General features: G+C 71.6%; 54 protein-coding genes (2 of these 54 cut by a window edge). 29 read left to right on the top strand and 25 right to left on the bottom strand.

What is annotated here, in order from left to right:
- Positions 1-1,601: the 3' portion of an AMP-binding protein gene (locus tag DI005_RS12330; RefSeq protein WP_113642197.1), read on the top strand. The gene continues 34 nt to the left of window position 1, outside the view; 1,601 of the gene's 1,635 nt are visible here — the last part of the coding sequence; its start codon lies off the left edge, out of view; the stop codon is at positions 1,599-1,601.
- 18 nt (positions 1,602-1,619) lie between these two features.
- Positions 1,620-2,459, top strand: coding sequence for a LuxR C-terminal-related transcriptional regulator (locus tag DI005_RS12325; RefSeq protein ID WP_233520105.1), 840 nt, complete (start codon positions 1,620-1,622; stop codon positions 2,457-2,459).
- Positions 2,460-2,523: 64 nt separating this feature from the next.
- On the opposite strand, the gene pip is transcribed toward DI005_RS12325, so the two are convergent.
- A complete protein-coding gene (gene pip / locus DI005_RS12320) occupies positions 2,524-3,489 on the bottom strand; it encodes a prolyl aminopeptidase (RefSeq protein ID WP_113642195.1) in 966 nt (321 codons plus the stop codon).
- A gap of 358 nt (positions 3,490-3,847) precedes the next feature.
- Between pip and DI005_RS12315 the strand changes: the two genes are divergently transcribed.
- Positions 3,848-4,636, top strand: a complete 789-nt coding sequence (locus DI005_RS12315) for a transglycosylase SLT domain-containing protein (RefSeq protein WP_228713733.1) — start codon at positions 3,848-3,850, stop codon at positions 4,634-4,636.
- 7 nt (positions 4,637-4,643) lie between these two features.
- Here DI005_RS12315 and DI005_RS12310 read toward each other — a convergent pair whose 3' ends face one another.
- A complete protein-coding gene (locus DI005_RS12310; protein WP_113642194.1) occupies positions 4,644-5,744 on the bottom strand; it encodes an FAD-binding oxidoreductase in 1,101 nt (366 codons plus the stop codon).
- An 11-nt stretch (positions 5,745-5,755) separates the two neighbouring features.
- Complete coding sequence (locus DI005_RS12305; protein WP_112269276.1) at positions 5,756-6,658, bottom strand: MurR/RpiR family transcriptional regulator; 903 nt, start codon at positions 6,656-6,658, stop codon at positions 5,756-5,758.
- Between the two features lie 75 nt (positions 6,659-6,733).
- Between DI005_RS12305 and solA the strand changes: the two genes are divergently transcribed.
- From solA to DI005_RS12275, 6 genes are read left to right on the top strand one after another with little or no spacing between them, the layout of a single operon-like run.
- Positions 6,734-7,897 carry an N-methyl-L-tryptophan oxidase gene (solA, locus tag DI005_RS12300; protein ID WP_113642193.1) on the top strand — a complete coding sequence of 388 codons (1,164 nt, stop codon included), beginning with the start codon at positions 6,734-6,736 and terminating at the stop codon, positions 7,895-7,897.
- Positions 7,894-9,951: a hydantoinase/oxoprolinase family protein gene (locus DI005_RS12295; RefSeq protein ID WP_113642192.1), complete on the top strand. Its 2,058-nt coding sequence runs from the start codon at positions 7,894-7,896 to the stop codon at positions 9,949-9,951. The genes solA and DI005_RS12295 overlap by 4 nt, the downstream gene beginning before the upstream one ends.
- The gene (locus tag DI005_RS12290; protein ID WP_113642191.1) at positions 9,948-11,684 is read left to right on the top strand and encodes a hydantoinase B/oxoprolinase family protein; all 1,737 of its coding nucleotides are present in this window, start codon (positions 9,948-9,950) and stop codon (positions 11,682-11,684) included. Before DI005_RS12295 ends, DI005_RS12290 begins: the two co-directional genes overlap by 4 nt.
- Positions 11,685-11,689: 5 nt before the next feature.
- Positions 11,690-12,673, top strand: coding sequence for a tripartite tricarboxylate transporter substrate binding protein (locus DI005_RS12285; RefSeq protein WP_113642190.1), 984 nt, complete (start codon positions 11,690-11,692; stop codon positions 12,671-12,673).
- A gap of 35 nt (positions 12,674-12,708) precedes the next feature.
- Positions 12,709-13,212, top strand: a complete 504-nt coding sequence (locus tag DI005_RS12280; protein ID WP_113642189.1) for a tripartite tricarboxylate transporter TctB family protein — start codon at positions 12,709-12,711, stop codon at positions 13,210-13,212.
- 13 nt (positions 13,213-13,225) lie between these two features.
- A complete protein-coding gene (locus tag DI005_RS12275) occupies positions 13,226-14,716 on the top strand; it encodes a tripartite tricarboxylate transporter permease (RefSeq protein WP_112269289.1) in 1,491 nt (496 codons plus the stop codon).
- 3 nt (positions 14,717-14,719) lie between these two features.
- Here the strand turns inward: DI005_RS12275 and DI005_RS12270 are convergent, their stop codons facing one another.
- Entirely contained in the window at positions 14,720-15,943 is a 1,224-nt protein-coding gene (locus tag DI005_RS12270; protein ID WP_113642188.1) for a S9 family peptidase, read from the bottom strand.
- A 143-nt stretch (positions 15,944-16,086) separates the two neighbouring features.
- Between DI005_RS12270 and DI005_RS12265 the strand changes: the two genes are divergently transcribed.
- The 4 genes from DI005_RS12265 (at position 16,087) to DI005_RS12250 (ending at position 19,417) form a co-directional block, all read left to right on the top strand.
- The gene (locus tag DI005_RS12265; protein ID WP_228713734.1) at positions 16,087-16,434 is read left to right on the top strand and encodes a winged helix-turn-helix domain-containing protein; all 348 of its coding nucleotides are present in this window, start codon (positions 16,087-16,089) and stop codon (positions 16,432-16,434) included.
- A gap of 134 nt (positions 16,435-16,568) precedes the next feature.
- Positions 16,569-17,687 carry an LLM class flavin-dependent oxidoreductase gene (locus DI005_RS12260; protein ID WP_113642186.1) on the top strand — a complete coding sequence of 373 codons (1,119 nt, stop codon included), beginning with the start codon at positions 16,569-16,571 and terminating at the stop codon, positions 17,685-17,687.
- A gap of 2 nt (positions 17,688-17,689) precedes the next feature.
- A complete protein-coding gene (locus DI005_RS12255) occupies positions 17,690-18,964 on the top strand; it encodes an SLC13 family permease (RefSeq protein ID WP_113642185.1) in 1,275 nt (424 codons plus the stop codon).
- Positions 18,965-19,018: 54 nt separating this feature from the next.
- Positions 19,019-19,417, top strand: a complete 399-nt coding sequence (locus DI005_RS12250) for a lipopolysaccharide assembly protein LapA domain-containing protein (RefSeq protein ID WP_228713736.1) — start codon at positions 19,019-19,021, stop codon at positions 19,415-19,417.
- 122 nt (positions 19,418-19,539) lie between these two features.
- Here the strand turns inward: DI005_RS12250 and DI005_RS12245 are convergent, their stop codons facing one another.
- Genes DI005_RS12245 through DI005_RS12220 form a run of 6 tightly spaced genes read right to left on the bottom strand, consistent with a single transcriptional unit; the run spans position 19,540 to position 26,585 of the window.
- Positions 19,540-20,601 carry an LLM class flavin-dependent oxidoreductase gene (locus DI005_RS12245; RefSeq protein ID WP_113642184.1) on the bottom strand — a complete coding sequence of 354 codons (1,062 nt, stop codon included), beginning with the start codon at positions 20,599-20,601 and terminating at the stop codon, positions 19,540-19,542.
- A 21-nt stretch (positions 20,602-20,622) separates the two neighbouring features.
- Complete coding sequence (locus DI005_RS12240) at positions 20,623-22,059, bottom strand: gamma-aminobutyraldehyde dehydrogenase (RefSeq protein WP_113642183.1); 1,437 nt, start codon at positions 22,057-22,059, stop codon at positions 20,623-20,625.
- Positions 22,056-23,549: an APC family permease gene (locus DI005_RS12235; protein ID WP_112269301.1), complete on the bottom strand. Its 1,494-nt coding sequence runs from the start codon at positions 23,547-23,549 to the stop codon at positions 22,056-22,058. Before DI005_RS12235 ends, DI005_RS12240 begins: the two co-directional genes overlap by 4 nt.
- Positions 23,546-23,818, bottom strand: coding sequence for a hypothetical protein (locus tag DI005_RS12230; RefSeq protein WP_112269302.1), 273 nt, complete (start codon positions 23,816-23,818; stop codon positions 23,546-23,548). Before DI005_RS12230 ends, DI005_RS12235 begins: the two co-directional genes overlap by 4 nt.
- Complete coding sequence (locus DI005_RS12225; RefSeq protein WP_113642182.1) at positions 23,815-25,329, bottom strand: FAD-binding oxidoreductase; 1,515 nt, start codon at positions 25,327-25,329, stop codon at positions 23,815-23,817. Before DI005_RS12225 ends, DI005_RS12230 begins: the two co-directional genes overlap by 4 nt.
- Positions 25,326-26,585, bottom strand: a complete 1,260-nt coding sequence (locus DI005_RS12220) for a (Fe-S)-binding protein (RefSeq protein WP_113642181.1) — start codon at positions 26,583-26,585, stop codon at positions 25,326-25,328. The genes DI005_RS12225 and DI005_RS12220 overlap by 4 nt, the downstream gene beginning before the upstream one ends.
- 174 nt (positions 26,586-26,759) lie before the next feature.
- On the opposite strand from DI005_RS12220, the gene DI005_RS12215 reads away from it, so the two are divergent.
- From DI005_RS12215 to DI005_RS12205, 3 genes are all read left to right on the top strand, one after another.
- Positions 26,760-27,509 (top strand): FadR/GntR family transcriptional regulator, encoded by a 750-nt coding sequence (locus DI005_RS12215; protein WP_233520104.1) that lies wholly within the window; start codon positions 26,760-26,762, stop codon positions 27,507-27,509.
- A gap of 52 nt (positions 27,510-27,561) precedes the next feature.
- Positions 27,562-28,293: a cache domain-containing protein gene (locus DI005_RS12210; RefSeq protein ID WP_112269305.1), complete on the top strand. Its 732-nt coding sequence runs from the start codon at positions 27,562-27,564 to the stop codon at positions 28,291-28,293.
- A gap of 87 nt (positions 28,294-28,380) precedes the next feature.
- Positions 28,381-28,761: a VOC family protein gene (locus DI005_RS12205; RefSeq protein WP_233520103.1), complete on the top strand. Its 381-nt coding sequence runs from the start codon at positions 28,381-28,383 to the stop codon at positions 28,759-28,761.
- Here DI005_RS12205 and DI005_RS12200 read toward each other — a convergent pair.
- The 6 genes from DI005_RS12200 to DI005_RS12175 all read right to left on the bottom strand — a co-directional run bounded on the left by DI005_RS12200 (position 28,748) and on the right by DI005_RS12175 (position 35,076).
- A complete protein-coding gene (locus tag DI005_RS12200) occupies positions 28,748-29,242 on the bottom strand; it encodes an NADPH-dependent FMN reductase (protein WP_113642179.1) in 495 nt (164 codons plus the stop codon). The two genes, DI005_RS12205 and DI005_RS12200, sit on opposite strands and share 14 nt — an antisense overlap.
- Before the next feature lie 98 nt (positions 29,243-29,340).
- Positions 29,341-30,384 carry a DUF2235 domain-containing protein gene (locus DI005_RS12195; protein WP_113642178.1) on the bottom strand — a complete coding sequence of 348 codons (1,044 nt, stop codon included), beginning with the start codon at positions 30,382-30,384 and terminating at the stop codon, positions 29,341-29,343.
- 288 nt (positions 30,385-30,672) lie between these two features.
- Positions 30,673-31,776, bottom strand: coding sequence for a hypothetical protein (locus DI005_RS12190; RefSeq protein WP_113642177.1), 1,104 nt, complete (start codon positions 31,774-31,776; stop codon positions 30,673-30,675).
- The gene (locus tag DI005_RS12185; protein ID WP_113642176.1) at positions 31,773-32,897 is read right to left on the bottom strand and encodes a hypothetical protein; all 1,125 of its coding nucleotides are present in this window, start codon (positions 32,895-32,897) and stop codon (positions 31,773-31,775) included. The genes DI005_RS12190 and DI005_RS12185 overlap by 4 nt, the downstream gene beginning before the upstream one ends.
- A gap of 140 nt (positions 32,898-33,037) precedes the next feature.
- Positions 33,038-33,535: a pyridoxamine 5'-phosphate oxidase family protein gene (locus tag DI005_RS12180; protein WP_112269316.1), complete on the bottom strand. Its 498-nt coding sequence runs from the start codon at positions 33,533-33,535 to the stop codon at positions 33,038-33,040.
- Positions 33,536-33,543: 8 nt separating this feature from the next.
- Complete coding sequence (locus DI005_RS12175) at positions 33,544-35,076, bottom strand: MFS transporter (RefSeq protein WP_113642175.1); 1,533 nt, start codon at positions 35,074-35,076, stop codon at positions 33,544-33,546.
- A gap of 91 nt (positions 35,077-35,167) precedes the next feature.
- Between DI005_RS12175 and DI005_RS12170 the strand changes: the two genes are divergently transcribed.
- Positions 35,168-35,698, top strand: coding sequence for a TetR/AcrR family transcriptional regulator (locus tag DI005_RS12170; RefSeq protein ID WP_112269320.1), 531 nt, complete (start codon positions 35,168-35,170; stop codon positions 35,696-35,698).
- Positions 35,699-35,858: 160 nt separating this feature from the next.
- On the opposite strand, the gene DI005_RS12165 is transcribed toward DI005_RS12170, so the two are convergent.
- From DI005_RS12165 to DI005_RS12155, 3 genes are all read right to left on the bottom strand, one after another.
- On the bottom strand, positions 35,859-39,029 hold the full coding sequence (locus DI005_RS12165; RefSeq protein ID WP_113642174.1) for an arabinosyltransferase domain-containing protein: 3,171 nt from the start codon (positions 39,027-39,029) through the stop codon (positions 35,859-35,861).
- A gap of 285 nt (positions 39,030-39,314) precedes the next feature.
- The gene (locus tag DI005_RS12160; RefSeq protein WP_199542745.1) at positions 39,315-40,982 is read right to left on the bottom strand and encodes a class I adenylate-forming enzyme family protein; all 1,668 of its coding nucleotides are present in this window, start codon (positions 40,980-40,982) and stop codon (positions 39,315-39,317) included.
- Positions 40,983-41,005: 23 nt separating this feature from the next.
- Positions 41,006-41,701, bottom strand: a complete 696-nt coding sequence (locus DI005_RS12155; RefSeq protein ID WP_113642173.1) for a GntR family transcriptional regulator — start codon at positions 41,699-41,701, stop codon at positions 41,006-41,008.
- A gap of 228 nt (positions 41,702-41,929) precedes the next feature.
- On the opposite strand from DI005_RS12155, the gene DI005_RS12150 reads away from it, so the two are divergent.
- Genes DI005_RS12150 through DI005_RS12125 form a run of 7 tightly spaced genes read left to right on the top strand, consistent with a single transcriptional unit; the run spans position 41,930 to position 47,528 of the window.
- Positions 41,930-42,742 (top strand): ABC transporter permease, encoded by an 813-nt coding sequence (locus DI005_RS12150; protein ID WP_113642172.1) that lies wholly within the window; start codon positions 41,930-41,932, stop codon positions 42,740-42,742.
- A gap of 34 nt (positions 42,743-42,776) precedes the next feature.
- On the top strand, positions 42,777-43,025 hold the full coding sequence (locus DI005_RS38535; protein ID WP_199542743.1) for an ABC transporter substrate-binding protein: 249 nt from the start codon (positions 42,777-42,779) through the stop codon (positions 43,023-43,025).
- Positions 43,003-43,779, top strand: a complete 777-nt coding sequence (locus DI005_RS12145; protein ID WP_199542742.1) for an ABC transporter substrate-binding protein — start codon at positions 43,003-43,005, stop codon at positions 43,777-43,779. Before DI005_RS38535 ends, DI005_RS12145 begins: the two co-directional genes overlap by 23 nt.
- The gene (locus DI005_RS12140; protein ID WP_113642171.1) at positions 43,776-44,555 is read left to right on the top strand and encodes an ABC transporter ATP-binding protein; all 780 of its coding nucleotides are present in this window, start codon (positions 43,776-43,778) and stop codon (positions 44,553-44,555) included. The genes DI005_RS12145 and DI005_RS12140 overlap by 4 nt, the downstream gene beginning before the upstream one ends.
- Positions 44,552-45,895 carry a M20 family metallopeptidase gene (locus DI005_RS12135; RefSeq protein ID WP_113642170.1) on the top strand — a complete coding sequence of 448 codons (1,344 nt, stop codon included), beginning with the start codon at positions 44,552-44,554 and terminating at the stop codon, positions 45,893-45,895. Before DI005_RS12140 ends, DI005_RS12135 begins: the two co-directional genes overlap by 4 nt.
- Entirely contained in the window at positions 45,892-46,518 is a 627-nt protein-coding gene (locus DI005_RS12130; RefSeq protein WP_112269336.1) for a VOC family protein, read from the top strand. The genes DI005_RS12135 and DI005_RS12130 overlap by 4 nt, the downstream gene beginning before the upstream one ends.
- Before the next feature lie 26 nt (positions 46,519-46,544).
- On the top strand, positions 46,545-47,528 hold the full coding sequence (locus DI005_RS12125; protein WP_113642169.1) for an LLM class flavin-dependent oxidoreductase: 984 nt from the start codon (positions 46,545-46,547) through the stop codon (positions 47,526-47,528).
- A 102-nt stretch (positions 47,529-47,630) separates the two neighbouring features.
- Here DI005_RS12125 and rnhA read toward each other — a convergent pair whose 3' ends face one another.
- The 3 genes from rnhA to DI005_RS12110 all read right to left on the bottom strand — a co-directional run bounded on the left by rnhA (position 47,631) and on the right by DI005_RS12110 (position 49,818).
- Positions 47,631-48,104 (bottom strand): ribonuclease HI, encoded by a 474-nt coding sequence (gene rnhA / locus DI005_RS12120; RefSeq protein WP_112269617.1) that lies wholly within the window; start codon positions 48,102-48,104, stop codon positions 47,631-47,633.
- Positions 48,105-48,140: 36 nt separating this feature from the next.
- Positions 48,141-48,872, bottom strand: a complete 732-nt coding sequence (locus DI005_RS12115) for a polysaccharide deacetylase family protein (protein WP_228713739.1) — start codon at positions 48,870-48,872, stop codon at positions 48,141-48,143.
- A gap of 364 nt (positions 48,873-49,236) precedes the next feature.
- On the bottom strand, positions 49,237-49,818 hold the full coding sequence (locus DI005_RS12110; RefSeq protein WP_113642167.1) for a dihydrofolate reductase family protein: 582 nt from the start codon (positions 49,816-49,818) through the stop codon (positions 49,237-49,239).
- A 179-nt stretch (positions 49,819-49,997) separates the two neighbouring features.
- Between DI005_RS12110 and DI005_RS12105 the strand changes: the two genes are divergently transcribed.
- Positions 49,998-51,383: a M14 family zinc carboxypeptidase gene (locus DI005_RS12105; protein ID WP_113642166.1), complete on the top strand. Its 1,386-nt coding sequence runs from the start codon at positions 49,998-50,000 to the stop codon at positions 51,381-51,383.
- A 242-nt stretch (positions 51,384-51,625) separates the two neighbouring features.
- Positions 51,626-51,988, top strand: a complete 363-nt coding sequence (locus DI005_RS12100; RefSeq protein ID WP_112269346.1) for a metalloregulator ArsR/SmtB family transcription factor — start codon at positions 51,626-51,628, stop codon at positions 51,986-51,988.
- A gap of 23 nt (positions 51,989-52,011) precedes the next feature.
- Here the strand turns inward: DI005_RS12100 and DI005_RS12095 are convergent, their stop codons facing one another.
- Positions 52,012-52,527, bottom strand: coding sequence for a nitroreductase family protein (locus tag DI005_RS12095; protein ID WP_112269619.1), 516 nt, complete (start codon positions 52,525-52,527; stop codon positions 52,012-52,014).
- A gap of 215 nt (positions 52,528-52,742) precedes the next feature.
- Here DI005_RS12095 and DI005_RS12090 point away from each other — a divergent pair, with 215 nt between their 5' ends.
- Positions 52,743-54,368, top strand: coding sequence for an ABC-F family ATP-binding cassette domain-containing protein (locus DI005_RS12090; RefSeq protein ID WP_113642165.1), 1,626 nt, complete (start codon positions 52,743-52,745; stop codon positions 54,366-54,368).
- A 44-nt stretch (positions 54,369-54,412) separates the two neighbouring features.
- Here DI005_RS12090 and DI005_RS12085 read toward each other — a convergent pair whose 3' ends face one another.
- Positions 54,413-54,871 carry a VOC family protein gene (locus DI005_RS12085; protein WP_112269349.1) on the bottom strand — a complete coding sequence of 153 codons (459 nt, stop codon included), beginning with the start codon at positions 54,869-54,871 and terminating at the stop codon, positions 54,413-54,415.
- Positions 54,872-54,906: 35 nt separating this feature from the next.
- Positions 54,907-55,314: a helix-turn-helix domain-containing protein gene (locus DI005_RS12080; protein ID WP_228713741.1), complete on the bottom strand. Its 408-nt coding sequence runs from the start codon at positions 55,312-55,314 to the stop codon at positions 54,907-54,909.
- 56 nt (positions 55,315-55,370) lie between these two features.
- Between DI005_RS12080 and DI005_RS12075 the strand changes: the two genes are divergently transcribed.
- Both DI005_RS12075 and DI005_RS12070 read left to right on the top strand, forming a co-directional pair.
- Complete coding sequence (locus DI005_RS12075; protein WP_113642164.1) at positions 55,371-56,162, top strand: LLM class flavin-dependent oxidoreductase; 792 nt, start codon at positions 55,371-55,373, stop codon at positions 56,160-56,162.
- 9 nt (positions 56,163-56,171) lie between these two features.
- A protein-coding gene (locus tag DI005_RS12070) for a GNAT family N-acetyltransferase (protein WP_112269353.1) crosses the window boundary here: on the top strand, positions 56,172-56,624 show its 5' portion. It continues 69 nt past the right edge of the window; the window shows 453 of its 522 coding nt (coding positions 1-453); its start codon is at positions 56,172-56,174; the stop codon falls past the right edge of the window.

The following is a 56,624-nucleotide window of genomic DNA, read 5'->3' as shown; positions in this document are numbered from 1 at the left end:
TGCTCGCCCCGTACGACCGGCCCGACGCGAGCGCGGCGGAGCTGCTCTGCGACCGGCACCCGGCCGAGCACGTCGCGCTCACCGTCGTCGCGGGCGACCTGACCGCCGAGGACCTCACCTTCGGCGAGCTGCGCCGCCGCTCGGAGACGTTCGCCGCCGCGCTGGCCGCTCAGGGGATCGGCCAGGGTGACGCCGTGGCGGTGCTGATGGGCAAGTCGGCCGACCTCGCCACCGTGCTGCTCGGCATCTGGCGGCTCGGCGCGGTGCACATTCCGCTGTTCACGGCCTTCGCCACCCCCGCGATCGCCCTGCGCCTGCAGGCGGGCGACGCGAAGGCCGTGGTGGTCGACGCCGGTCAGGCCCACAAGCTGGCCCCGGGGCCGGACCTGCCCGAGGGCGACTGGAAGGTCATCGAGGTCGGCGGCTCGGGGGCCAACCCCGGCTGGCTGGCGTTCGAGGAGCTGATGCGCGAGGAGCACCCTTCCATCACCCCGGCCCGCGTCGGTGGCGATGGCACCCTGGTCCAGCTGTTCACCAGCGGCACCACCGGCACGCCCAAGGGTGTCCGCCTGCCGGTGCGCGCGCTCGCCGCATTGGAGGGCTACCTGGTGGACGGGCTCGACGTGCGCCCCGACGACGTCTACTGGGACGCCGCCGACCCCGGCTGGGCCTACGGCCTCTACTACGCCGTGCTGGCCCCGCTCGCGATGGGCAGGCGCAGCATCTGGCTGAACGCCGGCTTCTCGGCGCCGCTGACGTGGCGGGTGCTCGACCGCTTCGGCGTCACCAACTTCGCCGCCGCGCCCACGATCTACCGCAGCCTGCGCAACGACCCCGAGGATGCGCCCCCGGGACTGCGGCTGCGCCGCGCGTCGTCGGCGGGGGAGCCGCTCACCCCCGAGGTCGTCGAGTGGTCGGAGCGCGTGCTCGGGCTCACCGTGCGCGACCACTACGGGCAGACCGAACTCGGCATGGTCATCGGCAACGCCTGGCGTGACGAGCTGCAGGAGGAGGTGCTGCCAGGCTCGATGGGCCGCCCGCTGCCCGGCTACTCCTGCGAGGTCCTCGACATGGACAGCGACGCGCCCGCCCCGGCGGGGACGGTCGGCCGGGTCGCCCTCGACACCAAGGCCAGCCCGCTGTTCTGGTTCACCGGCTACCCCGGCGCGCCGGACAAGACCGCGGAGCGGTTCACCGCCGACGGCCGCTGGTACCTCACCGGCGACAGCGGCTACCGCGACGACGAGGGCCGGTTCTTCTTCTCCTCCCGCGACGACGACGTGATCATCATGGCCGGCTACCGGATCGGGCCGTTCGACGTGGAGAGCGTGCTGGTGACCCACCCCGGGGTCGCCGAGGCCGCGGTGGTCGCCGCCCCCGACGCGCTGCGCGGCGAGGTGATCGTGGCCTACGTCGTGCTCGCCAAGGGCACCGAGGGCACGCCGGAGCTGGAGGCCGAGTTGCAGAAGCTGGTCAAGGAGCGCTACGCCGCGCACGCCTATCCGAGGGGCGTCCGGTTCGTCACCGAGCTGCCGAAGACGCCGAGCGGCAAGATCCAGCGCTTCAAGCTGCGCGACCGCGAGCGGGAGAGCGCCGGGTAGGCGGGTACGGTCGGGCTCGTGACGACATCGATGTCGATGCCATCGGCCGTCCAGGCCGTGGTGAGTCGAGGGGTGCGGGAGCTGCACCGGGCCACGGCGCTGCCGGTGGCCTTCGGCGGGATCGTCGCCCGTGATCAGCGCAGCTTCGTGATCAGCCAGCTCAGTGGCGCGCTCACCGAGTCGTTGCTGCGGCTGCGAGTGGACCTCGGCTCCGGCCTCGGCGGCAAGGCACTCGCGCTGGTCCGTCCCGCGGCGGTGAGCGACTACTTCAACGCCGACGAGATCACCCACACCTACGACCGGGCGGTGGCGCCCGAGCGGCTGCACACCGCGCTGGCCATCCCGATCCGCGTCGGCCCGGCACCCGCGGCGATGCTCTACGCGGCAAGCCGGGAGCCGGTGGTGTTCGGCGACCGGGTGCTGCGCTCCGCGGTCTCGGTGGCCAGACAGGTGGAGCGGGACATCGCGGTGGAGCAGGAGGTGCACCGGCGGCTCGGCGCCGTGGCACGCGAGCGCGTCGAGCTCGACCAGGTACGGGCCGAGCTCGACGCCATCGCCGGGCTCGTCACTGGGCAGGCCCGCGAACGGCTGCGGGCCGTCTCCTCGCGGGTGGGCGCACTCGCCGGGGACGGCCGCGCCGCCGGGAGGCCCGGAGCCGGCACGGTGTCGCTGACGCCGAGGGAGACCGAGGTCCTCGCCCTCGTCGCGCGCGGCGAGCCCAACCGGGCGATCGGCGAGGAGCTCGGCCTGCTCACCAACACCGTGAAGGCCTACCTCAAGAGCGCCATGCGCAAGCTGGGCGCGGCCAACCGCGTGCAGGCCGTGTGCCGGGCGCGCGAGGCCGGGCTCGTCGACTGACGGCGTCCCACCGGGCCACTTCGGCGTGCGCCGTCGCGGGGTTCGCGTGTTCGGTGACGATTCGTCACGGGCGGGCCGCGAACGTGTCGAGCGCCTGCCTGATCCGCGTGCGCATGGCGGCGCTGCCGGTGTGCCCGGCGTCGTCGATGACGACGAGCTCCGCGTCCGGCCAGGCGCGCGCGAGCAGCCAGGCGGTGTCGAGCGGGCAGCTCAGGTCGAGCTTGCCGTGGATCAGCACGCCGGGGATGCCGCTCAGTCGCGCCGCGTCGCGTAGCAGCGCGCCCTCGTCAAGCCACGCCCCGTGGGAGAAGTAGTGCGCGCAGAGCCGCACCATGGCGAGGCGGTCGGTCAACGGCAGGCTGCGGAACGCGCCAGGTGTGCCGTTCGGCTCGGTATCGAGCAGGGCGTCCTCCCAGGCGCACCACGCGTCGGTGGCCCTGATCCTGACCTCCGGGTCGGGGTCGTCCAGCAGACGTGCGTAGGCGGAGAGCAGGTCGCCGTCGTGGCCGGCTTCGGCAGCGGCGTCGCGGAACCGCTCCCACTCCGCGGGCAGGAACCGGCCCGCGCCGTGGTAGAGCCAGTCGATTTCACGGCGACTGCTGGTGGTGACGCCCGCGATGACGATCTCGCTGACACGTTCGGGGTGCCGCTGGGCGTAGGCGAGCTGCAGCGTCGAGCCCCAGGAGCCGCCGAACAGCAGCCAGCGTTCGACGCCGAGATGCTCGCGCAGTCGCTCCAGGTCGCCGAGCAGGTGCTCGGTGGTGTTGTGGCGCAGGTCGGTGGCCGGGTCGCTCGCGTGCGGGATGCTGCGGCCGCAGCCGCGCTGGTCGAAGCAGATCAGCCGGTAGCGGGCGGGGTCGAAGTAGCGGCGCCGCTGCGGGTTCGTTCCCGAGCCCGGCCCGCCGTGGACGAACACGGCAGGCTTGCCTTCGGGGTTGCCAGAGGTCTCCCAGTGGATGTGGTTGCCGTCACCGACGTCTAGCTTGCCCTCGGCGTAGGGCTCGAAGGCGGGGTACAGAGAGTCGGCCACGGATCGGATCCTTTCCCGCAAGTTACAACAGCGCTGTTATATTAGCGCTGTGAGGATCGTTGTCCAGGGGTGACACGGGCTCTCGTGCGGACAGCCGCGCATTACGCGCAGTCGAACACGTTTCGTGGGCAATTGGACACAAATCATTTCTATTGCCATCTCGTGTCGAGGTTGCTTCACAAAACATTGTTGATCTGTGTTTCGCGACACGCGTTAGTGATTTCCTCGTTGCCGTTTCGTAATCTCGCGGAGGCGTCGCGCCGAGACCCCCACTGTCCTCAACGGACAGTCGCGCGCGGCCCCGCCGTTCAGGCCCCCGACTGAGCGGCGATCCCCCACCCCGAAGGAGACCACGTCAGTGGCTTGGAACACACTGGCGCGGCGTGCCAAGGAATACGTCGCGCAGATTGCCCCGACCCGAAATTCCGACAACCTCGATGGCCCCGCCCGGAACACGGTTCGCGGTTACGCCGCGATGGGCCTGCTCGCCGCCGCGATCGGTGGCGTGGCCGGAACGGGTGTCCTCGCGGACTCCGGTGACCCCGCACCGGCGGCCGCGAAGTCCGAGGCGCACCAGCAGCAGCGGCCCGCGGAGACCGGTAAGAAGGACTCCGCCGACAAGCCGAAGCAGGTCACCGAGCGCGCCGACGGCACCGCGAAGGCGCGCAAGGACGGCTCGGCTGACAAGGCCGCCAAGGCTGGGAAGGCTGACAAGGCGGACCCGAAGAAGCCCGCGGCCGCGAAGCAGCCGAAGGCCGCCAAGAAGCCCGCTCCGCCCGCTCCGCCCAAGGATCCCGTCGAGCGGTGGATCGCGAACGCCATCGACATCATGCAGAAGAAGGGTGTCCCGGTGTCCAAATCGGACAGCGACGAGATCCGCACGGTGATCGAGAAGGAGTCCAGCGCGGACCCACGGGCCATCAACCTGTGGGACAGCAACGCCGCGAAGGGCACGCCGTCGAAGGGTCTGATGCAGACGATCGACCCGACGTTCGACGCGTACAAGCTGCCGGGCTACAACGACATCTACGACCCGGTGTCCAACATCATCGCCGGTGTGCGCTACACCCTCGCCCGCTACGGCAGCTTCGACGAGCACCCCGGCCTCGCCTCGATGGCCGAGGGCGGCGACTACCAGGGCTACTGATGCCCGGTCACTGTTCGCCGGGGAGTCGCGCCGGACGTACCGTCGCGAGCTCCCCGGCGAAGCGGCCGGGGCGGTACGGCGCGAAGCGTTCCTGCTCCTCGCCGGTCACCTCGCGCGCCACCAGCTCGCCGAGCAACGGCGCGAGCGTGACCGCGCTGTGACTCGCCACGACGTAGCCGCGCGGGCCGACCGGACCGATCACGGGCAGCCCGTCGGCGGGCAGCGAACGCTGCCCCAGCAGCATCGCGTCGATCCGCACCGGGACGCCCACGCGCCCGGCGATCCGTTCCCGCATCGTCTCGGTCACGTGCTCCGGGATCGGGCCGTCCGGATCGGCGTCCAGGTCCTGGTCGAGTGTCTGCGCCAGCAGCGACCCGCCGCCCGCGGGCCGCAGGTTCACCGACGCGGTGGTGACCACGCGCGATAGCCGTACCGGAACCGGTGCCGTGCGCGCCAGAAACCCGACCGCCGCGTTCCCCTTCTCCGGCTCCACCATGCGCACCTCGGGATGCAGGGAGCCGGTGTGCCTGCCAAGGCAGGTAACCACCTGGTCGGCGGTACGCCTCGAGCCGTCGGCCAGGTGCACGGCTCCGTCGCCGGTCACCGCGGTCACCCTGTGACCGGTCTCCACGGTGACCGGCGCGGAGCCGAGCATCGCGGCGACGAACAGCTCGGGGAAGCAGTGCGCCTCCTCGGGAAACCAGCCGATGAGCGCGTCCGGCGCGACGCGCAGGTCCGGCTCCAGTTCCGCCGCTTCCTCCGGGCCGAGGAACTCCGCGCGGTAGCCCGCTTCGCGCAGCCGCTCGACGCGCGCCGTGAGCCGGCTCCGGTGGTCGTCGTCCGTCGCGTACTCCAGGTGTCCGTTCCGCACGAGCCAGCCCGCGTCCTCGCCGCCGAGCCGGACGTGCTCGCGCAGCGCGTCGGCGTTGAGCCGCTGGTAGTGCGGCGGTTGCTTGTTGTTGCCGTTGACCCAGCCGAACGTGGTGGACGACGTGCCGCGCGCGGGCGCCTCGGCGGCGTCGAGCACGGTGACGGCGTGACCACGCCGGGCCAGATTCGCGGCCACGGCCGCTCCCACGACTCCCAGTCCCAGGACGATGACGCGCACGGGGTTCCCTTCTAGTCGGTGGGCAGGGGAGAGACATCCAGTTCGGCGCCGACGACGCTGGCGCGGAGCCGGTTGACCAGGCGCAGCGCGTCCACCGCGGTGTCGTGGGTGGCGGCGGCGACGCTCAGCGTGAGCGCGTGGGCCAGCACGAGTCCCGCGGTCACCTCGCTCGCGGCCGTGGTCGTGGACTGCGGGGTGGACAGCACGGCGTGCACCTTCGGCGCCAGCGCCATGCCGAGGCTCTCGGTGACCACGACGACCTTGGCGCCCACCGTGTTCGCGTGTTCGACGATCACCGAGATCTCCCGGAACTGCCGGATCGGCGCGAACACGACCACCACCTCGTCCTCGCCCAGCGTCAGCAGCTCATCGGCGAGCCGGAAACCGGTGACGCCCCCGCCCCGCGCGCGCACTCCGATGCGCGTGAGCGAAAGGCGCAGGTAGTCGGCGAGGCTCGCGGCGGGCCCGATGCCGTAGGTCAGCACGCCGGGCGCGGTGATGAGCGCGTCCACGGCCCGCTGCCACGAATCGGTGTCGAGGCCCCTGCGCAGCTGGCCGAGCAGCGCGATGGTGTCGTCCAGCACGCGGGCGACCTGGTTGTCCGCAGTGGACACCCTGGCGAGCCGGTCGTCCATCGTCGCAGCCAGATCGCGCTGGCGGGTCAGCACGTCGAGCATGCTCCGCTTCAGCTCGCGGAAACCCTTGTAGCCAAGTGCCTTCGCCGCGCGTACCACCGTCGCGTCGCTGGTGCCGGTGCGGGTGCCGAGCTCGATGGCCGAGCACGACACGACGATCTCGGGGTGGTCGGCCATGAACTCGGCGACCATGCGCTCGCTGGCGGACATGCCGTCGGCCAGCGCGGCCACCCGCTCGTGCAGCGGCGCGTCCCGCGAGCCGTTACCTGTCGTTTTCATTACGACATTGACCCCTTCCTGTCGTGAAGATTACATTAGCTCGCAACCTCGAGCCCGTACACCGTGGAGGTAAACATGTCCGACCGGGCTTCCGGCGTCGATGCCGACGTCGTCGTCGTCGGTGTCGGCACGATGGGCAGCATGGCGCTGTGGCGCCTCGCCCGGGATGGGCTGCGCGTGATCGGGCTCGAACAGCACGCGGAGCTGGGACACGAGCACGGCGCCGCGGGCGGGCGCACCCGGATCTTCCGCGTCGCCTACAAGGAGGGCGCCTGGTACGTCCCGCTGCTGCGGCGGGCCGCCAGTGCCTGGGCCGAACTCGCCGAGGCGACCGGGGAGCGGATCATGCTGCCCACCGGCGCCCTGAGCATCGGCGCCCCCGAGCATCCCGACGTCGCGGAGGTGCTGCGCAGCGGCGAGGAGTTCGGGCTCCCGCACGAGCGGCTCGACCACGACCAGCTCGCCGCCCGGTATCCGCAGCACGTCCTGCGTGACGACGACGTGGGCGTGCTCGATCCGCAGGGCGGGCTGCTGTTCCCCTCCACCGCCATCCGCGCCGCCGCCGGGCTCGCGCGCGACCTCGGTGGCGACGTGCGCACCGGCGTGCGCTGCACCGGTATCGACGAGGCGGGCGGCCACGTCCGCGTGCACACCACCGGCGGCGTGCTCACCGCGAGCCGCGTGCTCGTGTGCGGTGGGCCGTGGACCGCCGAGCTGCTGGCAGGCGTGCGGGGCCGGTACGAGGTGCGCAGGGTGGTGCTGCACTGGTTCCGCGCCACCGACCCCGCCGCCTTCGCCCCCGAGCGGTTCCCCGTCGGCATCAGGCGCAGCGGACCGGAGGCCGAGCTCTCGTTCTTCCCGCCCGACGGCGACGGCCTCGTCAAGGTCAACCTGCACATCCCCAAGGAAACCGTGCCCGACCTGTCCACATTCGACAGAGCCGTGCCCGCCGGGTACACCCGGCGGGTCGAGACGGCCATCGGCGGCCTGTTCACCGGACTGGAACCCAGTGCGGAGGGCGCCGCCGCGTTCATCGAGGGCTACACCCCGGACAACCACGGGCTCATCGGCACCCCGCCCGGCTTCGAACGGGTCGTGTCGATGAGCGGATTCTCAGGGCACGGGTTCAAGCTCTCGCCCGTGCTCGCCTCGCTCGCCGTCGACGCCCTGCTCGGCCTCGGCGACGAGCCGCTCCCCGCCCGGCTCGATCTGGCCAGGACCTTCCAGGAGACCGCATGATCCGTATCGGAGTCGACGTCGGCGGCACCTTCACCGACGTGACCGCGCTGGACACCGGCAGCGGCCGGTTCCACATCTTCAAGCTCCCCTCCACCGGCCACGACCAGTCGATCGCCGTCGCCGACGGCATCCGGCACGTGCTCGGCGACGCCGGGCGTACGCCGGACGACGTGACCTACCTCGGCCACGGCACCACGGTCGCGACCAACGCGCTGCTGGAGCTCAAGGGCGCCACCACCGCCCTGCTCGTCACCGGTGGAGTGCCGGACGTGCTGGAGATCGCGCGGCAGCGCAGGCCGCACCTCTACGACCTGTTCGCCGACAAGCCGCGCGTGCTCGTCCCGCGCGAGCTGACGTTCGGCGTCGCCGAGCGGCTCGCCGCGTCCGGTGAGGTCGTGGTGGAGCTGACCGACGCCGAGATCGAGCGGGTCGCCGCCGAGCTGGAGGCGTGCGGGGCCGAGTCGGTCGCGATCTGCTTCCTGCACAGCTACCGCGACGCCGCGCACGAGACCCGCGTGGAGGACGCGCTCGCGCGGCGGCTGCCCGAGGTCTTCGTCTCGCGCTCCAGCCGCGTCGCGCCGGAGTTCCGCGAGTACGAACGGTTCTCCACGGCCGTGATCAACTCCTTTATCGGGCCGGTCGTCTCCCGCTACATCCGGCGGCTCGGAGAGCGCGTGGCCGAGGCCGGCCTGCCCGTGGGGCCGCGCGTCATCCAGTCCAACGGCGGGCTCGCCTCCACCGACGCGGTGGCCGAGCGGCCGGTGACGACACTGCTCTCGGGGCCGAGCGCCGGCGTGGTCGGCGCCAGCTACCTCGCCGGGCTCGCCGGGATCGGCGACCTCATCACCTTCGACATGGGCGGCACCTCCACCGACGTGTGCCTGATCCGCGACGGGCGGCCCGCCTCGGCCAACGAGCGGGGCCTCGGCGGCTACCCGATCCGCGTGCCCTCGGTGGACGTGCACACGATCGGCGCGGGCGGTGGCAGCATCGCCTCCGTCGACGGCGCGGGCGGGCTGCGCGTCGGCCCGGAGAGCGCGGGCGCCCGGCCAGGCCCGGCCGCGTACGGCCACGGTGGCACGCGGCCGACCACCACCGACGCGAACGTGGTGCGGGGCAGGCAGAACCCGGAAAGCGCGCTGGGCGGGGCGATGCCCATCGACAGCACGGCCGCAGAACGTGCCGTCGCCACCGTCGCCGAAGGGCTCGGCACGAGCGTCGTCGAGGCCGCCCGCGGTATCGGCAGGCTCGCCAACTCCCACATGGCGCGCGCCGTGCGGCAGGTGTCGGTGGAGGCGGGGGAGGACCCGCGCCAGTACGTGCTCATGGCCTACGGCGGCGCGGGTCCGCTGCACGCCGCCGAGGTCGCGGCAGAGGTCGGCATGACCCGGCTGCTCGTCCCGCCCAACCCCGGCACGTTGTGCGCGCTCGGCCTGCTGGTGAGCGACGTGCGCAGCGAGTTCACCAGCTCGTTCCTGCGCCGGGCCGAGCCGGACACGCTGCCCGCGCTCAACGAGGCCGTGGCCGCGCTCGTCGCCGAGGGCAAGGCGTGGCTGGCCGGGGAGGCGCGCATCGCGCAGCGGCACGACGTCACCGTCCTGGCCGACGCGCGGTACCCGAGGCAGAACTTCGAGCTGCGCATCCCGCTGCCGTCGGCGGGGCTCGACGAGTCCTCGCTCGCCTCGGTGGTCGCGGACTTCCACGCCCAGCACGAGAAGGCGTACGGCTTCGCGCACCCGGACTCGCCCGTTCAGCTGGTGAACCTGCGGGCCATCGCGCACGGCGAGGTGGCAAAGCCCGACATGCCCCGCGTCTCCGCCGGATCCGCCACACCGGAGCCGGACGCGCTGCTCGGCACCCGCGAAGTGGACTTCGGCGAGGAACACGGCGCGCTGCGGACACCGGTGCTCGACCGGGCGAAGCTCAAGTCCGGCAACACGTTCGCCGGACCGGCGATCGTGGAACAGCTCGACTCGACCACCGTCGTACCCCCGGGATGGTCGTCCACTGTGGACGATTTCGGAAACCTGCTGATCGAGGTGGACGCGGAATGACCGAGACCGTTGTGGACCAGGTGAGCGTGCAGGTGATCGGCAACGCCATGCTGTCGGTCGCCGAGGAGATGGGCGCCGTGCTGCGCCGGGCGAGCTACTCCACGAACATCAAGGAACGAGTCGACTGCTCCACGGCGCTGTTCGACGCGCAGGGCAGGCTCGTGGCACAGGCCGAGCACATCCCCATCCACATGGGCTCGATGAAGGGCCTGGTGCAGGCGCTGCTCGACCAGAAGGGCGCCGAGCAGCTGCGCGCGGGCGACGTCTACATCACCAACGACCCCTACACCGGCGGCGGCACCCACCTGCCCGACATCACCATGGTTGCGCCGGTGTTCCACGACGGCGGGCTCGTCGGGTTCAGCGCCAACATCGCCCACCACTCCGACGTCGGCGGTCACGTTCCGGGCAGCAACTCCGGCGACTCCACGAGCATCTTCCAGGAGGGCCTGCGCATCCCCATGGTGCGCTTCATGATCGACGGTGCGGTGAACGAGGAGGTGCTGGCGTTCGTCACCCTCAACTCGCGGCTTCCCGAGGAGCGCAGGGGCGACCTGCTGGCCCAGCTCGCCGCCGTGCACACGGGTGGCATCCGCTTCGCCGAGCTGCACGAGCTGCACGGCAGCGCCGTGATCGACGCGGCGTGCGCGCAACTGCTCGACTACGCCCGGCGCAGGCTCGAGGTCGCCGTCGCCGCGATCCCGGACGGCACCTACACCGCCGCCGACTGGCTCGACAGCGACAGCCCCGGCCAGGAGCCCATCCGCATCCAGACCGCCATCACGGTGGCGGGCGAGGAGATCTCGATCGACTTCGCCGGCACCGGACGGCAGGCCGACGTGGCGATCAACGTGGTCAGGTCCGCGCTGGAGGCCACCGTCTACTACGCGCTCAAGGCCGCGCTCGATCCCGACATCCCCGCCAACGGCGGGTTCTTCGACGCCGTGCGCATCGACGCCCCGCTCGGCAGCATCGTCAACCCGCGTCCGCCGGCGGCCGTGGCGGCACGCACCGATGCCTGCCAGCGGGTGGCCGACGTGCTTCTCGCCGCGCTCGCGAAGGCGGTGCCCGGCCGCGTCCCCGCCGGCTCGCACAGTTCCATCACCTACGTCACCTTCGCGGGACCCGACGACGAGTTCTTCGTCTACCCGGAGGTGATCGCGGGCGGGGCTGGGGCGCGCTCGGACCGCGACGGCCTCGACGCCGTGCAGGTGCACGTCACCAACTCGTCGAACCTGCCCATCGAGGCGCTGGAGCTCGAGTACCCGCTGCGCGTGGACACCTACGAGCTGATCACCGACTCCGGAGGAGTGGGCGAGCACCGCGGCGGACTCGGCGTCCGGCGCGACATCCGGGTCCTGTCCGGCCAGGCCGACTTCTCCGCGCACGCCGACCGGCAGACGTTCCCTCCGCTCGGGCTCGAAGGAGGCGGGGACGGCACCACCGGCAGGTTCATCCTCCGTCCCGGCACCGAGACCGAGCGCACCCTGCCCGGCGGCCGGGTCTCCGGCATCACCCTCGACCACGGCGACGTCGTGCGCATCGAAAGTCCCGGATCCGGCGGCTACGGCGACCCGTTCGCGAGGCCGCCCGAGCTCGTCGCCCGCGACGTCGCGCAGGGCCGGGTGAGCGCCGACAGCGCACTGCGGGACTACGGCGTGGTGCTCACCGGCGACGGTGCCGTCGACGCCGGAGCCACCGCCCGCGTCCGCGGCGACCGGCGCGAGGGGTGAGGCCGATGCCAGCGTTCACGCGGGTGGCGGCGGCCGTCTGCGCCGCCGCGCTGCTCACCTCCTGCGCCGCGGCCGCGGAGACCGCGGCGAGCTACCCGAGCCGGTCGATCGACTACGTGGTGCCCTTCGCGGCGGGCGGGTCCACCGACATCGCCGCGCGGGCGGGAGCGGAGGCGCTGTCGGACGAGCTGGGCGTGCCCGTGAACGTGATCAACAAGCCGGGAGCCGACCAGATCATCGGGGTCAGCTCGGTGCGTTCGGCCGAGCCCGACGGCTACACGCTGCTCGCCGACGGCGCCGGGTCCAGCTCCATCCAGGGCCTGCTGCCGTACGTGCCGTATGACTGGGCCGACCGCACGTTCGTCGCCAAGTTCGCGGAGGGCCCGCACGTCTACGTCGTCGGCGGTGACTCCCCGTACCGCGACTACGCCGACGTCGTCGAGGCGGCCAAGCGAAACCCGGAGGGCTTCACCGTCGGCTGGATCGGTGGCAGCAGCACCAGCGACTACGCGACCCTGCAGTTCCTCGCCGAGAACGGGATCGACGCCGCGCGCGTGCAGCGGGTGCCGTTCCGCAGCTCCGGAGAGGTGATGCGCGCCGTCGCCGCCGGCGACATCGACTTCGGCGCGGGCGGCGCGAGCTCGGCGTTCAGCCTCAGCAAGACGGGCAAGCTCCGGCCGATCGCCCTCACCGGGGACAAGCCGGTCGGCAAGCTGGAGGGCGTGCCCACCGCGGCCGAGCTCGGCCATCCCGGGCTCGACATGCGGTACTGGGTCGGAGTGTCCGCGCCGCCGGGTCTGCCCAGGGACCTCACCACGAAACTCGCCGACGCCGTCGCCGCCATCGCCGAGGACGAGACCGTCGTCGACGCGCTCGACGCCGTGGGGCTATCCCCCGCCGTGCTCACCGGCGAGGACCTGCGCGCCGACATCGACCACGAGAAACGCCGGTTCGCCACGCTCTCGGAGCAGATCGGCGTCGCGGGCTGACCACTTCCTCCTCCACCGCTTTCCCAGGAGGCCACATGGCCACGACCACCCCGCGGAGCCCGTCCAGGGCCCGCGCACTGGGCTCATACGCCCCGATGCTCGTTCTCCTGCTGCTCGCCGGACTGTCCATCGAGGAGGGTCTGCGCCTGCTGCTCACCGTGGATCCCGCGGCGCAGGCCGACATGGCCGGCTGGTACGTCCTCGTGCTCGGCGTGGTACTGGCCGTCACGAGCGCCTTCGCCGAACGCCCCTCGGCCACCGAGGGCACCGGCGACTCCGCAGGCGACCAACCCGCCGGGGCTCCGTCCCGCCGCCGCGACCTGCTCGTCTGCCTGGCGCTCGTGGCCGCCTACGCCGCGCTGCTCGGCACGCTCGGCTACGTGCTCGCCGGTGTCGGTGTCGTGTTCGTGTTCCTGCGCGCCATCTCCGGCTACGGCTGGGTCCGGTCCACTGTGTACACGATCGTGATCAACGCGGTCTTCGTCGCTCTGTTCGAACTGTCGGGAGTGGTTCTTCCCGCCGGGATCCTCAGGTTCTGAGGGAGGCTGCCAGATGGGACTGTCCGAACTGCTCGCGGGCTTCGCCGAGGTGTTCCAGCCGCAGGTGCTGCTGCTGGCCTTCCTCGGCTGTCTCGCGGGGACCATGGTCGGCGTGCTGCCGGGCCTCGGCCCGGTGTCGGCGATCGCGATCCTGTTTCCGCTCACCGCCTACCTCGGTCCGGCCGCCGCGATCGTGGTGCTCGCCGCGATCTACTACGGCGCCATGTACGGCGGCTCGACCAGCGCGATCCTGCTGAAGATCCCCGGCGAGGTCTCGTCGCTGCCCGCCGCGCTGGAGGGCTACCCGATGACCCGGCGCGGCCGGGCGGGAACCGCGCTCGCGATCGCCGCCGGAGCGTCGTTCGTGGCCGGGATCGCCGGCACGATCGGCGTCTGGCTGATCGGTCCGCACCTCGCCGGGTTCGCCCTGGAGTTCGGCCCGCCGGAGATGCTGGGGCTCGTGCTGTTCAGCCTCACCGCGATCGCGGGCCTGTCGTCCGGCTCCGTCGTGCGCGGCATCGGGATGGCGGTGGCCGGGATGCTGCTCGCCTCCGTCGGGCTCGACCTGACCAGCAGCCAGCAGCGCATGACGTTCGGCTCGCTGGAGCTGATGCAGGGGCTCGACATCGTGCCCGTGATGATCGGCCTGTTCGGCGTCGCCGAGGTGCTGCGCACGCTCGAACGCGGCACACCCGTCGCGCAGGCCGCGAAGGTGGGCCGATTCCTGCCCACGCGGGACGAGTTCCGCCGCAGCGCCGGTGCGGCGGGCCGGGGTACGGTGACGGGTTTCCTGCTGGGGCTCATCCCGGGCATGCTGCCGTCCACCACCACGTTCCTCAGCTACGCCAGTGAACGCCGCCGCGCGGAGCGAAAGGGTGACTCGCGGTTCGGCCAGGGCGCCGTCGAGGGGATCGGCGGCCCAGAGGCCGCGAACAACGCCACCGCGATGAGCGGCTTCGTGCCGCTGTTCAGCCTCGGCATCCCCACCGGCCCGACGATGGCGCTGATCATGGCGGCGCTCATGGTCTACGGCGTGGTGCCCGGCCCGACGATGTTCACCTCCGACGCCGACATCACCGCCGCCGTCATCGCGAGCTTCTTCGTGGCCAACGTGATCCTGCTCGTGCTCAACCTGCCGCTGGCCGGGGTGTGGGCGAAGATCGCCCGCGTGCCGTACGGCGTGCTCGGACCGGTGATCCTGGTGTGCTGCGGCGTCGGCGCGTACACCGCGCGCAACAGCGTGTTCGACATCGTGGTGTGCCTCGTCGCCGGGGTCGCGGGCTGGGCGATGGGCAAGCGCGGGCTCCCGGTGGCGCCGTTCGTGATGGGCTTCATCCTCGGGCCGATGCTGGAGCTCTCGCTGCGCCAGACCGTTGCGATCTCCCCGATGTCGCTTGTGGAGAGCCCGATCTTCCTGTGCTTCGCCGCGGCGGCGCTCGCGTCGGTCGCGCTCGCCTACCGGCTGCACCGAAAGGGCGTGGAGAAGGTGGACGCCAACGCGTGAGCGCTACCTGGCGAGGCGGTCGTCGAGCCAGTCGAACACCCGCTGCTCGACGACCAGCCTGCCTAGTGGCTCGCAGTGCCGGTCGGCGCCCTCCGCGGCGGTGAACCCGGCCAGCTCCGCCTCGCGGACGAGCCCGGCGAGCCTGCGTGACTGGCCCGGCCAGAACTCCTCGCCCTCCGGGTCGGTGATCAGCAACGGTGTCCGGACCCGCGCGCCGTCGGCCGCGAGCAGGCGATAGGTCCGCACGGTCGTGAACAGGTCGAACCAGCTGTCGTGCCGATACGGCCTGGCCCGGAACTTCAGGGTGCGGCCCAGTGCCGGGATCCGCGTCGCGAGGCGCAGGCCCCGCTCGAACGCCTCGCGGTCGCCGCCGTCGAGCTGCGCGGTGAGCCGGGCGCCGAGCTGTGCCATCCACGGCGTCGACACGTCCACCACGCCGGGGTCGATCACGGCCGCGCGCAGCCGGTGCTCGAAGGCCAGCGCGCGCGGCAGCCAGAAGCCGGCCTGGCTGAGCCCGTAACCGGCCAGCCGGTCCGCGTCGACGTCCGTTCTGCTGAGCAGCGCGTCGAGCACGGGGGTGAGCACGGCCTCCCAGTCCGGGCGGAACCCGATGCCGCGTTCGAACAGCATCGACTGCTGGCCGGGGCCGTCGTAGACGAACGCGTTCCAGTCCCGCTCGAGCGCCGCGGCCACCCCGGCCCCGCTCCACAGGTCGCTGAGCGCGCCATCGCTGCCGTTGGTGACCACGAGGGTGGGCCTCGGCCTGCCCGAGTCGTCGGGCCGCAGCAGGTAACCGGGCAGCGTCGTGTCCTCGTACCGCACGTTCACCCGCTCGTGCGCGCCGCCGGAGCAGTCGATGAAGGCGTCCCAGCACGCGCGGTGCCTGCGGAACGTCGGCAGCAGGATGGCTTCCGTGTGCTTCTCGCGGAAGGCGTCGACGCCGCCGAGGGCGCAGGCCCAGTAGGTCGCCGCGCGCAGGAACCCGCCTCGGGCGCTGACCGGGTGCCCCGCCTCGCGGGCGGCGACGGCGGCCCGCTCGGTCGCGTCGGCGGTCGCGCACCACTCGCGGTACCACGCGTGCTGTGCCTCGACGCGGCCGACCGTCGCGAGCACGGCCCCCGGTTCGCTGGCCCCGTGCACGGCCGCGCCCAGCACGACCCGGGTACGGAAGTCGAGGGCCCGGTCGCGGAAGAACCCGGTCGTCAGTACCTTGTTGCGCGTTGCCATGCCGGGAAGTCGCGCGCCCCGGCTTGATCGTCACCCTGAACGAGACAACAAGGCCGGGTAATTGATTTTCCGCGCCGAGTCGACAATGTCCACGATGCGAACGCGGGTTGCCCAGAAAGCCCCTTCTTGGTGTGCTGGAAATCGTGACCCAATCGACCGCGCCACCGGACGTCACCGGTGTTGTCATCGTAATCGACGCCGGCGCGCGGATCGTGTACGCCTCGGGCGTGCCGGTCCCGCTCACCCGGCTCGAATTCGACCTGCTGTTGCACCTCTACCGCAACGCGGGCAGAGTGTGTCATCGCGCCGTGCTGCTCGACCGCGTGTGGGGAATGGCGAGGACGAGCACGCACCGCAGCCGCACGCTCGATGTCCACATCCGGAAACTACGCGCCAAGCTCGGCGCCGAGCTCCCGTTGATCACCACCGTGCGCGGAGTGGGCTACCGGTTCGACGGCGCCGCCCTGGTCCGGATGAAGGGCGATTCGTAATTTACGGAAAGAAATTATCCAGGGCTGCCGCGATTCGCTGTGACGAATTTCTTTCTTTCCATCGAAACGTTCGCGCGAACGGGTGGAACTGATACGTTCGGCGCCCGAAACAAGCCTGAAGGGAACTTCTTCCGATGAGCGTGACGCTGCACTGGTTCCTGCCGAGTCACGGTGACGGCAGGTCGATCGTGGACCGTCCGCACGTCACCGCGAGCGGCGCGAACACCCCGCGCGAGCCGGAGATCGAGTACCTCGCCCAGGTGGCGCAGGCCGCCGAGCACCTCGGATTCACGGGCATGCTGACGCCCACCGGCACGTGGTGCCAGGACGCCTGGCTGAGCACCGCCGCGCTGCTGAGCCGCACGAGCCGCATCAAGTTCCTCGTGGCCTTCCGCCCCGGCACGCTCACGCCGACCCTGGCGGCCCAGCTCGCGGTGACGTACCAGAAGATCTCGGGTGGCAGGCTGCTGCTCAACGTCGTGACCGGCGGCGACTCGGCGGAACAGCGCCGCTTCGGCGACTGGCTGGACCACGACCAGCGCTACGAGCGCACCGACGAGTTCCTGCACCTGTTGCGTGCGATCTGGTCGGGCGAGCCCGTGGACTTCGACGGCAAGCACTACCAGGTGCGTGACGCGCGGGCGTTCGACCTTCCCGACCCGGTGCCGCCGCTGTACTTCGGCGGTTCCTCCGAGGCGGCGCTGCCCGTCGCGGCCCGGCGCGCCGACGTCCACCTGACGTGGGGTGAGCCCCCGGCCGCGGTGGGGGCCAAAATCGCGAGGCTGCGCGAGCTGGCCGGGGAGGAGGGGCGGGCGCTGCGGTTCGGTCTGCGCGCCCACGTGATCACGCGAGACACGGGCGCGGACGCGTGGGGCACCGCCCAGCGGTTCCTGGACGAGATGGACCCCGCCGACGTCGCCGCGTCGCAGAAGCGGATGGCCGGGCTCGAGTCCACGGGCCAGCAGGCCATGAACCGCCTGCACAACGGTGTGAAGACGGGCGACGCGCGCGAGCTGGAGGTGCACCCGGGCCTGTGGGCCGGGGTCGGTCTGCTGCGGGGCGGCGCCGGCACCGCGCTCGTCGGCAGCCACGCCGAGGTCGCCGACCTCATGGAGGAGTACCACGCGGCCGGCATCGAGGAGTTCATCCTGTCCGGCTACCCGCATCTCGAGGAGGCGTACTGGGTGGGCGAGGGCCTGCGGCCCGAGCTCCGCCGTCGCGGCCTGCTCGCACCGGAGGGAGCGGCGCGTTGACGGTGCAGATCGTGTCGCTGGCCGTGCTGCTGGCGATGTTCGTGCTCGCGTCGTTCGTGCCGGTCAACCTCGGCATCCTGGCGCTGGTCGCGGCGTTCGTCGTCGGCGTCGGGCTCGGCGGCCTCGACATCGACGGCATGCTGGGCGGCTTCCCTGCCGACCTGCTCGTGCTGCTCGTCGGTGTGACCTACCTTTTCGGGATCGCCCAGACCAACGGGACGCTGGAGCGCATCGTCGACGGCGGCGTGCGGCTCGTGCGCGGCCGCGTCGCGCTGGTGCCGTGGCTGCTGTTCGTCCTCACGGCGTTCGTGGCGGCGGTGGGCGCGCTGAGCGCGGCGGCCGTGGCGATCGTGGCGCCCATCGCGATGCGGTTCGCCCAGCAGTATCGGATCAGCCCGCTGCTCACCGGGCTCATGGTGGTCCAGGGTGCGACGGCCGGTTCGTTCTCGCCGCTGAGCCCGTTCGGTGCCATCACCGGGCAGCTGCTCGTCGGTGCAGGGCTGCCCGATCAGCAGCCGTGGCTGTTCCTCAACAGCTTCCTGTTCAACGCCGCGCTCGGCATCGTCGTGTTCTGCCTCTTCGGCGGCGTGCGGCTGGTCCGGGAGCGCAGGCGGGACGAGCCCGGGGTGGAGGCGGAGGGCGCCGGCGGTGGAGTCGCCACGGCGACCGTCACCACGACGCGGACCCGGTTCACGGTCCACCAGGCGCTCACCCTGGCGGGCCTGGGCGGACTTGTCGTGGCCGGCACCGCCTTCGGCCTCGACGTCGGCTTCACGGCGCTCACCATCGGTCTCGTGCTGACGCTGCTGGCGCCGAAGGACTACGCCGAGGCCATCGGCCGTATCCCGTGGTCGGCCGTCCTGCTGGTGTGCGGGGTGATCACCTACGTCGGCGTGCTCGACGAGATCGGCACGATCGACTACCTGCGGGACCTGATCTCCGGCGGCGGGAGCCCGCTGCTCACCGCGCTGGCCGCCGCCTACATCGGCGGGGTCATCTCGGCGTTCGCCTCGACGGCTGGCGTGCTGGGCGCGTCGGTCCCGCTCGCGGTGCCGCTGCTCGAAGACGGCGCGCTGCCCCTGCTGGGCACCATCAGCGCGATCGGCATCGCCTCCAGCGTGGTGGACGTCAGCCCGCTGTCCACCAACGGCGCCCTGCTCGTGGCCAACCAGCAGTCGATGGACAACCGGCTGTTCTTCCGCAAGCTGCTGTCGTGGGCGGTTCCGGTGATCGCGCTGGCGCCGGGGTTGAGCTGGCTGATCTTCGTCGTGCTGTGACGTCCCGCCGCGTGACGGGGTGCGTTCGTCCCTGTTCGGAGCGATGATGGAGGGGTGAGCACCTCAGCGGGCGCCGGCCGCGAGGAAGAGCCGCCGGCCAACCAGGGCAGTACGGACGTACCAGGAGGGCCCTCGCCCAACGCGCAGGGCGAGGGGGTGACGGGTCCGCAGGCCAGGCCTGAGCCTGTGGTCAAGCGCACCCGGATCAGTGCCGCGTGGGTAGCCGCGATCGTCGGCGTCCTGGTGCTGATCCTGTTGCTGATCTTCATCCTGCAGAACCAGGCCTCCGCGACGGTGAACTTCCTCTGGATGTCCGGCTCGCTCCCGGTGGGCGTGGGGGTGCTGCTGGCCGCGGTCGGCGGCGCCCTGCTCGTCGCACTGCTGGGCGCCGCCAGGATCCTCCAGCTGCGGCACCGCTTCCGGAAGGCCAACGGCGGCCGTCACCAAGCCTGACCGACGCGCTCCAAGGCCACCTTTGTTGCTCCCACCCGTCTCCCACCGCCACCCAAACGGAGGCGCTGCGCGCCGCGGTGTTCGGGCCACGCAACAAAGGTGGCCTTGGGGGCACGATGCCGTCAGGCGGGCTGGGCGGCGAAGGCGGGCATGATCTCGTCGTGGACGAGACGGAGCTGTTCGCGCATCGTCGCCACGCCGGGCAGTTCCATGCCCGAGAACGCCTTCACCAGTGCGGCGTCGGTGATCGCCAGGATGAGGTGGTTGACACCGGCCGACGTGATCTGGGACTTGATCTTGTCGGCACACTCCTCGGGTGTGCCCGCCACCGAGAGCCGGTCGGCCAGCTCCGGCGAGGTCAGCTCGAACGCGCGGTCCACCCTGCCCTCGCCGACGGCGGCGATGATGTCGGTCAGCTCGGCCGGGTCGACGTCGTTGCGCTCCAGCTGCTCGACCGGCATCGACGACGCGTACAACCCCACCATCGCGCGCGCTGCGTCCTTGGCCGCCCGCGAGTCAGGGCCGGTGGCGAACACGATCCACGCGCCCAGGTCCAGCGAGGCGGCGTCGCGGCCCGCCCGCTCGACCCCGGCACGGACGTTGTCCACCATGTACTCGTACGCGCGCTTGGTGTAGCTCAGCGCGTGGTGGACGCCGTCGGAGATCTCACCAGCGGTCTGGAACGACTTCGGGCCGCGCATGGCACCGAGCTTTACCGGCACCCGCTCCTGCACCGGGCGGGCGAAGGTGAACAGGCCGCTGTAGGAGTAGAACTCGCCGTCGTAGGTGATCGCGCCCTCGTCGAGCAGCGTGCGCACGACGTGGTGGGCCTCCTTCATCCGGGTCAGGGGCTTCGTCTTGACCCAGTCGATGCCGTACTGCGCGAGCAGGCCGAAGTTGCCCGATCCGAGGACGCACTCGGCGCGGCCTCCCGTCAGCTCGTCGAGCGTCGCCGTGGCCTGGGCGATCAGCGACGGCTCGCGCAGCGTCACCGCCGAGAGGCTCGGCCCGAACCGGATGTTCTTCGTCTTGTCGGCCGCCGCCGCGAACAGCAGCCACAGGTCCTTGTGCCACGTCTCGTCCGCGGCGTAGCAGGCGTAGAACCCGAGCTCGTCGGCGAGCTTGATGGACTCGATCGTGTCGTCGAGGGGATAGTCGGGCAGCATCACGTAACTGAATCGCATTGTCTCCCACCTTCGCGGACGTCAGACGTCTAGATTGGACATCACGTGCTTGACCCTCGTGTAGTCCTCGAGGCCGTACATGGACAGGTCCTTGCCGTACCCCGAGTGCTTGAACCCGCCGTGTGGCATCTCCGCGACCAGCGGGATGTGCGTGTTGATCCAGACACAGCCGAAGTCGAGCCCCTTCGACATCCGCATCGCCCTGCCGTGGTCGCGGGTCCACACCGACGACGCGAGCCCGTACTCGACGCCGTTGGCCCACCGCAGTGCCTCGTCCTCGTCGGTGAACCGCTGCACGCTGATCACCGGACCGAACACCTCCTGCTGCACCACCTCGTCGTCCTGGCGCAGCCCCGCGACGACCGTGGGCGCGTAGAAGAACCCCCGCTCGCCCACCCGCTCGCCGCCGTGGGCGACGTTCGCGTGGTCGGGCAGCCGGTCGACGAACCCGCTGACCTTCGCGAGCTGGTCGGCGTTGTTGAGCGGACCGTAGTCCACATCGGACTCCGCGCCGGTGTGAGTGCCCGCCGCCTGCTCCGCCAGCGCCGCCACCAGCTCGTCGTGCACCCTCGGCCCGGCCAGCACCCGGCTCGCGGCGGTGCAGTCCTGGCCCGCGTTGAAGTAGCCCGCCGCGGCCACGGCCTCCGCGGTGGCGGCGATGTCGGCGTCGTCGAACACGATCACCGGTGCCTTGCCACCGAGCTCGAGGTGCACCCGCTTGAGGTCTGCCGCCGCCGAGGCCGCCACCTCCCGGCCCGCGCGCACACTGCCCGTGATCGACGCCATCGCCGGAATCGGGTGAGACACCAGCCTGGCGCCGGTCTCCCGGTCGCCGCAGATCACGTTGAACACCCCCGGCGGCAGGAACTCCGCTGCCAGCTCGGCCAGGAACACCGTGCTCACCGGCGTGGTGTCGGACGGCTTCAGCACCACGGCGTTGCCCGCCGCCAGCGCCGGCGCGAACTTCCACAGCGCCATCAGCGCCGGATAGTTCCACGGCGTCACCTGCGCGCACACGCCCACCGGCTCACGGCGGATCCACGACGTGTGCCCGCGCAGGTACTCGCCCGCCGACTTGCCCTCCAGCACCCGCGCCGCACCCGCGAAGAACCGCAGCTGGTCGAGCAGCATCGGCAGCTCCTCCTGCCGGGTCAGCTCCAGCGGCTTGCCGGTGTTCTCGCATTCCAGAGCCAGCAGCTCGTCAGCGCGCTCCTCGATCCGGTCGGCGAAGCGCGACAGCGCGAGCTGCCGCTCGGCCGGCGTCGAATCGCGCCACGTGGCGAACGCGTCGCGCGCCACGGTCAGCGCCCGGTCCACGTCCTCCCGCCCGGACACCGGCGCCGTCGCGAAGACGTCACCGGTGGTGGGATCGACCAGGTCCGCGGTCCGGCCGCTGAGCGCGTCGGCGTACTCGCCGCCGACGAAGTTCCGTACCGTGCGCACCGCAGTGCTCGTCATGTGCCCTCCCTGGAGTTCGCGACCGCGTCACCGGCGATCGCGTCGCTGTGCCGGTACGGCCGCAGCAGCACGAGGACCAGCAGGCCCGCGCCCACCACGACGACCCCGGAGAGCAGCACCAGGTAGTCGTCGTACCAGGGCGCGTCCGGCGTGCGCGGCCACACCATGTTCACGATCGCCACGACGCCGTAGAGCAGCGCCGCGACGTTGACGGGCAGGCCCCAGCGGCCCAGCGTGAAGCTGCCCGAGGGGCGCCAGCCCTTCAGCCGGGCCCGCAACGCGGCGAGCACGACCATCTGGAAGCCGAGGTAGATGCCCAGCACCGCGAAGGAGACGATCTTGGTGATCGCGTCCTCGGAGAAGCGCGACACGAGCACCACCACGGCCGGCACCACGGCGGCCACCAGCAGCGTGTACGGCGGCACGCCGCGGGCGCGGGAGAAGCGGGCGAGCACGCCGCTGCCCGGCAGCATCCGGTCCCTGGCGTAGGAGTACATCAGCCTGCTCGCCGCCGCCTGCAGGCTCAGCGCGCAGGACAGGAACGACACCAGCACGACCGCCAGCACCACCTTGGCGCCCCAGTCACCGAACGCCGTCGCCAGCACGCCGGACACCGGGTCGGTGTTCTCCCCGGAGATCACCGCGCCGAAGTCGGGCACGGAGAGCACCAAGGCGAGGCACACGAACGTGGCCGCGGCACCGCCGACGTAGATCGTCATCCGCATCGCCTTGGGAATGCGCCTGCTCGCGTCCGGCACCTCCTCGGCGACGTCGCCGCAGGCCTCGAAGCCGTAGTACTGGAAGATGCCGATCAGGCTCGCCGCGAGGAACGCCGCGAGGTACGAGCCGCCTGCCTCGGCGCCGAAGCTGTCGAACAGCACTCCGAGCCCGTGGTGCCGCTCGGAGATCAGCAGCCAGCCGCCCACCACCAGCGCGCCGAGGATCTCTGTGGTGAACCCGATCAGCGCGGCGATGCCGAGCACCTTCGTCCCGCCGAGGTTGATCGCCGTCGCGAGCACGATCATCGCCAGCGCGCAGACGATCGTGGTGTTGGTGGACACCGTGAGGTCGAGCAGCGAGGCGAGGTACGGACCCGCGCCGTAGACGACGCTCGCGATGGTGACCAGCAGCGCGATCGCGTAGACCCAGCCGGTGAGCCACGCCCACCTCGGCCCCCACAGCCTGCGGGCCCACGGGTAGATCCCGCCCGCGATGGGGTACTGCGAGACGACCTCGCCGAAAACCAGTGCCACCAGGAGCTGCCCCAGCCCGACGATGAGCAGGCTCCAGATCATCGGCGGCCCGCCGACCGCGAGCGACACCGCGAACAGGGTGTAGATGCCGACGACGGGGGACAGGTAGGTGAACCCGAGCGAGAAGTTCGCCCACAGGCTCATGTCCCTGCGGAACTCCGACGTGTAGCCCAGCGCGGCGAGCTGCTGGGCGTCGCTGGAGACGTCGGTCCCCGAGCCGGTGGGGGTGGTCGTCATCGGCCACCGTCCCCGGCGTCGAGCTCGTCGAGCAGCTCCTGCCCGGAGACGACCTCGGTCGCCCAGTGCCGGTGCATCCACTCGAGGTGGTCTCCGCGACTCGCGGCGATACGCAATGTGTCCCAGTTGGGGAACAGCTGCTGGGCCACGTGGACCGTCATCAGCTTGGGGTCCACCTCGAAGATGTGCTCGAAGCGCTCCACCGCGACGTCGGTGACCTGCCGGGCGGGGGGAGGCGTGTGCTGCTCGTCGTACCGGTAGGCGCTCACGGTGCCTCCTCGTACGCGCGCTGGAGCCCGTACTTGCCCGGGTTCATGATGTTGTTGGGATCCAGGGCCTTCTTCACCTGGAGCATCACGTCGTAGCCGCCGGCGAGCTCCAGCGGCACGAGGTCGACCTCGCCCTCGCGGCAGGAGCCGTGGCACGCGCTGATGGAGCCGCCGTGGTTCAGCGCCACCGCGGCGATGTCACGTTTGGCGTCCACCCACGCCGCCCACGCGGCGTCGTCCAGCTCCTGCTCCCAGATGCCGACGTCGATCTCGGTGAGGTAGTCGACGCCCGTGTCGGCGCTGGTGTAGAAGAACATGCCCCAGTCGTCGAAGATCGGGTGCTTGTCCCGCAGCCGCGCGACGATCGCGTGCCACTCCCGCCGCACCGCGGGCAGGTTCGTGTAGTTGACCGCCGCGTCCTCGCAGTGCCAGCTCATCGGCGCCACCTGCCCGGCGGGGGTCCGCCCGTGCAGCGGTGTGGCGTACCGGTCGTGCCGGGCGGCCCAGTCGCCGTGGGAGATCTCGTCGCCGAGGTAGCGGGCCCCGGCGTCGCGGGCGATCCGCAGCAGCCGCCTGCCACCCGCGCGGACCTCGTCGTCGTTGCCGTACGCCACGGCGCACACGAGCGCGCGCACGTCGGCGGGCTGCGGGATGTAGGCCTCGTCGTCGCGGCGCAGATAGTCCACTTTCCACTCGTCGAACAGCACCGCGCCCGCGAACGTGGCCACGCCCGCCCTCGCCAGCTCGCCAACGCAGCGGTAGGCGGAGTCGAAGTCGGAGAAGGCCCAGAACGGCGAGAACTCCGCCTCCGGTTTGGGATAGAGCTTGAGCGTGGCCTCGGTGGCGATGCCGAGCGTGCCCTGGTGGCCCATGAACAGGTGCTTGAGCTGGTAGCCGCTGGAGCTCTTCGACACCTTGCGCCCACCGCCGTCGCCGACGCGGATCAGCTTTCCGGTCGGCAGCACCAGTTCGAAGCTCAGTACCAGGTCCCTGGTGTGCCCGAAGCGGGAGCCGACGAGCGACCAGCCGCTGGTGCCGATCCGGCCGCCCACGAGCGAGCACGGGTACGACGCGGGATCGTCCGGGTAGATCAGGCCGTGCGTGCCGAGCACCTCGTTGAGCTTCAGCATGTTGATGCCCGTGCCGACCGTGCACGTGCGGTTGTCGAGGTCGATCTCCTTGATGTCGTTCATCCGCTTGACGTCCACGACGATGCCGCGGCGTTCCGGCACGGCGCCGTCGGTGAGCCCGGTGCCGCCGTCGCGCGGCACGATCGGGATGCGGTGTGCGTTGGCGATGCGCACCACCTCGGCGACCTCCTCGGCGGAGCCGGGCATCACCACGAGGTCCGGCACCCGCTCACGCCAGCGGTGCACCGGGAACGGAGCGGGCACGCGGGCCCGGTTGTAGCGCGCGGTCTTCGACGTCAGCACGTACTCGCCGCCGAGCGCGTCGGTCAGCTCGGCCAGCACGCGGTCGGACAGCTGAGGTGCGGTTCCGGTGATCGTCATCGTCCAGTGCTCCCGCCCACCTCGATGCCCACCGACTCGGCGAGCAGTTCGTGGATGTCCACGACGTCGATCGCGCGCGCCTCGCCTGCCTCCGACAGCGGCCGCTCCGACCACGGGCACGCCGACACGAGCGTGTCCACGTCGAGCTGGGCGGCCTTGTCGAGGCGCGAGGCGCTGATCCGCGCGGTCAGCTCCGGTTTCTCGACCGGAAGGCCACCGCCCCCGCCGGAGCAGTACGACCACTGCGTCACCCGGTCGACGTCGTGGAAGGTCAGCCCGGGGATCGCGCGCAGGATCTGCCTCGGCTCCTGCCAGATGCCCTTGCGCTTGTTGAGGCGGCACGGATCGTGGTAGGTGATCGTGCGCTCGATCGGCACCGTCGGTGTCAGCCTGCCCTCGGCGAGGAACCGGGCCAGGAGCTCCACCACGAGCACGATCTCGATGTCGTAGTCGTCGCCGAAGTAGGCCGGGTAGTCCTCGGTGAAGGTGATGTAGTCGTGCGGGTCGAGCACGAGCACCCGCTTGACGCCCGAGGCCCGCCAGTCTGCGAGGTTGTGCTCGGCGAAGCGCCGGGACTGGTCGCGGTAGCCCATTTCCGCGGCGGGCCCGCCGCAGCACCACTGCTCGCGCATCAGGCCGAACTCGTAACCGGCGCGCTGGAGCAGCTGGGCGACCGCGCGCGGCACCGAGGTGCGGTAGAACGCGGCCTCGCAGTCGACGAAGAGGATCGTCTCGCCGCCGATGGGAATGTCGAGGCCCTCGGCCCAGTCCCGCACGTGGTCCTGGCTCACCGGCACCTCGCCCAGCACCGGCTCGTGCGTGCGCTCGTCGGTCAGTTCGTTCCAGCGCCGGTAACCGGGCTGGTGCACGCCGTTGTCGACGGCGAGCGCGCGCATCTGCTTCACCAGATCGACGGTGCGGGTGCGGAAGCGGTAGAAGTCCCCGGTGAACAGCGTGTTGGGGCAGCGCAGCTCGCACGCGCCGCACTGGGTGCAGTTGACGTAGTCCTCGGCGACGTCCTCGACGGTCAGCTCGCCCTGCTCCATCGCGACGACGTTGGCGTGGAAGGCGGTCGGGGTCCACGACTCGTTGCGGGTGACCTGCATGACCGGGCAGACCTCGCGGCAGAACTTGTGGCCGGAGGAGAAGCAGTTGTACGCGGCGTTGCGCCAGTCGGCGAGGAACTCCATGGTCACCGGCTCGTGGCCGTTGCCACCGGTCTCGCCTGCTGACGTGGTGGGTTCGGTGTCTGTCATCGGTTGCGGCTCCACTCGGCGGCAGTCGGTTCGGGTTCGCACGTCGACGATGCTGGTAGCTCAGGTGACCGCGATCACAGTAGACTAAAAATATGACTTCATATTTCAAATGGCAAGGGCTGGGCCGAAGATCCGGTTAAGCTCGGGACCGCTGTGCGGGGAGGAGATCCAACGGTGACCGACGCCGATGTCTCGCGTGCCGCTCGCCATGTCGTGTTCGCCCCGTTGCGCGACGGCGGAAGGGTGGAGGTGGTCGCGCGGCGGATCAGCGAGGCCATCGGGCTCGGCCTGATCGCCGACGGCGAGCAGTTGCCGAGCGAGCTGGAACTGGCAGGCGCCCTGGCCGTGTCGACGGTGACCCTGCGGGAGGCGCTCGCCTTGCTGCGTCAGCGCGGGCTCGTCGAGACGCGGCGGGGCAGGGGCGGCGGCTCGTTCGTCCGCGCACCGGTGGACGCCTCGGTCGAGCGGCTGCGCACGGTGCTGCGCGAGACCGGAGTGCACGAGCTGCGCGAGATCGGCGACCACCTGCTGGCCGTCACCGCCACCGCCGCCCGGCTCGCCGCCGAACGGGCCTCCGACGACCACATCGCGCGGCTGGCCGATCTGGTCGATCAGCTCGAGGCCGCCGAGACGGTGGGGGAGCGACGCAGGGCCGACGGGCTGTTCCACATCGAGATCGCCGCCGCCGCGCAGTCGACGCGGCTGACGCGCCAGGAGATCGACCTGCAGGGCGAGATCGGCGAGCTGCTCTGGATCCCGTTCGGTGAGGCCATCGAACGCGACCAGCGGGTCGCCCAGCACCGCGCGCTGATCGCCGCGATCGCCGAAGGGGACGGCGACCTGGCTCGAAGGCTCACCGAGGAGAACGTCGAACTGGCCATTTCGCGGCTGATCGAGTTCCATCTACAACTTACCCAGCGTTAGCCCTAACCTGGGTGGGCAGACAGGCACACCCGCCGCCGACCGTGGAGCAGCCGTGCAGGAAGCCAGCCCGTACGCCGGTGAGGCCGCCACCACGGTGGAGGCTCTGCTCCGGGAGACCTTCGCGGGCATCGACGCGCTGCGCGAGCTCGCCGTCGGCGTGCACCGCGACGCGCACGCGCGGGGCCGCGCTCCCACCACGGCGGACCTCGAGGCGATCCGGCCCACCGTGCTGCGCCACCTCGAGTCCGCGGACATGCTCGCCGGAACGGGCGTCATCGCCGCGCCCGGCACCCTCGCCGACCGGCCCCGCTGGCTGGAGTGGTGGCGGCGCTCGCCGGCGGGCGGCAGCCCCCGGCCGCTGGCCGTCGACCTCGATCCCGGCAACATCGGCAGCTACGAGTACCCCGTGGCGCCGTGGTTCGACGTGCCGTGCCGGACAGGGCGCCGCGTGGTGGTGGGGCCCTACGTCGACTACGCGGGCACCGACGAGTACATTCTCACCTTCGCCGCCCCGGTCACGAGCGAGGCCGGGTTCTTCGGGGTCGCCGCCGCGGACATCAGGGCCACCGACATCGAGCGGGCGACGCTGCCGATGCTCAACGCCGAAGGCCCGGCCAGCCTGCTCGTGAACGCGAGCGGCCGCGTGATCGCGTCCAACACCCCGGCCACGATCGTGGGCTCCATCGTGCGGCGGGGTCACGGCGAGCGGCGGGAGCTGACCCACGGTGACGACTGGGCGGACTGCGCCGGGCTGCCCTGGTTCCTGGTGCGGGCCACGGAGTAGCCGGGAATTGTCGGGGCCGGACCCTACCGCGCGATGGCGGAGGCGGTACTGCCAGTGCTCCGGTGAGCCGGTGTCAGGATGTGCCGCGTGACTAGCCGAATCGCCGCCCTCGCAATCGATGCCGTCAACCCTCGGGTCGTCGCGGAGTTCTGGTGCGCCGCTCTCGGGTGGACCGTGGTCGGCACCGACCCCGATGGGATCACCATCGGGCCGGCCGACGGCGCGTGGCCCACGATCGACGTGTTCGTCGTCCCCGAGCGCAAGAGCGTCAAGAACCGCCTGCACCTGGACCTGCGTGCCGACGGCGGCAGTACTGCCGACGAGCTGCGGCGGTTGCTGGACCTGGGTGCGCGCCGGGTCGACGTCGGGCAGGGGCCCGACGTCAGCTGGGTGGTGCTCGCCGACCCCGAGGGCAACGAGTTCTGTCTGCTCTCCCGCACCGTGCAGGAAGTGCTCAGCGCCCCGTGAGCGCGGCGACGGTCGGCGCCCAGCGCTGCGCGTAGCCGGTGAGCACGGAGTCCTCGGTGTAGGTGGAGTCGACGAGGTAGAGGCCGGGCAGCGCGCACGTGCCGCCCAGCTCGCTCAGCACGGGCTTGAGGAGCAGGTCCGGCGCCAGCGCGTGGCCGGGTCCCGCGCCGAGCATGAGCGGCACCGACACCACGCCCCGCAGGCCGGTGCCGCCGGCGAACTGGTCGAGGAACAGTTTGAGCAGTCCCGTGTAGGTGGCCTTGAACGTGGGGCTCGCGAAGATCGCCAGTGACGACGCCCGCACGGTCTCGACTGCCGCCGTGACCGTCTCGTCGCCCCAGCCGAGGAGACCGGGGCCGAGCTCGACGACATCGATGACATGGTCGGCGGGGCGGCCGGTGAGCGCCTCGGCGAGGCGCTCACCCGCGTCGAGCGTGCGGGAGGCCGGCTTCGGGTTGCCCGCGACGACGGTGGTGGTCACATCCGCTCCTCGAGTCGATCCGTTGCAGCGCCGCCATGATCACACGAGTGAGCGGGAGAGGGGATACCGGCTGTTGCTGTCCCGGGGTTCGCGCTGCCTCAGACCTCGATCACCCGCCCTCCGGCGTCGCCGAGGTAGGAGACGAGGTTGCGCGGCGCGTACGGGGGCCGCATGTGCTCGTGCCGGAACACCGCGGAGGAGGCGGCGTACTCGCCCGCCCGGTCGGTGACGCCGATCCGCCGCTCGTCCCGGCCGAGGACGCGGGTGATCGTGCGCCACGTGTCGTGCAGCGTGCCGCATTCGTCGGACCGGGGCATGCGGGCGAACGCGTCAGGTTCCAGGCCGAGCCCGCAGTCCCGCGCGCGGCCGGCGAGCCAGCGGAGCGCGATGCCCGCGAGCGCGGTGTCGGAGTGTCCGCCGCCAACGTCGGCGTGGTCTCCGGCGAACCACACCTGCTCGCGCCGCTGCCCGTCGGCGGAGCGGGACGCCTGCCAGACCGCGGGTGTGAACGAGCGCCGGTGCTCGTCGACGGCCAGCGCCTGGAACGCCGCACGCACGGTGTGGCTCAGCGTCGTGTCGTGGAACTGCCAACGCTGGTTGAACCGGTGGATGAGCCGCCCGCCGCTGAGCGGGATGCCCAGCGCGCCGACGGTGTCCCACACCCCGAGGAACCTGACGGATGTCTGTTCCTCGTGCGCGAAGCTCGCGCGGAACCGGATCGCGCGTTCCCTGCCCGGCGCGCTGGCGCGGTCCCGGTCGCGGTAGAGCTCGTATGCTTCGCCCAGCCGATCCGCGTGCTGTGGCCGCAGGATCCCGCAGTTGACGATGAAGCCGACCGTGCTGCGCGCGGTGTAGGCGCCCCGGCTGAAGCCGAAGAAGAACAGTTCGTCGCCGGGTTCGTAGTGGTGGACCAGGAACTCGTACGCCGCCTTGACGTTGGCGGAGAGGCCGTAGCCGAACGCCCCTCCGAGCACCCGCTGCCACGGTTTCGTGCCGACGCCCTCGACGTAGCGGCACTGTTGCTTGACCCCGTCCTCACCGGCGGGGGCGATGAAGGCCTTGAGCCTGGCCACGTTCGACGGACTGCGCTGGGTGAGGGTGTTCCAGGTGCCGTCGCAGAGCACCACGAGCCGTTTGGACATGTTGCCTCCCCGGTGAGGTTCGACAGCAGGATGCGACCGCGCGGACGCGGGGGGTAGAGGCTTACGACCCCTAGCGGCGCTGCACGGCGACACCGGCGCTACCGCCGCCCGGCCGAGCAGGCCGGTACCGCGGGACCACGCGGTCCGCATTGGACGGCACGGTCGTCACGCGGGCGAGCTCGCCGCGGCGTGGACGGAAAGGGGCCGCGACCCCGCGCGGGTCAACGGGGCCGGACTCGCGCTCGGCACCCGCGCGAGGTCGTCGTCCCTCCATGGTGCGCCGCCGGTCTAGCCGGTGCGCCTGCCCAGCGTGACGGACTCAGCCAGTGGCCTGGCGGGAATGCCGGCCATGGCGCGGCCGCCGGGGCGGAGCGCGCCGAGGATCCAGAGCCTGCCCGCCGACGCGACATCGGCGACGAGATCCGGCGAGACGCTCGCGAAGGTCACCAGCCGTTCGGTCCCGTCGGGCAGCCGGACCCGGCCCTCCGCGTACGCCGACAGGTGGCCGTTGGGCGCGATGTCCCCGTCGATCGTCGCGGGCAGCGGAGTCCAGGTGAGTGCCCGGCCTGCCCGCCCCACGCGAACGAAATCCGTGAGATGCGCACCCGCCGAGATCCCGGCCAGCCCGGCGAGCGCCAGCGCTGCCGCGAGCACCCACGCGTGCCGGTCCAGATCGGCGGTGCGCAGCAGCACGGGCAGATGGGACTGCGTGAGCCAGGCGAGTACGAGCAACCACGACACGGAGAAGATCGCCGCGGTGCGCCGCCGGGACCGCACGTGTGCCTGGAGAACAGCGTCGTCGCAGGGAGCGGACGGCCCGTGTGCAAGCGCAGCGACGGGGCGGGCTCGGTGTGGTGGCCGGTTGTGGACCCGCGCGACGCGCAGGACGGCCGAACCCGGCGACGCGGCGAGCGCCAGACCGCGCCGTCCGGGGCCGACCAGCCACAGCCGTGGATCGGTCCTGAGCTGGGCCCGCGCCCCGGCGCCGAGCCAGACCACCACCCAGCGTTCGTCCGGCGCGTCGGCGATGCGCAGTGCCACCGACAGGGTGCTGTACCGCAGCCCGCCTTCCGGGGTGGTCACGTACCGGCCGGGCTCGTCGAGGAGCGCCTTCGCGGGCGCGAGGTTGACGACCCAGACGATCAGGTTGTACAGCCAGAGCGGCCCGAGTGTCGCGATGAGCAACATGGGCGCGGCGAGCCCGGAGTGCCCGTCGTCGACCACCAGCAGGACGATGCCCACGACCGCGCCGGCCAGATGGGAGACCAGTGTCCGGCGCGCCATGCCACGCCAGTTGGCGAACACCGGCGCCAGCAGCGGTTCGTCCCGCGTCGGCCGGTCGCCGAGGGGAGAGAACGGCCGTGGCCGGTAGTCCGCGACGGGCTCGTTCACGTGGCGCTGGGAGCTTTCGCGCGCCTGCCCAGGATCACGGCGTCGAGTACGGGCTGACCGGGAATACCGGCCAGTGCCGCGCCGCCCGCACCCGGCGCGCCGATGACCCACAGCTGCCGCGAACACCGGACGTTCGCGACGAGCTCGGGGGAAACCCGCCGCAGTCGCAGCGTGCGCTGACTGCCGTCTGGCATCCAGATCCGTCCCGTGGCGTCCATCCGCAGCACGGACCGGAAGCGGATGTCGTCGTCGAGCACGGCGGGCAGCGGGGTCCAGGTGAGAGCGTGCGCTGCCCTGGAGAGGCGCGGCAGCCCGGGCAGGAGCGTGGTGGCGACGCTCAGCAGCAGTACCACGACCAGTGCCAGGATGGGGACGTCCACCCCGCCCGCGGCCTGGGCCGACTGCAGCAGCCAGCCGGCCGAGACCGCGCCCGCGACGGTGCCGAGCACCGACCATCGGCGAACCGAGCGCACGTGGGCGCCGAGCACCGGATCGTCGCAGGGCGCCGAGATGCCCTGCGGTACCGGCTGCGGCGGTCGCGACCGGCGAGGTGGTGCCGTGGCGATGCACGCGGGCCGCAGCAGTGTCGCGCCGGGCAGCGCCACCAGCGCCCTGCCCTTCCGGTCGGGTCCGGCCACCCACACGCGCGGTTCGGCGAGCACCTGCGTGCGCAGTCCGGCGGGCAGCACCATCCTGAGCCACTGCTCTTCCGGCGCTCCGGCGATGCGCATCGCCACTCGCAGCCTCGTGACGCGCAGCCCGGCAGGTGTCCCGGTCACCTCCCGGACCGGTTGCGTCGAAAGCTTCTTCACCGCGCGCCAGGGGAACCGCAGCCACAGCACGAGGTTGTACAGCCCGCCAAAGCCGAAGAAGGCGGTGCCGAGCACGGACAGAGCGACTGGGACGCGCGGGTCAGCGAGCACGAGACCCGCTGCGAAGGGCACAGTCAGCAGGGGATACAGGAAGAGGCCTGGCCGAGTCTTGCGCCACACCCGGAGCAGGGGCGGGCCGAGCAGCGGCTCGTCGCGTGCGGGCCGGTCGCCGAGCGGCCGGGCCCGAAGCGGGGTCAGCGGCCCCGCGCCGGCGGTGGCGGGCCGGTCGCCGTCGATGATCTCTGTCATGGTCGACCGAGAACCTACCCGGGGCGGCCGACCGTGGCGGCGTGCCGTGACGCAACCGTGACGGCGGCGGATCCGACCTGGCCGCGGTTGATGTTGGTGAATTCCCGGCATATCCACAGTGGACTACCACTGTGGACGGATCAGGATTTCAACCCGCTCAGCTCCACCGTCCCCAGCGCGTGCAGCGGATCGCGCAGGAAGGTCAGCAGTGGCATGCCGACCCCGTAGGTGTTGAGCCTGCTCACCGGGGTGACGCGCAGGAAGCATCCATCGGGTTCCGTGAGCTCGCCGTGCTTGGTGATGGCGGGCAATGCGCCGTCCTCCACCAGGCGCAGCAGGTGCGGGTCGTCGAGGGCGAGGATGTCGGCGACCGCCTGGAACTGCACCGACGAGGGCGGGCCGAACGGCAGGCGCCGGACCGGGACGCACACGCCGACATTCGGGTTGGCGGCGATGTTGCGGGCCTTCCGGCTGCCCCGCAGGGTGCTGACGTACAAGGTGGAGCCCACCGCCTGGTACAGCACACCGGCGACGTGTGGCCGGTGTGCGGGGGAGGTGGTGGCGAGCGTGCAGAACGAGCGCTTCCTGATCGCCTCGAGCACCTGGCGGGTGGTCTTGTCCTGGGTGTTGGTGGTCATGAGGACAGTCAACGACGCGTAGTGGCGGGGGAGCCATCGCTGAGCGTCTCGCCCTCATCTTCCGCACGCTCGCGGTGGCGCCGCAGCAGGACCAGCGCCTGCACCCCCGTGTAGGCCAGCAGGACGGCACCGACCACGACGCTCACCTGCACGCCCTGCACGAACGCCTCCTTCGCCGACGCGAGCAGTGCGGCGGCCTGCTCGGGCGGCAGCTGGGCCGCGGTCGCGACCGCACCGCCGAGCGTCTCCCGCGCGGTCTCTCCCGCTTCGACGGGGACGCCCGAGCGGTAGACCGCCGTCGCGATGCTCCCGAGCACCGCGGTGCCGAGTGCGCCGCCCAGCTCGAAGCCGGTCTCCGAGATCGCCGAAGCCGCCCCTGCCCGCTCCGGGGGAGCGGCCGTGATGATCAGGTCGTTGGTCAGCGTCTCCGACAGCGGCACACCGAACCCGACCAGTGCCATGCCGGTCACGAGCATCGCCAGTCCACTGTCGACACCGATCGTCACCAGCACGACGAAGCCCGTGGCCGCGACCAGGAGCCCGCCGCCGATCAGCCATGGCACCGGGAACCTGCGCGCGAGCCTCGCCGCGGCGAACGATCCCGCGACACCGGCCGCCGTCGTCGGTAGCAGCCACAGGGCCGCGGTCATGGGCCGCATGCCGAGCACCAGCTGGAGGTACTGCGGCACCAGGAACAGCAGGCCGACGAGCGCGAACACGCCGAGCATGTTCGTGAGCACCGAGGTGCTGAAGGCCCGGTTGCGAAACAGCGACAGGTCGAGCATCGGATCGGGCAGCGCGCGCTGCCTGCGCACGAACACAACGCCGAGCGCGATCCCGGCGAGTGCGCTCAGCGCGGCGAGCGGTTCGACGCCGTACTCGGCGAAGCGCTTGATCCCGTAGACCACGGGCAGGATCGCCGCCAGCGACAGCAGTGCCGACAGCGGGTCGAACCGGCCGGGGCTCGGATCGCGGGCCTCCGGCAGCAGGAACGGTCCCGCTAGGAGCAGCAGCAGCATCACGGGGACGTTGATCAGGAACACCGATCCCCACCAGAAATGCTCCAGCAGCCATCCGCCGATCACCGGGCCCAGCGCCATGCCGCCGGAGAACCCGGAACCCCAGACGGCGATGGCGAGCCGCCGTTGAGCCGGGTCGGCGAAGATGCTGCGGATCAGCGACAGCGTCGAGGGCATGAGTGTCGCGCCGCCGACGCCGAGCAGCGCCCGCGCGGCGATGAGCATGCCGGGGCTGCTCGCGAAGGCGGCCAGCACCGAGGCCGCCCCGAACGCCGCGGCGCCCGCCAGCAGCAGCTTGCGCCGCCCGACGCGGTCGCCGAGCGTGCCCATGAGCACGAGCAGGCCGGCGAGCACGAACGAGTAGATGTCGACGATCCACAGCTGCTCGGCGCCGCTCGGGCCGAGGTCCTCGCTCAGGTACGGCAGGGCGAATCCGAGCACGGTCATGTCGACGCTGATCAGCAGCACCGGCAGCACCAGTACAGCGAGCGCCAGCCAGTCCCGGCCTCCTGCCTTGGTCACGATGTCTCCCTAGGAACAACTGAACAGTCCAGACGGTAAAGTTTTCCCCTCGAGTCGAAACTAAACCGTCTGGACGGTATAGTCAAGCGCCATGGGCAGGCCTTCAGCGCGGGAACAGGTCCTCGACGCCTACGAGGACATCCTCATCGAGAGCGGCTCGGCCGCAGTGACGCTCGACGCCGTCGCGGCGAGAGCGAAGGTGTCGAAGGGCGGCCTGCTCTATCACTTCGGCTCCAAGGACGCGCTGCTCGACGGGCTGCTCGACCGTCTCGTGCGGCTCACCGTCGCCGACGTGGAGTACGCGCGCACGGCGCCGGAGGGTGTGGTGCGCTACTACCTGCTCTCCTCGGTCACCGATGCGAGCATGGACAAGCCCGCGCACCGAACGTCCGTCGCCGCGCTGCGGCTGCTCGGCAGCGAGCCGAAGGTGACCGAGACGATGGTGGAGGTGAGCAGGCTGTGGTCAGGCCTGCTCGCCGAGCACGTCGAAGACCCGCTCACCGCGGAGCTGGTCGCCGTGCTGGGCGACGGCCTCTACCTGCGGGCCACGGTGGGCGGGCCGGCCCGGCAGCCGCTGCTCGACCGGCTGCCGGACGTCCTGCACCGGCTCGACGTGAGCTAGTGCCCCCCGCCGGAAGTTCGCCACATGATTCGGCGGCCCCGCTTCCCGCCGGCTGCGTTGCCGGTCCGCCCAAGTACAGCCCAGTACGAGGACGAACCGGCGCCTTGCCAGCGGAAACCTGGACCCACCGACTCAAGCAACAGACTTCCGGCGGAGGGCACTAGCTCGTCTCGGCGTTGCTGTGCAGCTGGGAGGGCAGCACGAACTGGCCCGGCGTCCACAGTCCCGTCCTGGTCACCGTGCGCTGGTGCTCGGCGGCCTCGGCGGGCAGCGCGTCCGGCTCGTAGGGCTCGAGGACGTAGAGCGAGCCCCAGTCGCGGTTGAAGTCGCCCTTCAGGTACGTGGGCAGCTCGCGGGCGCGCGTGGTCACGTTGATCCAGCCGAACGGCCCGCCCGCCTTGGGGGACGACCAGGACTCGCCGATGTCGCGGAACGAGCCGCCCGCGCTCACGCGGTACTTCGGCATCTCCGCCACGCCGTTGACGACCGTGGACGGGCTCAGGCACGGGTGCTGGAAGGCCGCCGCCCACTCGAGGAAGGTCGGCGTGTCACCCACGACATCGGTCATCCGCTCCAGCGCGGGCACCCTGGGCGCGGTGAAGCCGAGCCACGCGTCGGGGCCGAGCCCGTTGTCCTCGGCGACGATACGGATCTGGTCGGCCTCGCTCGCGGCGCCGTCGACGGTGATCCGCGCGTCACGCCAGTCCGGCCCGCTGGAGGAGGCGGTGACCGGGCGCCGGTCGACGATCTCGAAGCCGTTCTCCGTCTGCCTGCCGAACTCGGCGGTCATCGAGTTGGCGCCGTCGATCTGTCCCGCCACCGCGACGACCACGGGGACGTCGCCGTCCTTCGCCCGCTGCGGCACCGGGTACCAGGCGGTGCGCAGCTGGCCCGTTCCGTTGCCGGTCGGCTCGTGGCTTCCCCACGCGGGCGCGTCCCGTCCGCCCAGCTCCTCCGGCGGCTGCCAGCTCTGCCCGTTGGCCGTCTGCGGCAGGCCACCCCCGGTGACGAAGCCGTCCTGCGCCGGCTGGAGCCACTGCTCGGGGGTGACCTCCGGCGCGGTGCCCTCGGGGGTCTGCCAGCCCGGCGCCGGCGCGAGGGGCTGTTCGGGGCTGGGGTCGAGCAGGCCGCGGCGGGGATGCTGCTCGACGTACACGTAGTCCGAAAGGCCGCAGCTCTGCCTCGCCAGCTGCGCGGCGTTGTCGGTGCCGCTGTTGTAGGTGTTCCAGCGCTCGGCCGTGGCCTTGCCGATGCTGCCGATCTCGAAGAGCACCAGCACGGCGCACACGATCGACAGCGGCGCGGTGCCGAGCCGCAGCGCGCGGCTGCGGCTCTCCATGCGCGGCGGCAGCTCGAACGGCTTGTGCTCGTCGTGCTTGATGTGTTCCACCACCGCGACGGCGAAGGCGGCGGCGGCCGCCACCAGGAGCATGGTGCTGAGCGGTATCCCGAGGAGCTGCGGCGGCATGTCGTACCACGGCACGCCCCAGCCGGAGACGTACCACCACGCGTTCGGGCCGGTCGCGGCGAGCGCGGCGATGACGAGCAGCGCGGCGACGAACCCGGCCCGGTTGCGGCGCGAGAGCAGCACGTTGGTGCTGGTCGCCAGCGCCGTGAGCGCGGCGAGGGCTCCCCCGATCGTCGCGAGCATCCCGAAGTGGTGCGAGTGCTTGGTCGGGGTCAGGGCCAGCACCACGAAAGAAAGGCCGGCCATCGCGAGCAGGCGCCTGCTCGGGCCGAGTGCCGCGCCACGAATGATGCCGCGGCGCAGCAGCACCACCGCGCACGTGGCGAGGCACAGCATCACCAGCAGCACCGGGAACCGGCGGGTCATCGAGCCGTCGGGGCCGTCGGTGAAGAGCATCGTGTAGCGCGAGAGCTCCTGGTGCCACGCCTGGTTCGGCCCGATCGCCGTGCGCAGCTCGGTCGCCCCGAGCGCGCCGCCGAGCGTCTGGTCGTAGAAGACGAGGTTCAGGATCACGAAGCCGCTGGCAGCGATCGGCGCGAGCACCGGAAGCCAGCCGAACCGCAGCGCGTGGTGACGCACCATCTTGAACAGCGGCTTGCCCGCGACGATGAAGGGCAGCACCGCCATGAGGCCGTGCGGGTTGGTCGCCACGGACAGCGCAGCGGTGGTGAGGCCGAGCGCGGCGGGCAGCAGCCTGCGTGTGGCGACCGCGCGCTCCACCGCGCACAGCGTGATCAGCGACAGGACCGCGACGATGTTCTCCGGGCGCAGCCCGTTGTTGTAGGGCAGCCAGAAGGCGAGGAACACCGCGCCTGCCGCCCACGCGGCGGCGCTGCTGCGGCGGACCTGCTGGCCGAGGCGCGGCAGCACCTCCCTGCTGATGAGCACCCACGATGCGATGCCCATGAGCAGCGACGGCAGCCGCATCCACGGCGCGAGCGTGCTGACGTGCGTCATCGCGGCGTAGAGGTCCACGAACCACGCCATCGGCGAGTCGGCCGTGCCGTACCAGCGGTAGTACTCGCCGATGTAGCCCGCGTCGTCGCGGATCCTCGCCATGGTGAGGAAGTAGCCGTCGTCGGCGGTCATCGCGCCGAGGAGCCACCAGACCACGAGCGTGCCGACCACGGCGAAGTCCAGCGGCCTCGGTTTCCACCAGCCGCGCGGGGCGAGGCGCGGCGGCTTGCGGCCGGTCAGCCGGTCGAGGCGGTACAGCGCCCACATGGCGACCACGAAGCAGCAGGTCGAAAGCACGATCGCGATCCACTTGACCACTGTGGCCGTGGTGTCCCAGCGGTTGTCGACCTCCACCGACACCGAAAGGCCACGCACGTCGTCGCTGCCCGCGTCCAGGTCGGAGTAGATGCCGGTGACCTGCGGCCGGTAGTCGCCCTCGGCGGCGGCGAGGACCTCGTCACCGATCCGCGCCGACGTGCCCGCGCTGTCGGAGCGGATCTCGATCACGCACTCACCGGGGCCGATCGGCGCCGAGCCGAGCTGCTGACCACGCGTGGTGATCGACAGCAGGCCGCTGTCCACGCGCAGCGCCAGCCCGGTGAGCCTGCCCGGCTCCGAGGTGGGGGCGTTGGTGCTGACCAGCGTCGCGGGGCCGTCGGTGCGGCGGTCGAGGTCCGTGGCGGCGGTGCAGGGGACCTCTGCGGTGAGCCGCACCGGGGCCTGCGCGGTCAGCGGCGCCGCGACCGCGCGGGTGCCCTGCTCCGTCGGCCAGTCGAGCGTGGTGACCTGCTGGTTCACCGGCAGCAGCGGAACGGCGATCGCGAGGATCGCGCTCAGCGTGCCCACGATCGTGGCGAGCAGGCCCAGTAGCTTGACGCGCCGCCGCCGGGACGACTCCTCGCTCACGCAGCGTTCCTTCCGGTCCGGGCTGCTGGGCCGCGCACCCTCATGCCCCCGAGATCTACCTCTTGTACGCGAGGAATGTACGACCGTGCGTAGCCGCGCGCCCGAGGGGGTCCCCACTCCCGGCCGCGAGTCGTGCGTTCCAGTCCGCGAGTCGTGCGTTCCCGACACCGAGTTTTGCGCTCCAGCACACGACTCGGTGTCCTGAGTGCGCTACTCGCGTGCTGGAGTGCGGGACTCGCGTGCTGGAGTGCGGGACTCGCGCGCCGGAGCGCGGGACTCGCGGGGTCAGTGGTCGGCGTGGCGCTCGCGGAGCTCGCGGCGCAGAAGCTTGCCAGAGACGGTCTTCGGGATCTCGTCGAGGAACTCGACCCGGCGCGGGATCTTGTACGCCGCGAGGCGCTCGCGCGCGAACGCGATCAGCTCCTCCTCGGTCGCCCGCCTGCCTGCCCGCAGGCTCACGAACGCCTTGATCGTCTCGCCTCGGTAGTCGTCGGGCACGCCGACCACGGCGGCCTCCCGCACGGCGTCGTGCTCGTAGAGCACGTCCTCCACCTCGCGCGGCCACACCTTGTAACCGCTCGCGTTGATCTGGTCCTTCTTTCGGTCGACGAGGTAGAACCAGCCCTCGGCGTCCATGTACCCCACGTCACCGGTGTGCAGCTCGCCGCCGGGGATCGCGCGGTCCGTCTCGTCCGGCTTGTTCCAGTAGCCCTTCACCACCTGGGGCCCGCTGATCACCACCTCGCCGATCTCGCCTGGCGGCAGCTCCGTGCCGTCGTCGCCGACGATCCGCGCCACCGTGTTGTAGACCGGCACGCCGATGGAGACGGCCCCGGACCGCTCGTCGACGGGTGCCCGCGCGGGCGCGGGCACGCCGTGGCTCGGTGAGGTGGTCTCGGTGAGCCCGTAGATGTTGTGGATGTACGTGCCGGTCAGCTCTTCGAAAGCCGTGATCGTCGACCGCGGGATCGGCGCTCCGCCCGACCAGATCTTGCGCAGCGACGCCAACGCCGCGCGGTCGGCGTTGGGGGCGTTGAGCAGCGCGATGAACACGGTGATCGCGCCCACCGTGAACGTGGGCCGCTGCTCGCGGATCACGTCGACCACCAGCGACGGCTCGAAGCGGTACATCAGCACCAGCGGCGCCCCGAGCAGCAGTGCGAGAGTGACGTGGCCGATCAGCCCGGTGATGTGGAAGACGGGTGCGACGCCCAGCACGATGTCGTCCGCGCTCAGTTCACACAGCTGCCGGTAGCACTGGGAGTTGAAGACGATGTTGCCGTGGGTGTTTATCGCGCCTTTCGGCGGTCCGGTGGTGCCCGAGGTGTAGGTCAGCACGGCGGTGTCGTCCGGCGCGAACGAAACCGGCGGCGGTGCCTGCCCCCGATGCGCCGCCAGGAACTCGGCGAGGTCCGCCGCGCCCCCGGCCGCACCAGTGCGCCCGGCACCGGCGAACACCCGCGCGTCGCCTCGGGTCTGGTACTCCAGCTCCGACGTCGTGAGCACCGTGCGCACCGCGGTGTCGCCGACGACCGCGGCCGCGACGTCGCGGTGCAGCCCCTCCAGCGTCAGCAGCACCGTCGCGCCCGAGTCGCGCAGCAGCAGCTCCAGCTCGCGCTCGCGGTTCATCGGGTTGACGTTGACGGCGATGCCGCCCGCCTTCCAGGTGCCGAGCAGCCCGATCACGTACTGCGGCACGTTCTGCAGGTACAGCGCCACCCGTTCGCCGGGCGCGAAGCCTTTCGACAGCAGGCCCGCGGCGAACGCGTCGCTGAGTGCGGCCAGCTCGGCGAAGGTGAGGCGGCCGTCGAAGTAGCGGATCGCGTGGCTCCCGGGATCACGCCGCACCGCGGCCTCGAACATCGCCAGCGCGTGCGGGAACTCCGGTGCCAGCTCGGCCGGCTGTCCCTCGCCGTAGTGCGCGAGCCAGGGCCTGTCGTCATAGCCGGACACGAGGACACCTCCTCACGGTCGACCTAAGTCGGCCGGAGGACACGCGTCAACTCCGCGACCTTGCTCCTGCGCACGGTCTCCAGATGCCGCGCCATGACCTCGCCCGCGGTCGCCGGGTCCCGGCGGCGCAGCGCGGTGACGATCTCGTGGTGCTGCCGCTGGCCGAGCGCGATCTCCTCGGCGTCGTGCTGGTGCATGAGCGGGTTGTAGATCCGCTGGACGTCCAGCACCTGTTCGAGCAGCCGCGTGAGCGTGCCGTTGTTGCCGCAGGCGCGCAGCGCGTCGTGCCAGGCGACGTTGAGCGGGCGGATGCGGGCCCGGAGCTCTTCCGCCGTCTCCTCGTCGTCGCCCGCTGCCCACAGCGCGCGCACGAGCCGGTCGAGCTCGTCGGTTAGCTGTTCGAGATGGGCGAGCCGCAACTCGCTCGCCGCGGTCGCGGCCCGCTCGGCGATGGCGCGTTCGAGGACGATCCGCGCGTCGAAGACCTCGATGATCTCCTCCGGTGACAGCTCGTGCACGACATACCCTCTGGTGTGCCGCGTGATCAGCCCCTCCTGGGCGAGCCGGGCGAGCGCTTCGCGCACGGGTGTCCGCGAGACGCCGAGGCGTTGCGAGAGCGGAGTCTCCAGCAGCACGGTGCCCGGCGGGAGCTCGCGATCGAGGATCATGCCGCGCAGCCGCTGATGCTGGACGGTCGCGGTGTCGTCCGGTCGCGTCATGTCGGCGAGTGTATCCATTTCCGTGCCGGATGAGGACACCGGAGAATTGTTCGCTGAATTACTAATCCGGTGACCACAAATAGGCACGTTTCCACATTTCAGGATGGATACACAATGAATTGACATGTACACAAAATCGCGCCTAGGTTGACCTGGCGAGCCGGGTGATTCCGGCCGCTTCCCGCACCGGAGCGATCCCTCGAACCCATCTCGTGACGGAGTGAACCCATGCCGACCTCGCGCACCGACGCACCCGCGGCCCGGCGCCGCAGGGCCGGGCTCGTCCTCGGGCAGGTGGCCCTGCTCGCCGGCGTGCTGGCGCTGTGTGAGGCACTGGTCCGCGGCAACGTGGTGTCCAGCCTGTACCTGCCCGCGCCGACCGACGTCCTCGACGAGGTGGTGCTGCTGCTGTCGGGGGACAACGGCTTCTACGGCAACCTCGCCGTGACGTTGCAGGAATTTCTCACGGGCTACCTGCTCGCTGTCGCGGCCGGAATTCTTTTCGGCCTGTTCCTCGCGCTCGTCCCGCTTGCCGAGGCGTTCTTCCGGCCGTTTCTCGCGGCGCTGATGGCGGTGCCGAAGGTAACCGTGATCCCGTTGCTCACCCTGTGGTTCGGGCTCGGCCTCGGACACAAGGTGATCATCGTGTTCCTGTTCTGTTTCTTCCCGATCGTCTACAACACGATCGCCGGCGTGAAGCAGACGTCGGCCGACCACCTCAAGGTCGCCAGGTCGTTCCGTGCGAGCCGGTTCCAGGTGATCACCAAGGTGGTGCTGCCCTCGGCGGTGCCCACGATCTTCGCGGCACTGCGCGTCGAGGCGGCCGCCGCGCTCGTCGGCGCCATCTTCGGCGAGATGGTCGCGTCCAAGGCGGGACTGGGCAACGGCCTCACGGAGGCCACATCGCTCTACGACACCCCTAGGGCGTTCGCCTTCATCATCCTGATCACGCTCGTCTCCGTCGCGAGCGTCACCGTGATCGACCAGCTCGAGAAACGGGTCTTCCTCAAGTGGCGGCCCCGGCAGACCCGGCTGCGCTGAGCGGCCGGCCCCGAACCAGGAGGCAATCCCCGATATGTTGCGCAGCAGGAGAAAACCGGTCGCCGCGGCGCTCGCGGCAGTGCTGGCACTGACACTGACGGCGTGTGCGCAGGAGGTCGAGCGAACCTCGTCCGGCCTGATCAAGGTCACCTACGCGTCGTTCGCGGGCCCGAGCGGCCTGCCCGCGAAGTTCGGCAAGGAGAAGGGTTTCTTCGAGGAGCAGGGCCTCGACGTGACCTTCGTCGAGGGCGCAGGACCCGGTGGGCCTGGTCAGCAGCGGTGACGTGCAGATCGCCGACTCCGACACCACCTCGGCCGTGATCGCCGCCGGCAAGTCGGCGCCGATCAAGATCGTGTCCTCGATGTATCGCACCAAGGGCCCGTTCTACCTCATCGGCGGAAAGAACGTGCGGGATATGGCCGACCTCAAGGGAAAGCGGATCGGCATCGGCCGCAAGGGCTCGGGCATGGAGGTCTACACCCGCTACATCCTGCGGGAGAACGGCATCTCCGAGTCGGAGGTGACGCTGATCCCCACCGGTGCCTACCAGCCCGCCTACGCCGCGCTGGAGAGCGGCCAGGTGGATGCCACGATCATCCACGAGCCGTTCGTGTCGCTCGCCGAGTCCACCGGCGTCGGTCACCTGCTCGCCAAGGGCTGGGACTACCTGCCGACGTTCCACACCGGCGTCGAGATCACGAGCACGCGGTTCGCCGAGGAGAACCCCGACGTGGTCAGGAAGTTCCTCACCGCGTACTTCCGCTCCGCGATCTACGCGAAGGAGCATCAGGACGAGTTCCGTGACTTCGCCAGCTCACAGATCAAGGTGCCGGCCGAGGTGCAGGCCAGCGCGCTCCGCCGCGAGGAGCCGATCTGGGAGAACAGGCCCGAGGTCGACCCGGGCGCGTTGCGTGACACCCAGCGGATCCAGCGCGAACTGGGCCTGCAGGACACGATCTACGAGACGAGCGAGGTCGTCGACGACACCTACCTGCCGAGCGCGCAGGACCTCGCGGCCGCGGGCAGCGCTCGATGAACGGGCAGGGCTTCACGGTCACGGGCGTGTCGAAGACCTACGGCGGCGCGGGTGAGGTGCGCGCGCTCGACGGCATCGACCTGACCGTCGGCGAGGGGGAGTTCGTGGTGCTCCTCGGCCGCAGTGGCTGCGGCAAGAGCACGCTGCTGGAGATCATGGCCGGGCTGCAGCGGCCCACGACCGGCACGGTGCGGCTCGGTGGCCGTGAGATCACCGAGCCCGACGAGCGGATCGGTGTGGTGTTCCAGGATCCCTCGCTGTACCCGTGGCGCACGGTCGGCCGCAACGTCGAGCTCGGGCTGGAGCTTGCGGGGTTGCCGAAGGGCAGGCGCCGGGCCGTCGCACAGGAGCACCTGGAACTCGTCGGCCTGCCGGACGCGGGGAACAAGTACCCCCGGCAGCTTTCGGGCGGCATGCGCCAGCGCGTCGGCATCGCACGGGCGCTGGCGACCCGGCCCGACGTGCTGCTGATGGACGAGCCGTTCGGCGCCGTGGACCACCTCACGCGCCTGCAGCTGCAACAGGACCTGCTGCGGCTCTGGGCCGAGGACACCCGCACGGTGGTGTTCGTGACCCACGACGTCGCCGAGGCGATCGTGCTCGCCGACCGGATCGTGCTGCTGGCCCCGGGACCGGGCCGGATAGCGCGAACGTGGGACGTGCCGCGGCCGAGGCCCCGCACGCTCGGTGAGCCCGGGCTGACGGCGCTGCGGGAGGAGATCTACGCCCAGCTCGAAGACACCGGTACGCGGGAGAAGGAGGGACAGCCACGATGACCGTCCAGAACCTGAGGCGGCCCTACCCCGGGCTGCGGGAGCGGCGAGGCCGCGAGCTGGAGCGTGTGCTCGGCGAGACGGCGCCGGCGTCCTCGCCGCACACCGGGGCCCCGCCGGAGACACTGACGGCGCTGACCAGGCGGCTCGGCGTGCTGGCGCCGGAACTGACCGCGCTGTCGCTCGACCTGCACGCCCACCCGGAGCTGGCCTACGCCGAGCACCACGCGGCGTCGGCGATCGCGGACACCGTGCGGGCACACGGCATCGCCGCCGAGACCGGGGCCTACGGCCTGCCTACCGCGGTCCGCGCCGTCGCCGGGCGAGGCGGCCCGCGCGTCGGCGTGGTCGCCGAGTACGACGCGCTGCCCGGCATCGGGCACGCGTGCGGGCACAACATCATCGCGGCGAGCGCCGTTGGCGCCTTTCTCGCCCTGGCGCACGCGCTGCGGGAGGACGGGGGCACCGTCGAGCTGATCGGCGCGCCCGCGGAGGAGGGGGGTGGTGGCAAGCAGCGCATCCTCGACGCGGGCGGGTTCGACGACATCGACTTCGCGCTCATGGTCCACCCAGGCAACCTGGACGTGGCCGGGAGCCGCTCGCTCGGTTTCCGGCAGGTCGCGGTGACCTACCGGGGCCTGGCCGCACACTCCGCCACCGGGCCGCACTGGGGCGTCAACGCGCTCGACGCCGTCGTCACCGCCTACAACGGCATCGCGCAGCTGCGCCAGCACATCCTGTCCTCCGACAAGGTGCACGGGATCATCACCGACGGCGGGCAGGCGCCGAACGTGGTGCCTGAGACGGCGTCCGCGGTGTTCTACGTGCGCTCCCTGGACATCGACACACTCGCCGACCTGCATGGGCGGGCCGACGCGATCCTGCGGGCCGCGGCGCTGGCGACGGGCACGGTGGCCGAGATTCGCTGGGACGGCGCGCCCGCGTACCTGCCGTTGCGCGCCAACGCGACCCTGGAGGCGCGCTACGCCGTGAATCTCGCGTCCCGGCGCAAGGTCCTGCCGGCCGAGGCGCGGCCTGCCGACGAGGTGGCCTCGACCGACATGGGGAACGTCAGCGTGTACGTTCCGGCCATCCATCCGATCATCGCCATCGCCCCGCGTGGCGTCGCCAACCACACCGCGGAGTTCGCGGCATACGCGGCCGCGGACTCCGGCACCGCCGCCGTGCACGACGCCGCGTTCGGAATCGCCGCCACCGCGGCCGACTTCCTCGCCGACGAGCGGCTGCGCGCCGACGCCCGCGCCGAGTTCGACCGCGCGGGCGGCCGCGTGCACCTCGCCGACGCACTCCACCCCGACACACCGGAAGGCACCAGTTCATGACCGAACCACTGCTCGACCACCTCGTCTACGCGGCACCCGACATCGACGAGCTCGTGACGTCCTTCGCCGAGCGCACGGGTGTCAAGCCGGTGCTCGGCGGCAGGCACGTCGGCCGGGGCACACGCAACTACCTCGCGGGTCTCGGCGGCAACGCCTACCTCGAGCTGATCGGGCCCGACGATCCCGAGGCGCCGGAAGGGAAACCGGCGACCTTCGGCATCGACCGGCTCACCGGGCCGAGGCTCGCCGCGTGGGTCGTGCGCCCGCCGGACATCGAGGCCACCGTCGAGCGCGCGAGGGCGGAGGGCTACGACCCCGGCGACATCGGCCCGCTGTCGCGGCGCACCCCGGACGGCACGCTGCTGGAGTGGCGGCTGACGCCCAACCGCGGTGACCGCCTCGACGGGCTCGCGCCCGCGCTCATCGACTGGCTGGACGCGCCGCACCCGACGACGAACGACCTGCCCGTCCTGCCGCTGGTGTCCCTGCGCGGGTTCCACCCCGACCCGGCGGCGCTCCTGGCCGCACTGCGGGCGCTGGACGTCGAGCTCGACGTCACCGAGGGCGCTCCGGCGCTGGAAGCCGTGCTGGACACGCCGAACGGCCGGATCACCCTCCGCTAGCGCGGAGCCGAGAAGGAAGGGACTCCATGACACAGCAGCGGCAGATCGGCCTGACCCTGCCCCAGCGCGGCGCGTTCTTCGACGTGCTCAGCCTCAGCGAGCTCGTCGAGACCGGGCACTACGCCGACGAGACGGGCCTGTTCGACTCCGTCTGGATCGGCGACAGCCTACTGGCCAAACCGCGGCCCGAGGCCATCGCCCTGTTCGGCTCGCTCGCGGCCGTCACCTCCCGCGTGCGGCTCGCCGTCGGCTGCCTCGCGAGCTTCCCGGTCCGCGACCCGATCCTGTTCGCCGGCCAGTGGGCGACTCTCGACCAGCTCTCCAAGGGCCGGATGCTGCTCGCCGTGTGCACGGGGATCGTCAAGGCCAGGGACGCCTCCGCGAAGGAGGGCGCGCTGTACGGCGTCACCGACCGCTCGCGTGCCGCGCGGCTCGAGGAGAACACCGAGATCATCCGTCGCTTGTGGACGGAGGACAACGTGACGTTCCAGGGCGAGTTCACGTCGTTCGAGGACGTGACCGTGCTGCCGAAGCCGGTGCAGTCGCCGCCGCCGGTCTACATCGCGTCGAACCCTGCCCCGCAACCGCTCGCCAAACGCGCGCTGCGCCGGGTCGCCCGCATCGCGGACGGCTGGATGACCACCCGCAAGAGCCCCGAGCACCTGACCGTGAACCTGCCGGCCATCAAGGAGTTCCTCGCCGAGGAGGGCCGCGATCCGGAGGACTTCGGCGTCTCGGCGTACCACAACCTCAACCTGAACCCGGACCGCGAGGCCGCCTACGACGAGAGCTACCGGTTCCTCGGCGAGTACTACGGTCCAGTGTTCAGCAGGGAGGACACGCGGCACTGGACGGCGACGGGTACCCCGGATAAGGCCGCGGCCGACATCCAGGCGCTCTACGCCGACGGCGCCACGGAGGTGACCCTGCGCATCACGTCGTGGGACTGGCGGCGGCAGCTCAAGGTCCTGGTCGAGGAGGTGATCCCCCGGCTGGACCTACGCCCCTGAGGCCGCCACCCAGTGAAGGCGACTGCAGTGAAGGCCACCTTCACTGCGTTAGACGCAGTGAAGGTGGCCTTCACTGCGGAAGGGGCTACCGGCGGTCGATCGTCAGGTACCTCTCGCGCGGGCGGCGGCTGAGGAGAGTCGCTCGCGCGCCTCCTGCACGCCCTTCACGGCGAGCTTGTCGGCGCGCTCGTTCTCGGGGTGCCCGGCGTGCCCCTTCACCCAGTGCCACTCCACCCGGTGCCTGCTCACCGCGGCTTCGAGGCGCTGCCACAGGTCGGCGTTCTTCACCGGCTCCCTGGTGCTGGTGAGCCAGCCGTTGCCTTTCCAGCGCGTCATCCAGCTCGTGATGCCGTTGCGGACGTAGCTCGAGTCGGTGTAGAGCTTCACCACCGAGGGGCGCGTCAGCGCCTCCAGCGCGCGGATCGGCGCCGTCAGCTCCATCCGGTTGTTGGTGGTGGTCTCCGGTTCGCCGCCGTACAGCTCGCGCTCGTGGCGGCCGTAGCGGAGCACCGCGCCCCAGCCGCCGGGGCCGGGATTGCCACTGCACGCGCCGTCGGTGTAGATCTCCACGATCATCGGCTCGGCGGCGTCCACGCGGCGAGGTTAGCAACCTCAGGGGAAGCCGAGCTCGTAGCCCTGCGCGAGCAGCCACGGCAGCAGCTCGGCCAGCGCGGCCACGGTCTGCTCGCGCTCCCCGCCGCCGTCGTGCAGCAGCACGACCGCGCCCGGTGCGACGCCCTCCTTGACGGTCGTCACGATCCGCTCGGCACCGGGCAGTGTCCAGTCGCGGGAATCGACCGACCACGCGAGTGAGCGCATGCCGTGCCGGGCCGCAACGGCGCTCGTGCGCTCGGACCAGTTCCCTGCGGGTGCGCGGAAGTAGGGGATGGGCACGTCGCGGCCCGCCGCGATCTGCAGATCGGTCCAGCCGCCCACGATCTCGGCAGTGATGCGCTGCTCGCTGCGGGTGCGCAGGTCCCGGTCGTGGCTGACGGTGTGGTCGCACAGCCGCATGCCGCGGGCCAGCACCTCCTGGACGAGCTCGGGATGGCGGCGGGCCTCGGAGCCCAGCATGCAGAACGTGGCCACGGCGTCGTGCTCGGACAGCAGGTCGAGGACCTGTGGCGTGTAGACCGGATCGGGGCCGTCGTCGAACGTGAGCGCGACGACTCGGCCGGGACGCTCGGTGTGCCGGACGACCTCCGCGGTGACCGGTGTCGCACGGGCCGGCGTGGATTTCCCTTGGTTGACCGGTTTCGTGGCCGTGGGCGCGCCCTCGGCCGACGAGCCGCGCAGCGCGGCGACGCCGAACGTGGTGATCGTGACCAGCGTCAGAATCAGCACGGCCCAGCGATAACAGTAGGGAGGCCGCAGCACGCGGTAGCGCATGCCGTAGCACGATAAGGTGAAATTGTTCCCGTACGAGTTAACGAATTGCGCGTGTCGCCCTTTTCTCGATCGCATTCCGTGGCGATTCCGCTGTTGGTTCTAGCGGTGTGCGCCGTTCGCCCGTTTCATTGGAATCGCCATGTTCCCGCCTCGGTACCGCCGAGGGACTCTCCGGCTCCGCCGCGGCGCCCCTGTTCTGCTGCTGATCGGCCTGTCCGGACTCGCACCTGACCGAGGCAGCACCTGCCGGCCGACCTGCTCGAGCCCGCGACGGCGGGGAGAAGGTTGCTCCCGCCGTCGCGCGGTGAGCCGACGGTTCCTAGGAGCGCAGGACCTGATAGCGCAGGTGGGTCGCGTCGCGCCCGTCGAGCCGCCGGACGAGCCGCAGCTCGGTGGGGTCGCCGTCCCGGTCGTCGAACAGTCGCCTGCCCGCGCCGAGCAGAACGGGCACGAGGTGGATCTCCAGCTCGTCGAGCTGGCCTGCCTCCAGCAGCGCCTGCGCCGCCCCCGCTCCGTGCACCAGCACGGCACGGTCGCCCGCGGCGGCCCTGGCGTCGGCGGCACACGCGAGGACATCCGTGTAGAACCGGGCGCTGCCCGGCGGCTCGTCGCCCTCGTCGACGTGGTGGGTCAGCACGTTGATCGGCACGCCGTCGTGGTGGTCGCCCTGCCAGCGGCCCGCCAGCTCGAAGGTGCGCCTGCCCGAGATCACGGCACCGGTCGCCATGGCCTCGCCGTACACCTGCCCGTCCGGTCCGTCGGACATCCGGTGGTCGAGCCAGTTGAACAGGCGCCCGCCGCCCTGTCCGAGCTCCTGCCCGGGCCGGTCGTCCGGTCCGGCGATGAAGCCGTCCAGCGACATGGCCATGTACAACCGGATCTGCGCGGTCTGTCGTGTCATCGGATCGTTCCTTCCTGGCGACTGCTGTCCTGCCTACGCGTCGAACGCCAGGGGCGCGTTTCGACACACTCTCGTCCCGGATGAGGCCAAGCCGGTGAACCGGGGCGCGAGCCCCTTGGCCGGGCGCCAGGTCAGGACGAGACTCGCGGGCGCGACCGAATCCGAGGGAGGACCCACCCGTGCTGTCCGAGTGGCTGGTCAAGGAGATCGACGAGGTTCCCCCGTTCAGCGCGTTCGCCGGGGTCGACGAGCTGCACCGGCGGCTGCGTGCCGTGGCCTCGGCCTATCCGGAGATGACCCGCCTGCGCCGGGTGGGCACGTCGCGGCAGGGTGAGCCGTTGCTGTGCCTGTCCGTCGACGGCGACGCGGACCTGCCGGTCGCGCTCGTGTTCGGGCTGCCGCACCCCAACGAGCCCATCGGCGGACTGACCGCTCTCCACCTGGCCGAGCGGCTGTGCGGCGACGCCGGGCTGCGCGAGCGGCTGGGCCACCGGTGGGAGATCATCGCGTGCATCGACCCCGACGGCCTGCGGCTCAACGAGGGCTGGCTCGCCGGGCCCTTCACCCGGGAGCACTACGCGCGCAACTTCTACCGTCCCGCGGGCGGCGACCAGGTCGAGTGGACCTTCCCCCTCGACTACAAGGACGCCTACTTCGACGCGGCGCTTCCGGAGACCCAGGCGCTCATGCGACTGATCGACCAGCTGCGCCCGGCACTGGTCTGCTCGCTGCACAACAGCGAGCTCGGCGGCGTCTACTACTACCTCAACCGGCCCGAGACGGAGCTGTACCCCGTGCTGCGGGCGATCCCGGAGACGCTGGGGTTGCCGCTGGACCGCGGCGAGCCGGAGGGCCCCCACATGGTCCGCTTCTCCGACGCCATCTTCCGCGGCTCGTCGATCCGGCCCGCCTACGACCGGCTGGTCGAGAATGGTGGCCGGTGGCCTGGCGGCTCGGGTGACAACACGGCGTCCTACGCCGAGCGCTACGGTGCGCTGACGCTCATCAGCGAGCTGCCGCACTGGAAGGACCCGGCGACGGCCGACGAGACACCGTCGGATACGCCGTACGCAGGCGCGCTCGCCACCAAGGCGCGGGACCTCGGCGAACTGCACGCCTTGCTGCGGGAGACGCTTGACGACGTGGAGGGGAGCCTCATGGTCCCCGACTCGCCGTACTGGCGGGCGAGCCGGTTCTTCACGGACTTCCTCTCCGGGGCGGCGGACTCGGCGCGCGGGCGCAGCGAGTCGGCGGAGGCACGGCGGCGCGCGACGGTGGCCGAGGTCGCCTCGCTCGCCGGCGACGTGCACAGCTTCCGCCTGCGTTACGCCGGAATCCTGCTCCGGGCGCTCGACGGCGAGCTGGCTGTCGGCAACGTCCGTGCCGCCGTGCGGGAGGCGAGGGAGCGAGTCGCGGCGCAGTACGACCGCTGGCTCGCCGAGGACGCGGCCGTGGAGCGCTACGAGGTGATCCCGATCCGGCTGCTCGTGGCCACGCAGTACGCCGCCACGATCGCGGCCGCCGAGTACCTCACCGCCCGAGCCGTCATGCCCGCGTCCGGGTGAATCGTCCGGTGCCACAACGAAGAGGGGAGCTGTCTCCCCGGGTCGGGGTCCGAAAAGGACCCGTCGTCCCCGGGGACGGCTGCGCTGCGGACCGTGGGTGCCGGACGGCGGCAGGACGGCAGCCGTGCCGGTCACCGCGGCCGCGGCGGGCACGGCCGCGGCCGCGCCTGACCGGCGATGCCCGGCACCCTGGCTACCTATGAAGACGTCTTCATACAGGTAGCCTGCGCTACACTCCGGCCATGGGACACGGGGTGGAGGGCAGGGCCCGGCCCGCCGCGCGGCTCGACGCCGACGCCGCCACTCACGTCGCGACCACGCTGCAGGCGCTCGCGACGCCGAGCAGGCTGCTGATTCTCACCGAGCTGCGCCAGCGGCCCCTGCCCGTCACCGAGCTTGCCGAGGCGGTCGGGATGGAGCAGTCCGCCGTCTCCCACCAGCTGCGGCTGCTGCGCAACCTCGGCCTGGTCAGCGGCACCCGCTCGGGCCGCAGCATCGTCTACAGCCTCTACGACAACCACGTGGCGCAACTGCTCGACGAGGCCGTTTACCACATCGAGCACCTGCGGCTCGGCCTTGCCGACCGGCCGGGTGCCGCGGACTGACCGTCCTGAGTGGACTAGAGTGCTCAGGCCCGGAAGTGGGTCAGCAGCTCCCGCACCGGCTTGCGGCCCGTGGGGATCGCCGAACGACCCGGCGGCGCCGGTGCGGGACGGCCGAGCGCGATGGCGTGGTCCGCTCGCCAGGGCGCGCACAGGCCGACGAGCCGTGCCGCGGCGTACGCGTTGTCCTCCGGGTAGAGCGAGACGGGGCAGCTGCCCAGCGACCGCGCGTGCGCGGCGAGCAGCAGCGACTGGCAGACCCGGCCGAGGTCGAACTCCGTGTCCTGGCTTCGGTCCGGGCCGGAGAGCAGGAGCAGCACGGTCGGCGCGTGCGCGAGCACCTGTGCGTACTGGCCCAGGCGGGCCAGCCCGGCCCGTACCCCCCGGTCGTTCACCGCGACGAACCGCCAGGGCTGCCGGTTGCGCGCCGATCCCGTCCAGCGTGCGACGTCCACGATCGCCTCGATGTCCTCCGGCGGCACCGCGTGGTCGAGGAAGAAGCGGGTCGCGCGCAGGGACGTGATGAGGCCGGTGTCGGTCATGCCGCCATCGTCGCAGCCGCCCGCGACGGAAATCACGAGCGGCCGGCGATCTTCGTCTGTTACCGTGGACCCGTGCAATACCTGTACTTCCTCTGATCGGTCGAGCACCTGGCCGCCCGTGTCGTCTCCGGGCAGAGCCGGGCATGTCGCATGTTCGCCCGAACTTCCCGGACCGTTCCGCCAGCCGTGCGAGGTCCGGACCAGCTGGAGGAAGTATGTCCAGTCTCATCGTGCTGCCCGCACGGGCGCGTGCCCACCTCAACGCCACCGATGTCACGCTGGCGCGCGGCGGCAGGCCCGTCCTGACCGGAGTGGACGTCACCGTGTCGGCGGGCGACCGCCTCGGCGTCGTCGGCGAGAACGGCCGGGGCAAGACCACGCTTCTGCGGGTCCTCGCGGGAACGCTCGAGCCCGACTCGGGTTCCGTGCACCGTGCCGGCACCCTCGGCGTCGCCGACCAGGAGATGCCTGCGGGCGACCACCGCACCGTCGGCGACCTCATCGACGTGGAGCTGAGCCAGGTCCGCGCCGTGCTGCGGGACTTCGAGGCCGCCACACTCGCGCTCGCCGAGGACCTTCCCGGCGCCGACGAGACCTACGCCGAGGCGCTCGCGGCGGCCGAGGCGATCGACGCGTGGGAGGCCGACCGCCGCGTGGACGTCTCGCTCGCCGCGCTGGGCGCCGTGGCCGACCGGAGCCGACCGCTCGCCGAGCTGTCGGTGGGGCAGCGGTACCGGATCCGCCTCGCGTGCCTGCTCGGCGCCGGGCACGACCTGCTGCTGCTCGACGAGCCGACCAACCACCTCGACGCGAGTGGGCTCGACCACCTGACGGCGAAGCTGCGGGAGCACCCGGGCGGCGTCGTGCTCGTCAGTCACGACCGCGCGCTGCTGTCCGATGTGGTCACCACGGTGCTCGACCTCGACCCCACCTCAGACGGCCGTCCCCGCGTCTACGGTGGCGGGTACGCCGGATACCGCGAGGGACGGCGGGCCGAGCGGGAACGGTGGGAGAACGCCTACCGGGACCAGCAGAACGAGCGGCAGCGGCTCGCCCAGGACCTCTCGGCGGCGCAGAACCGGCTGTCCACGGGCTGGCGTCCGGAGAAGGGCACCGGCAAGCACACCCGCGCGACGAGGGCACCCGCACTGGTGCGGGCGGTGCACCGCAGGCAGGAGGAGCTGGAGGCCCACGTCGTTGACGTGCCGAAGCCGCCGATGCGGTTCCACCTGCCGGAGCTGGCGACCCTGCCGGGCGCCACGCTCCTGCGGGCCGACGAGGTGACCGTGCGCGGTCGGCTCACGGAGCCGAGGTCGGTGCTCCTGCGCTCCGGCGACCGGCTCGTGGTGACCGGACCGAACGGCTCGGGCAAGTCGACGCTGCTCGCGGTGCTCGGAGGAGTGCTCGAACCCGACACCGGCTCGGTGCAGCGCAAGCGCGGAGCCAGGATCGGCCTGCTCGCACAGGAGTCGCCACGCCCGTCGCGGCGGCCCGCGTTCGAGGTCTACGAGGCCGCCGTCGGCAGGCTCGTCAGCGAGGGACGGCTCGCCGAGCCGGAGCGAGTCGGGCTCGGGCAGCTGGGCCTGCTGCCCTCCTGGGCCGCGCACCGGCCGGTGGGCGAGCTGTCGATCGGGCAGCAGCGCAGGCTCGACCTCGCGACACTGCTGGCGGCGCGCCCGCACGTCGTGCTGCTCGACGAGCCGACGAACCACCTGTCCATGGCGCTCGTGGACGAGCTGACCCAGGCACTCGGAGCCACGGGCGCTGCGGTGGTGCTCGCGACGCACGACCGGCAACTGTTGCGCGACACCGCGGGCTGGCCGCGGCTCGCGGTGGGCTGAGGGCGAGGGGTGCCGGGCCGGGGTCCGGCACCCCTCGTACCCGGCTACTCGCCCTGCCAGCGGGCGATGTCGGCGTCGGTGATCTCGACCGGGCCCTCGGCGAGCTGCGTGATGCGGATGTGGTTGCCGAAGGGGTCGCGCAGCGCGCAGTCGATGCCGTAGGGCTGTTTCGTGGGCTCCTCGGTGAACTCGACACCGCGGGCGCGGAGGGTCTCGTAGGTCTGCTGGCAGTCGTCGGTGTTGAGGATCGCGGCCGTGCCCAGCGCGCCCTTGGTGACCAGGTCGCGGACCTGGGCGGCGACCTCCTCGCTCAGCGCGGGCGGCCCCGGCACCTCCAGCAGCAGCTGGCGATCGGGGTCGGACGGCAGCGCGACGGTCAGCCAGCGCATGAAGCCGAGGTCGACGTCCGACGACACCTCGAAGCCGAGCTTGCCGACGTAGAAGTCGAGCGCCTCCTGCTGGTCGAGCACGGGCACGGAGTGAATGCTGATACGCGTGAACATGACCCGAACCGTATGCGGTGGAGGCGCCCGGCGGCTTATCCGAAACGACTCGGTCTGGTCCACGCCTTCACGAAGCACACCGGAACGGCGAGCGGCCGCGCGCTCGCCCGGTACTCGCTGGGGGACGTGCCGGTGATGGCGCGGAACGTCCGGCTGAACGTTCCGAGGCTTTCGAAGCCCACCTTCGCGGCCACGTCGGTGACCGTCGCCGAGTGCGCCCGCAGCAGGGCCATCGCGCGTTCGATCCGCCTGCGTCGCAGGTACTGGTGCGGCGTCTCGCCGAAGGTGCCGCGGAAGGAGCGAGTGAAGTGCGACGGCGACATCAGCGCGATCCGCGCCAGCGCCGGAACGTCGAGCGGGCGGGCGTAGTCGCGGTCGATCGCGTCCTTGGCCCGCAGCAGGCGCAGGTTCTGGTCCTCGAGCGGGCTCAGGGAAGGTGCCACCCGGCCATCGTAGAAGGCCGGGAACACGGCTCGGGCTTCCGCGGTTGCGATCAAGCATGAAGATCGGTGTGTTCCTGCCGAGCCAGGCTCCCGGGGAGATCCGCGCGAGCGCACGGTTCGCCGAGGAGGCGGGGCTCGACTCGCTGTGGGCGACCGACCACCTCGTCGCGAGCGGCCCGATTCTCGACAGCACGGTGGCACTCGCCACCGCCGCCGCCGTGACCGAGCGGATCACGATCGGCTACGGCGTGCTGCTGCTGGCCCTGCGGCGGGTCGCCGTGGCGGCCAAGCAGATCAGCGCCCTGCAACTCGTGTCGGCCGGCCGGCTCGCGGTCGGCGTCGGCACCGGCAACCCAGCGCACGGCGACGCCGGGTGGCGGGCCGCGGGCACGTCGTTCTCCGGAAGGGGCCGTCGCACCGACGAAGCGCTGCGTGTGCTGCCCGCACTGGTCACCGGGCGGCGGGCCGTGCTCGACGACGGCCTCGAGGTGGCGCTGGCGCCCGGCTCGGCGATGCCGCCGGTGCTCGTGGGCGGCAACGGCGAGCGGGCATGGCTCCGCGCCGCCCAGTTCGGTGACGGCTGGATCTCCATCGGCTCCTCTCCCGAGGACGTCGCGGCCGGGCTCCAGGCGCTCGGTGACCTCGCCGCCGGGCACGGCAGGCCCGTGCCGCGCGCGACGGTGGTCGCCCCGGCGCTCGACGGCTCGCCCGCGAAGGCCGCCGAACGGCTGGCCGCCTACGCCGAGGCCGGCGCCGAGCGCGTGATCCTGGCGCCGGGTGGCGAGGGCTGGCGGCCCGGCTACGACTTCGCCGCCGAGGTGCGCGCCGCACTCGGATCCCGTGCCTAGACTGGGCGGATGCCTGCCGAGAACGTCGTGACGCTGCGCCCCGCTACGCCGGAGGACACGGCTGCCGTGGCGCGGATCTGGTACCTCGGCTGGCAGGACGGCCACCTCGGCAACGTCCCCGCCGAGCTGCTCGCCATCCGCACCGAGGAGTCGTTCACGGCCCGCGCGGCGCAGCGCATCGCCGACACCACCGTCGCCACGGTAGGCGGCGCGGTCGCCGGTTTCGTGATGGTGGTGGAGGACGAGGTCGAGCAGGTGTACGTCTCCAGGGAGCACCGGGGCAGCGCCGTCGCGGCGGCGTTGCTCGCCGAGGCCGAACGGCTGGTCGCCGAGGGCGGGCACGAGTGCGCGTGGCTCGCGGTGGTCGGCGGCAACACCAGGGCGCGCCGGTTCTACGAGCGCGGCGGCTGGCGCGACGAGGGACCGTTCGACTACGCCGCCGCGAGCGAGGCGGGGCCCATC

This window comes from Prauserella sp. PE36, assembly GCF_003311655.1.
GTDB classification, from domain to species: Bacteria; Actinomycetota; Actinomycetes; order Mycobacteriales; family Pseudonocardiaceae; genus Prauserella_A; species Prauserella_A endophytica.
This window is presented reverse-complemented; position numbering and strand designations above follow the sequence as displayed.

Bases quoted from the DNA above. Each gene is read 5' to 3' on its own strand.
- DI005_RS12305 (WP_112269276.1), bottom strand. From the start codon at position 6,658: ATGAAAACGACAGGTAACGGCTCGCGGGACGCGCCGCTGCACGAGCGG.
- solA (WP_113642193.1), top strand. From the start codon at position 6,734: ATGTCCGACCGGGCTTCCGGCGTCGATGCCGACGTCGTCGTCGTCGGT.
- DI005_RS12295 (WP_113642192.1), top strand. From the start codon at position 7,894: ATGATCCGTATCGGAGTCGACGTCGGCGGCACCTTCACCGACGTGACC.
- DI005_RS12290 (WP_113642191.1), top strand. From the start codon at position 9,948: ATGACCGAGACCGTTGTGGACCAGGTGAGCGTGCAGGTGATCGGCAAC.
- DI005_RS12285 (WP_113642190.1), top strand. From the start codon at position 11,690: ATGCCAGCGTTCACGCGGGTGGCGGCGGCCGTCTGCGCCGCCGCGCTG.
- DI005_RS12280 (WP_113642189.1), top strand. From the start codon at position 12,709: ATGGCCACGACCACCCCGCGGAGCCCGTCCAGGGCCCGCGCACTGGGC.
- DI005_RS12275 (WP_112269289.1), top strand. From the start codon at position 13,226: ATGGGACTGTCCGAACTGCTCGCGGGCTTCGCCGAGGTGTTCCAGCCG.
- DI005_RS12270 (WP_113642188.1), bottom strand. From the start codon at position 15,943: ATGGCAACGCGCAACAAGGTACTGACGACCGGGTTCTTCCGCGACCGG.
- DI005_RS12260 (WP_113642186.1), top strand. From the start codon at position 16,569: ATGAGCGTGACGCTGCACTGGTTCCTGCCGAGTCACGGTGACGGCAGG.
- DI005_RS12245 (WP_113642184.1), bottom strand. From the start codon at position 20,601: ATGCGATTCAGTTACGTGATGCTGCCCGACTATCCCCTCGACGACACG.
- DI005_RS12240 (WP_113642183.1), bottom strand. From the start codon at position 22,059: ATGACGAGCACTGCGGTGCGCACGGTACGGAACTTCGTCGGCGGCGAG.
- DI005_RS12235 (WP_112269301.1), bottom strand. From the start codon at position 23,549: ATGACGACCACCCCCACCGGCTCGGGGACCGACGTCTCCAGCGACGCC.
- DI005_RS12225 (WP_113642182.1), bottom strand. From the start codon at position 25,329: ATGACGATCACCGGAACCGCACCTCAGCTGTCCGACCGCGTGCTGGCC.
- DI005_RS12220 (WP_113642181.1), bottom strand. From the start codon at position 26,585: ATGACAGACACCGAACCCACCACGTCAGCAGGCGAGACCGGTGGCAAC.
- DI005_RS12195 (WP_113642178.1), bottom strand. From the start codon at position 30,384: ATGTCCAAACGGCTCGTGGTGCTCTGCGACGGCACCTGGAACACCCTC.
- DI005_RS12185 (WP_113642176.1), bottom strand. From the start codon at position 32,897: ATGACAGAGATCATCGACGGCGACCGGCCCGCCACCGCCGGCGCGGGG.
- DI005_RS12180 (WP_112269316.1), bottom strand. From the start codon at position 33,535: ATGACCACCAACACCCAGGACAAGACCACCCGCCAGGTGCTCGAGGCG.
- DI005_RS12170 (WP_112269320.1), top strand. From the start codon at position 35,168: ATGGGCAGGCCTTCAGCGCGGGAACAGGTCCTCGACGCCTACGAGGAC.
- DI005_RS12155 (WP_113642173.1), bottom strand. From the start codon at position 41,701: ATGACGCGACCGGACGACACCGCGACCGTCCAGCATCAGCGGCTGCGC.
- DI005_RS12150 (WP_113642172.1), top strand. From the start codon at position 41,930: ATGCCGACCTCGCGCACCGACGCACCCGCGGCCCGGCGCCGCAGGGCC.
- DI005_RS38535 (WP_199542743.1), top strand. From the start codon at position 42,777: ATGTTGCGCAGCAGGAGAAAACCGGTCGCCGCGGCGCTCGCGGCAGTG.
- DI005_RS12140 (WP_113642171.1), top strand. From the start codon at position 43,776: ATGAACGGGCAGGGCTTCACGGTCACGGGCGTGTCGAAGACCTACGGC.
- DI005_RS12135 (WP_113642170.1), top strand. From the start codon at position 44,552: ATGACCGTCCAGAACCTGAGGCGGCCCTACCCCGGGCTGCGGGAGCGG.
- DI005_RS12130 (WP_112269336.1), top strand. From the start codon at position 45,892: ATGACCGAACCACTGCTCGACCACCTCGTCTACGCGGCACCCGACATC.
- DI005_RS12125 (WP_113642169.1), top strand. From the start codon at position 46,545: ATGACACAGCAGCGGCAGATCGGCCTGACCCTGCCCCAGCGCGGCGCG.
- rnhA (WP_112269617.1), bottom strand. From the start codon at position 48,104: ATGATCGTGGAGATCTACACCGACGGCGCGTGCAGTGGCAATCCCGGC.
- DI005_RS12110 (WP_113642167.1), bottom strand. From the start codon at position 49,818: ATGACACGACAGACCGCGCAGATCCGGTTGTACATGGCCATGTCGCTG.
- DI005_RS12100 (WP_112269346.1), top strand. From the start codon at position 51,626: ATGGGACACGGGGTGGAGGGCAGGGCCCGGCCCGCCGCGCGGCTCGAC.
- DI005_RS12095 (WP_112269619.1), bottom strand. From the start codon at position 52,527: ATGACCGACACCGGCCTCATCACGTCCCTGCGCGCGACCCGCTTCTTC.
- DI005_RS12090 (WP_113642165.1), top strand. From the start codon at position 52,743: ATGTCCAGTCTCATCGTGCTGCCCGCACGGGCGCGTGCCCACCTCAAC.
- DI005_RS12085 (WP_112269349.1), bottom strand. From the start codon at position 54,871: ATGTTCACGCGTATCAGCATTCACTCCGTGCCCGTGCTCGACCAGCAG.
- DI005_RS12075 (WP_113642164.1), top strand. From the start codon at position 55,371: ATGAAGATCGGTGTGTTCCTGCCGAGCCAGGCTCCCGGGGAGATCCGC.